The sequence below is a fragment of the Anaerosalibacter massiliensis genome (assembly GCF_024623155.1).
In the GTDB taxonomy this organism is placed as follows: Bacteria; Bacillota; Clostridia; order Tissierellales; family Sporanaerobacteraceae; genus Anaerosalibacter; species Anaerosalibacter massiliensis.
On sequence record NZ_JANJZL010000006.1, the window covers coordinates 57,672 to 115,342 of the forward strand.

At 30.9% G+C, this 57,671-nt stretch carries 52 protein-coding genes and 2 pseudogenes (2 of these 54 cut by a window edge); 15 read left to right on the top strand and 39 right to left on the bottom strand.

The annotated features are described in order from the left end of the window. The 3 genes from NSA23_RS10035 to NSA23_RS10045 all read left to right on the top strand — a co-directional run. Positions 1 to 399, top strand: partial view of an electron transfer flavoprotein subunit beta/FixA family protein gene (locus NSA23_RS10035; protein ID WP_042683409.1) — the end only. 399 nt of this gene lie to the left of the window's left edge; 399 of the gene's 798 nt are visible here — the last part of the coding sequence; its start codon lies beyond the left edge, outside the window; its stop codon occupies positions 397 to 399. A gap of 12 nt (positions 400 to 411) precedes the next feature. Next, complete coding sequence (locus NSA23_RS10040) at positions 412 to 1,458, top strand: electron transfer flavoprotein subunit alpha/FixB family protein (protein ID WP_042683408.1); 1,047 nt, start codon at positions 412 to 414, stop codon at positions 1,456 to 1,458. Between the two features lie 71 nt (positions 1,459 to 1,529). Continuing rightward, positions 1,530 to 1,967: a MaoC family dehydratase gene (locus NSA23_RS10045; protein WP_050069914.1), complete on the top strand. Its 438-nt coding sequence runs from the start codon at positions 1,530 to 1,532 to the stop codon at positions 1,965 to 1,967. Between the two features lie 212 nt (positions 1,968 to 2,179). On the opposite strand, the gene NSA23_RS10050 is transcribed toward NSA23_RS10045, so the two are convergent. The 11 genes from NSA23_RS10050 to NSA23_RS10100 all read right to left on the bottom strand — a co-directional run bounded on the left by NSA23_RS10050 (position 2,180) and on the right by NSA23_RS10100 (position 18,393). After that, positions 2,180 to 4,558 (bottom strand): glycogen/starch/alpha-glucan phosphorylase, encoded by a 2,379-nt coding sequence (locus tag NSA23_RS10050; RefSeq protein ID WP_042683407.1) that lies wholly within the window; start codon positions 4,556 to 4,558, stop codon positions 2,180 to 2,182. Between the two features lie 5 nt (positions 4,559 to 4,563). Next, the gene (gene malQ / locus NSA23_RS10055) at positions 4,564 to 6,042 is read right to left on the bottom strand and encodes a 4-alpha-glucanotransferase (RefSeq protein ID WP_042683406.1); all 1,479 of its coding nucleotides are present in this window, start codon (positions 6,040 to 6,042) and stop codon (positions 4,564 to 4,566) included. Positions 6,043 to 6,054: 12 nt separating this feature from the next. Further along, on the bottom strand, positions 6,055 to 8,208 hold the full coding sequence (locus NSA23_RS10060; RefSeq protein WP_042683405.1) for a TIM-barrel domain-containing protein: 2,154 nt from the start codon (positions 8,206 to 8,208) through the stop codon (positions 6,055 to 6,057). Between the two features lie 15 nt (positions 8,209 to 8,223). Then, positions 8,224 to 9,051: a carbohydrate ABC transporter permease gene (locus NSA23_RS10065; protein WP_042683404.1), complete on the bottom strand. Its 828-nt coding sequence runs from the start codon at positions 9,049 to 9,051 to the stop codon at positions 8,224 to 8,226. Beyond that, complete coding sequence (locus tag NSA23_RS10070) at positions 9,051 to 9,917, bottom strand: carbohydrate ABC transporter permease (RefSeq protein WP_042683403.1); 867 nt, start codon at positions 9,915 to 9,917, stop codon at positions 9,051 to 9,053. The genes NSA23_RS10065 and NSA23_RS10070 overlap by 1 nt, the downstream gene beginning before the upstream one ends. A gap of 66 nt (positions 9,918 to 9,983) precedes the next feature. Beyond that, on the bottom strand, positions 9,984 to 11,342 hold the full coding sequence (locus tag NSA23_RS10075; RefSeq protein WP_042683402.1) for an ABC transporter substrate-binding protein: 1,359 nt from the start codon (positions 11,340 to 11,342) through the stop codon (positions 9,984 to 9,986). 11 nt (positions 11,343 to 11,353) lie between these two features. Beyond that, positions 11,354 to 12,466, bottom strand: a complete 1,113-nt coding sequence (locus tag NSA23_RS10080) for an ABC transporter ATP-binding protein (protein WP_042683401.1) — start codon at positions 12,464 to 12,466, stop codon at positions 11,354 to 11,356. A 12-nt stretch (positions 12,467 to 12,478) separates the two neighbouring features. After that, positions 12,479 to 13,498 carry a LacI family DNA-binding transcriptional regulator gene (locus tag NSA23_RS10085; RefSeq protein WP_042683400.1) on the bottom strand — a complete coding sequence of 340 codons (1,020 nt, stop codon included), beginning with the start codon at positions 13,496 to 13,498 and terminating at the stop codon, positions 12,479 to 12,481. Positions 13,499 to 13,657: 159 nt separating this feature from the next. Continuing rightward, positions 13,658 to 15,292, bottom strand: coding sequence for a M20/M25/M40 family metallo-hydrolase (locus tag NSA23_RS10090; protein WP_042683399.1), 1,635 nt, complete (start codon positions 15,290 to 15,292; stop codon positions 13,658 to 13,660). Positions 15,293 to 15,348: 56 nt separating this feature from the next. Then, entirely contained in the window at positions 15,349 to 16,725 is a 1,377-nt protein-coding gene (locus NSA23_RS10095) for an alanine/glycine:cation symporter family protein (RefSeq protein WP_042683398.1), read from the bottom strand. Positions 16,726 to 17,034: 309 nt separating this feature from the next. Further along, positions 17,035 to 18,393, bottom strand: coding sequence for a sigma-54 interaction domain-containing protein (locus NSA23_RS10100; RefSeq protein WP_042683397.1), 1,359 nt, complete (start codon positions 18,391 to 18,393; stop codon positions 17,035 to 17,037). Between the two features lie 254 nt (positions 18,394 to 18,647). Between NSA23_RS10100 and NSA23_RS10105 the strand changes: the two genes are divergently transcribed. Continuing rightward, a complete protein-coding gene (locus NSA23_RS10105) occupies positions 18,648 to 18,887 on the top strand; it encodes a superoxide dismutase (RefSeq protein WP_075052148.1) in 240 nt (79 codons plus the stop codon). 22 nt (positions 18,888 to 18,909) lie between these two features. After that, positions 18,910 to 19,107: a Fe-Mn family superoxide dismutase gene (locus NSA23_RS10110; protein ID WP_050069912.1), complete on the top strand. Its 198-nt coding sequence runs from the start codon at positions 18,910 to 18,912 to the stop codon at positions 19,105 to 19,107. Positions 19,108 to 19,144: 37 nt separating this feature from the next. On the opposite strand, the gene NSA23_RS10115 is transcribed toward NSA23_RS10110, so the two are convergent. The 6 genes from NSA23_RS10115 to NSA23_RS10140 form a co-directional block, all read right to left on the bottom strand. Further along, positions 19,145 to 20,773, bottom strand: coding sequence for an amidohydrolase (locus NSA23_RS10115; RefSeq protein WP_042683396.1), 1,629 nt, complete (start codon positions 20,771 to 20,773; stop codon positions 19,145 to 19,147). Positions 20,774 to 20,908: 135 nt separating this feature from the next. Further along, entirely contained in the window at positions 20,909 to 22,564 is a 1,656-nt protein-coding gene (locus tag NSA23_RS10120; protein WP_042683395.1) for a M20/M25/M40 family metallo-hydrolase, read from the bottom strand. A gap of 10 nt (positions 22,565 to 22,574) precedes the next feature. Continuing rightward, positions 22,575 to 24,203: an amidohydrolase gene (locus tag NSA23_RS10125; RefSeq protein ID WP_042683394.1), complete on the bottom strand. Its 1,629-nt coding sequence runs from the start codon at positions 24,201 to 24,203 to the stop codon at positions 22,575 to 22,577. A 22-nt stretch (positions 24,204 to 24,225) separates the two neighbouring features. Next, entirely contained in the window at positions 24,226 to 25,677 is a 1,452-nt protein-coding gene (locus NSA23_RS10130) for an alanine/glycine:cation symporter family protein (protein ID WP_042683393.1), read from the bottom strand. A 272-nt stretch (positions 25,678 to 25,949) separates the two neighbouring features. Further along, the gene (locus NSA23_RS10135; protein ID WP_257490501.1) at positions 25,950 to 26,903 is read right to left on the bottom strand and encodes a C-terminal binding protein; all 954 of its coding nucleotides are present in this window, start codon (positions 26,901 to 26,903) and stop codon (positions 25,950 to 25,952) included. Positions 26,904 to 26,953: 50 nt separating this feature from the next. Continuing rightward, complete coding sequence (locus NSA23_RS10140) at positions 26,954 to 27,589, bottom strand: GntR family transcriptional regulator (RefSeq protein WP_187116715.1); 636 nt, start codon at positions 27,587 to 27,589, stop codon at positions 26,954 to 26,956. 219 nt (positions 27,590 to 27,808) lie between these two features. On the opposite strand from NSA23_RS10140, the gene NSA23_RS10145 reads away from it, so the two are divergent. Next, positions 27,809 to 28,723 (top strand): DUF2935 domain-containing protein, encoded by a 915-nt coding sequence (locus tag NSA23_RS10145; protein ID WP_042683391.1) that lies wholly within the window; start codon positions 27,809 to 27,811, stop codon positions 28,721 to 28,723. 112 nt (positions 28,724 to 28,835) lie between these two features. Beyond that, the gene (locus NSA23_RS10150; protein WP_222704836.1) at positions 28,836 to 29,885 is read left to right on the top strand and encodes a DmpA family aminopeptidase; all 1,050 of its coding nucleotides are present in this window, start codon (positions 28,836 to 28,838) and stop codon (positions 29,883 to 29,885) included. Between the two features lie 59 nt (positions 29,886 to 29,944). Here the strand turns inward: NSA23_RS10150 and NSA23_RS10155 are convergent, their stop codons facing one another. The 6 genes from NSA23_RS10155 to NSA23_RS10180 form a co-directional block, all read right to left on the bottom strand. Continuing rightward, entirely contained in the window at positions 29,945 to 30,973 is a 1,029-nt protein-coding gene (locus NSA23_RS10155) for a zinc-binding dehydrogenase (protein WP_257490502.1), read from the bottom strand. A gap of 25 nt (positions 30,974 to 30,998) precedes the next feature. Continuing rightward, a complete protein-coding gene (locus NSA23_RS10160) occupies positions 30,999 to 32,267 on the bottom strand; it encodes a PTS galactitol transporter subunit IIC (protein ID WP_042683389.1) in 1,269 nt (422 codons plus the stop codon). Between the two features lie 11 nt (positions 32,268 to 32,278). Continuing rightward, the gene (locus NSA23_RS10165) at positions 32,279 to 32,560 is read right to left on the bottom strand and encodes a PTS sugar transporter subunit IIB (RefSeq protein WP_042683388.1); all 282 of its coding nucleotides are present in this window, start codon (positions 32,558 to 32,560) and stop codon (positions 32,279 to 32,281) included. 6 nt (positions 32,561 to 32,566) lie between these two features. Next, positions 32,567 to 33,028 (bottom strand): PTS sugar transporter subunit IIA, encoded by a 462-nt coding sequence (locus NSA23_RS10170; protein ID WP_042683387.1) that lies wholly within the window; start codon positions 33,026 to 33,028, stop codon positions 32,567 to 32,569. A gap of 36 nt (positions 33,029 to 33,064) precedes the next feature. Next, on the bottom strand, positions 33,065 to 35,086 hold the full coding sequence (locus NSA23_RS10175; protein ID WP_042683386.1) for a BglG family transcription antiterminator: 2,022 nt from the start codon (positions 35,084 to 35,086) through the stop codon (positions 33,065 to 33,067). 167 nt (positions 35,087 to 35,253) lie between these two features. Further along, a complete protein-coding gene (locus NSA23_RS10180) occupies positions 35,254 to 35,943 on the bottom strand; it encodes an MtnX-like HAD-IB family phosphatase (RefSeq protein WP_042683385.1) in 690 nt (229 codons plus the stop codon). Between the two features lie 236 nt (positions 35,944 to 36,179). On the opposite strand from NSA23_RS10180, the gene NSA23_RS10185 reads away from it, so the two are divergent. Further along, positions 36,180 to 37,349: a dicarboxylate/amino acid:cation symporter gene (locus NSA23_RS10185; RefSeq protein WP_257490503.1), complete on the top strand. Its 1,170-nt coding sequence runs from the start codon at positions 36,180 to 36,182 to the stop codon at positions 37,347 to 37,349. A gap of 74 nt (positions 37,350 to 37,423) precedes the next feature. On the opposite strand, the gene NSA23_RS10190 is transcribed toward NSA23_RS10185, so the two are convergent. The 3 genes from NSA23_RS10190 to NSA23_RS10200 form a co-directional block, all read right to left on the bottom strand. Then, complete coding sequence (locus tag NSA23_RS10190) at positions 37,424 to 37,618, bottom strand: hypothetical protein (RefSeq protein WP_042683383.1); 195 nt, start codon at positions 37,616 to 37,618, stop codon at positions 37,424 to 37,426. 35 nt (positions 37,619 to 37,653) lie between these two features. Continuing rightward, entirely contained in the window at positions 37,654 to 39,204 is a 1,551-nt protein-coding gene (gene murJ / locus NSA23_RS10195; protein WP_246119238.1) for a murein biosynthesis integral membrane protein MurJ, read from the bottom strand. A 203-nt stretch (positions 39,205 to 39,407) separates the two neighbouring features. Continuing rightward, positions 39,408 to 39,734: a hypothetical protein gene (locus NSA23_RS10200; protein WP_042683382.1), complete on the bottom strand. Its 327-nt coding sequence runs from the start codon at positions 39,732 to 39,734 to the stop codon at positions 39,408 to 39,410. A 232-nt stretch (positions 39,735 to 39,966) separates the two neighbouring features. Between NSA23_RS10200 and NSA23_RS10205 the strand changes: the two genes are divergently transcribed. Next, the gene (locus NSA23_RS10205) at positions 39,967 to 42,009 is read left to right on the top strand and encodes a methyl-accepting chemotaxis protein (RefSeq protein ID WP_042683381.1); all 2,043 of its coding nucleotides are present in this window, start codon (positions 39,967 to 39,969) and stop codon (positions 42,007 to 42,009) included. Positions 42,010 to 42,091: 82 nt separating this feature from the next. On the opposite strand, the gene NSA23_RS10210 is transcribed toward NSA23_RS10205, so the two are convergent. The 6 genes and pseudogenes from NSA23_RS10210 to NSA23_RS16765 form a co-directional block, all read right to left on the bottom strand. Next, entirely contained in the window at positions 42,092 to 43,006 is a 915-nt protein-coding gene (locus NSA23_RS10210; protein ID WP_042683380.1) for a pseudouridine-5'-phosphate glycosidase, read from the bottom strand. Then, complete coding sequence (locus NSA23_RS10215; protein WP_042683379.1) at positions 43,000 to 44,091, bottom strand: PfkB family carbohydrate kinase; 1,092 nt, start codon at positions 44,089 to 44,091, stop codon at positions 43,000 to 43,002. Before NSA23_RS10215 ends, NSA23_RS10210 begins: the two co-directional genes overlap by 7 nt. 81 nt (positions 44,092 to 44,172) lie before the next feature. Further along, positions 44,173 to 44,475, bottom strand: a complete 303-nt coding sequence (locus NSA23_RS10220; protein ID WP_257490504.1) for an STAS domain-containing protein — start codon at positions 44,473 to 44,475, stop codon at positions 44,173 to 44,175. A gap of 31 nt (positions 44,476 to 44,506) precedes the next feature. Further along, positions 44,507 to 44,947: a CZB domain-containing protein gene (locus tag NSA23_RS16755; protein WP_420841085.1), complete on the bottom strand. Its 441-nt coding sequence runs from the start codon at positions 44,945 to 44,947 to the stop codon at positions 44,507 to 44,509. Positions 44,948 to 45,076: 129 nt separating this feature from the next. Beyond that, positions 45,077 to 45,395 (bottom strand): annotated as a pseudogene (locus NSA23_RS16760) (methyl-accepting chemotaxis protein); the annotation flags it as partial. Positions 45,396 to 45,815: 420 nt separating this feature from the next. Then, positions 45,816 to 46,199 (bottom strand): annotated as a pseudogene (locus tag NSA23_RS16765) (hypothetical protein); the annotation flags it as partial. Between the two features lie 153 nt (positions 46,200 to 46,352). Between NSA23_RS16765 and NSA23_RS10235 the strand changes: the two are divergent. From NSA23_RS10235 to NSA23_RS10260, 6 genes are all read left to right on the top strand, one after another. Next, positions 46,353 to 46,922, top strand: coding sequence for a glycerol-3-phosphate responsive antiterminator (locus tag NSA23_RS10235; RefSeq protein WP_257490507.1), 570 nt, complete (start codon positions 46,353 to 46,355; stop codon positions 46,920 to 46,922). Between the two features lie 144 nt (positions 46,923 to 47,066). Beyond that, on the top strand, positions 47,067 to 48,329 hold the full coding sequence (locus NSA23_RS10240; RefSeq protein ID WP_042683378.1) for a PTS galactitol transporter subunit IIC: 1,263 nt from the start codon (positions 47,067 to 47,069) through the stop codon (positions 48,327 to 48,329). Positions 48,330 to 48,355: 26 nt separating this feature from the next. Beyond that, positions 48,356 to 49,849 (top strand): FGGY-family carbohydrate kinase, encoded by a 1,494-nt coding sequence (locus NSA23_RS10245; RefSeq protein ID WP_042683377.1) that lies wholly within the window; start codon positions 48,356 to 48,358, stop codon positions 49,847 to 49,849. Positions 49,850 to 49,865: 16 nt separating this feature from the next. Beyond that, positions 49,866 to 50,624: an SDR family NAD(P)-dependent oxidoreductase gene (locus tag NSA23_RS10250; protein ID WP_042683376.1), complete on the top strand. Its 759-nt coding sequence runs from the start codon at positions 49,866 to 49,868 to the stop codon at positions 50,622 to 50,624. A gap of 12 nt (positions 50,625 to 50,636) precedes the next feature. After that, positions 50,637 to 51,491 (top strand): class II fructose-bisphosphate aldolase, encoded by an 855-nt coding sequence (locus NSA23_RS10255; RefSeq protein ID WP_042683375.1) that lies wholly within the window; start codon positions 50,637 to 50,639, stop codon positions 51,489 to 51,491. A 13-nt stretch (positions 51,492 to 51,504) separates the two neighbouring features. Continuing rightward, positions 51,505 to 52,545, top strand: a complete 1,041-nt coding sequence (locus NSA23_RS10260) for a 2-hydroxyacid dehydrogenase (RefSeq protein ID WP_042683374.1) — start codon at positions 51,505 to 51,507, stop codon at positions 52,543 to 52,545. A gap of 58 nt (positions 52,546 to 52,603) precedes the next feature. Here NSA23_RS10260 and NSA23_RS10265 read toward each other — a convergent pair whose 3' ends face one another. From NSA23_RS10265 to NSA23_RS10295, 7 genes are all read right to left on the bottom strand, one after another. Continuing rightward, the gene (locus NSA23_RS10265) at positions 52,604 to 53,302 is read right to left on the bottom strand and encodes an alpha/beta hydrolase (protein WP_050069908.1); all 699 of its coding nucleotides are present in this window, start codon (positions 53,300 to 53,302) and stop codon (positions 52,604 to 52,606) included. Positions 53,303 to 53,338: 36 nt separating this feature from the next. Beyond that, the gene (locus NSA23_RS10270) at positions 53,339 to 54,616 is read right to left on the bottom strand and encodes a PTS sugar transporter subunit IIC (RefSeq protein WP_257490508.1); all 1,278 of its coding nucleotides are present in this window, start codon (positions 54,614 to 54,616) and stop codon (positions 53,339 to 53,341) included. Positions 54,617 to 54,640: 24 nt separating this feature from the next. Beyond that, positions 54,641 to 54,952 (bottom strand): PTS sugar transporter subunit IIB, encoded by a 312-nt coding sequence (locus NSA23_RS10275; protein ID WP_042683372.1) that lies wholly within the window; start codon positions 54,950 to 54,952, stop codon positions 54,641 to 54,643. A 118-nt stretch (positions 54,953 to 55,070) separates the two neighbouring features. Next, entirely contained in the window at positions 55,071 to 55,397 is a 327-nt protein-coding gene (locus tag NSA23_RS10280; protein ID WP_042683371.1) for a hypothetical protein, read from the bottom strand. A 31-nt stretch (positions 55,398 to 55,428) separates the two neighbouring features. Continuing rightward, the gene (gene chbG / locus NSA23_RS10285) at positions 55,429 to 56,178 is read right to left on the bottom strand and encodes a chitin disaccharide deacetylase (RefSeq protein ID WP_042683370.1); all 750 of its coding nucleotides are present in this window, start codon (positions 56,176 to 56,178) and stop codon (positions 55,429 to 55,431) included. A gap of 4 nt (positions 56,179 to 56,182) precedes the next feature. Beyond that, positions 56,183 to 57,493: a 6-phospho-beta-glucosidase gene (locus tag NSA23_RS10290; protein ID WP_042683369.1), complete on the bottom strand. Its 1,311-nt coding sequence runs from the start codon at positions 57,491 to 57,493 to the stop codon at positions 56,183 to 56,185. Positions 57,494 to 57,495: 2 nt separating this feature from the next. Continuing rightward, positions 57,496 to 57,671 carry the 3' portion of a PTS lactose/cellobiose transporter subunit IIA gene (locus tag NSA23_RS10295; RefSeq protein WP_042683368.1) on the bottom strand. Its footprint extends 160 nt past the window's final position, so only the last 176 of its 336 coding nucleotides appear in the window; its start codon lies beyond the right edge, outside the window — the gene reads right to left on this strand; it ends in the stop codon at positions 57,496 to 57,498.

Below are 57,671 nucleotides of genomic sequence, written 5' to 3' on the forward strand. Positions count from 1 at the left end.
GCTGAGTTTTTAGGTCTTCCTCAAATAACCTATGTATCAAATCTAAAAGTAGATCCAGAAAATAATAAGGTAATTGCCCATAGAAGTATTGAAGATGGATATTTTGTAGTTGAATCTAAAATGCCTGTGCTACTTACAGCTATTAAAGATTTAAATACTCCTAGATATATGTCTACATGGGGTATATTCCAAAAAGCAAATAAGACTGAAATAATAGAGTGGACAGTTGATGATTTAACTGTTGATTTAACGCAAATAGGCCTTAAAGGCTCTCCAACTAATGTATATAAAACCTTTGTTCCTACAAGAAAATTTGAAGGTGAAGTATTAGAAGGTGAAACTCCTCAAGATAAGGCAAGAGAATTTTTAGTTCGCATGAAAGAAAGACATATATTGTAAGGAGGGAAAGGAATGTCTAAAGCTAAAGTTAATCAAGGTATTAATTTAGATGAATATAAAGATGTTTGGATCATAGCAGAACAAAGAGATGGAAAGGTGCTTAATATAGCTCTTGAACTTTTAGGAGAAGGTAGAAAGTTAGCTGATAAATTAAACGTGAATCTAACTGCTGTACTTCTAGGTCATAATATGGACGAAGCAGCAGAAGAACTTATAAAATATGGTGCTGACAATGTATTGAAGGTAGACCATGAATTATTAAAAGTCTATACAACAGATGGATATACTAAAGTAATAGTTGACCTTGTAAAAGAAAGAAAGCCCGAAATAGTATTGATAGGTGCTACAACTATTGGTAGAGATTTAGGTCCAAGAATGGCTAGTCGTATAGGTACTGGACTTACTGCAGATTGTACAAGGCTTGAAATAGATGAAACTGATGGAAAACTTCTTCAAACTAGACCTGCTTTTGGTGGAAATCTTATGGCAACAATTGTTTGTCCTAAGAATCGTCCTCAAATGTCTACTGTAAGACCAGGTGTTATGAAAAAAGCTAAATATAATCCTGATAGGAATGGAAATATTGAAAATATAGTGCCAAATATTAAAGATGAAGATATAGTTGCAAAAGTATTAGAAGTAATTAAATCTGAAAAGAAAGAAGCTGGCCTGATAGATGCCTCAATTGTAGTATCCGGTGGTAGAGGTTTAGGAGATGCAGAAGGCTTTAAACTTATTGAGGAATTTGCTAAGAAATTAGGTGGAGTAGTCGGTTCTTCTAGAGCTGCAGTAGACAATGGATGGATAGACTCTTCTCACCAAGTAGGTCAAACTGGAACTACTGTTAGACCAAAACTATATATTGCTTGTGGAATTTCAGGTGCTATACAACATCAAGCTGGAATGTCAGAATCAGATTGTATAATTGCAATCAATAAAAATCCTGATGCTCCTATATTTAATATAGCTCACTATAGTATAGTAGGAGATCTCTATGAAATAATCCCAGCAATAATGGATGCAATAGATGATGCAGATAGTATATTAGAAGAAATATAAATTAAAGCCCTATAGAGATAACTCTCTCTATAGGGCTTTAATTATTATAAACAAAAAGGAGGAATTTTAAAATGGCACATATGACATTATTAAATGAAAGGTCTTACGATGAGGTCAAAATTGGCGATACTGCAGAAATAACTAAAACTATTACTGAAACAGATGTAGTTAACTATGCAGGAATTATAGCAGATTTTAACCCTCTCCATGTGAACAAAGAGTATGCAGAAAGAAGCATGTTTGGTCAGCGTGTAGTCCATGGAATGTTAGTAGCTTCATTCTTCTCTACAATAGTAGGAGTCTGTATTCCTGGAGTCAATGCCCTATACCTTTCTCAAGAAGCAAAGTTTATTAAACCTACTTTTATTGGCGATACTATTACTGCTAAAGCAGAAGTTATTGAAAAAATTGATGAAAAAAAGCGAATTATATTAAAGACTGAAATTTACAATCAAAAAGATGAATTAGTTGTAACTGGAAAAGCTATAACAATGCTTATGGAAGATTAATTAGTTTTAAATTTCCATCATTAATCATCTCTCTTAGTACTTCTTTTGGTAATGTACTCATAAAAATGCTCCTTTCTGGTTTTTATTCTTATTTTAATTCTTGCCAGAAAAGAGCATTTATTTTCACTTAAGCACGGATTTATTTACACTACCTGATCGTTTGAGCATTTTAAATGGCTTGCATTGCCATATAAAGTACCATCCTCGTATATTTATTGTATTTTTTTAGCTTCTATATGCCATATTTCCTTTCCATATTCTAATATAGTTCTATCACTAGAAAATTTTCCAGCGTTGGCTATATTTTTTAAACATTTTCTTGCCCAATCCAGTCTATCTCTATAGGCCCTATCGACTTTCTTATGGACCTCTCTATATTGGTCAAAATCTCTAAATATAAAGTAATTATCTGCTCTATGCCAATGAGCACCTATCGTTAAAGAATCATATAGCTCCTTAAACATACCTGTGCCACCATCATCAAAGGTTCCATCTATTAAAGTGTCTACTACCCTCTTTAACCCTGGAACACTTTCATAGTATTCTATTGGATTGTAGCTTCCTCCAATCTCTTCCAATTCTTCTACTCTAGCACCAAATATGAAGTTATTCTCTTCTCCTGCTTCTTTTACTATCTCTACATTTGCTCCGTCATAGGTTCCCAGTGTAGAAGTACCATTTAGCATGAATTTCATATTTCCAGTACCTGAAGCTTCCTTGCCAGCAGTAGATATTTGTTCTGATATATCTGCAGCAGGGAATAGTTTTTCTGCATAGGATACATTGTAGTTTTGAACAAATAATACTTTAATCTTGCCATCTATGTCTGGATCATTGTTTACCAATTTGGCTATTTCATTTATATATTTTATTATTCCCTTAGCTCTAAAGTATCCTGGAGCTGCCTTTGCTCCAAATATGAAGGTTCTTGGTAGTATATCCATATTAGGGTCTTCTTTAAGCCTGTAGTACAAGTCTAATACGTGGAAAGCATTTAGAAGTTGCCTTTTATATTCATGGAGTCTTTTTATTTGAATATCGAATATGGAATTTGGATCTATCTCTATTCCTTCTTTTTTAAATATATAGTCTGATAGCTCTTCCTTCTTCTCCATTTTTATGGCCAATAACCTCTTTAAAACTTGTTCATCATCTATATATTTTTCCAATTTATTTAACATAGATAGATCTGTTATCCATTCTTCTGTACCAAGTAGTTCTGTTATCATCTCTGTTAATTCTCTATTACATAGGGCTATCCATCTTCTAGGGGTGATGCCATTAGTCTTGTTTTGAAATTTTTCTGGATAGAGCTTGTTCCAATCCTTTAGCTCTTTGTTTTTCAATATATCTGTATGAAGTTGTGCTACTCCATTAATCGTATGGGTACCATGAATTCCCAGCCAAGCCATTTTAATTGTATTGTTAGATATTATTCTCATATCCTCTATTTTCTCATGGGAATAATTTTTTTCTTTTAGTTCTAATATAAATCTTTTATCTATTTCTTCAACTATTTCATATATTCTTGGAAGTACTTTTTTAAATAGTTCTATATCCCACTGTTCCAATGCTTCAGCCAATATTGTATGGTTTGTATAGGAGAAAGTATTTTCAACTATATTCCAAGCTTCTTCCCATGCTATATTCTCCTCATCTACTAATATTCTCATTAGTTCAGGTATTGCCACTACTGGATGAGTGTCATTAAGCTGTATAGCATGGTACTCTGAGAACTTGCTAAAATCCTTTTCAAATCTACTTTTATATTTCCTTAATAAATCCTTTAAGGAAGCTGATACAAAGAAGTACTGTTGTTTAAGCCTGAGCATCTTCCCTTCTTCATTGGAATCATTGGGGTATAGAACTCTGGATATATCTTCTGCTCTGTTTTTCTCTTTCACTGATTCGTCATATTTCTGATCATTGAACAGTTGAAAGTCAAACTCTTCTATAGATTCTGCTTTCCAAAGCCTTAGAGTATTTATATTTTTAGTATTATATCCTACAATAGGCATATCATAGGGAATAGCCTTTATCTTTCCATCTCCAAATTCTACTATAACTGTATCTTCAGTCCTTCTAATAGACCAAGGATCTCCATATCTTTGCCAATTGTCTCCCCTTTCTATTTGAAAACCATCTTCAAACTTCTGCTCAAATATTCCATATTCGTATCTAATTCCATAACCAGTAAGGGGTAGGTTCATAGTTGCAGCTGAGTCCATAAAACAAGCTGCAAGTCTTCCCAATCCTCCGTTGCCTAGGCCTGCATCTTCTTCTATTTCTTCTATATTATTTATATCTATATTTAACTCTTTTAGAGTATCTTTCACTTCTTCATAGATACCTAAGTTTAATAGATTATTTCCTAAAGCCCTTCCCATTAGGTATTCTGCTGAAAAATAATAGGCTTGTTTACCATTTGAATATAGTTTTTCCGTTGCATTCCAGTTATCAGATATTAGCTCCATTATTGCCTTAGATATGCCATTGTATTTTTCATATTCTTCAGCATTTTCAATAGTCTTGCCATAGTCTACTTTCAATATAGTTTCCACTGTCTCTTTAAACTTTACCTTATCAAACAAATTTTCTACCTCCCATATAGCTTAGTTATATCATGAATTTTTTCAGCTAATTCATTGGTCAAGTATTCACTTTTCATCTGCCATTGCCAGTTTCCACCTATTGTTGAAGGTATATTCATCCTAGCTTCACTTCCCAGACCTAAAAAATCTTGCATTTGGGCTATTGAAAGATTGGCTACTGAACTCCAAGCTCCTCTAATAAATCCCCAATGGTAGCCTTCATCTTCATTTAATCTTAGGTATTTAATAGCATGTTCTACATCTGAGATTTCAGCGTTTTTCAGCCATCCACCTACTGTATCATTATCATGGGTTCCAGTATATACAACACAGTTTCTATCATAGTTGTGGGGTAGATAGTCGCTTTCCTCCCTTGTATCGAAGGCAAACTGGAGTACCTTCATACCAGGATATCCTGTTTCTTCTCTAAGCCTTACTACTTCTTCAGTTAAAAACCCTAGATCTTCAGCAATAATATCTATCTTACCTAGTCTATTGTTAATTGCATTAAATAGTTTCATTCCTGGTCCTTTTCTCCATCTGCCATTAATTGCAGTCTCTTCTCCAAATGGTACTTCCCAATAGGATTCAAAACCTCTAAAATGGTCTATCCTTGTTACATTAAATAGTTCCATATTATTTTCAATTCTTCTAATCCACCATTCAAATCCTCTCTCTTCTAATAGTTTCCAATTATACATGGGGTTCCCCCACAGCTGACCAGTACTTGAAAAAGCATCTGGAGGACAGCCTCCTACTACAATAGGTTTCTTATTTTGGTCTAATAAAAATAGTTCACTATTTGCCCAAGTATCTGCACTATCTGGAGCTACATATATGGGTATATCTCCAATTATCTTAATCCCTTTGTTATTGGCATAGGATTTAAGCTTTTTCCATTGTCTGGCAAACATATGTTGTAAAAATATCCAGTAGTCTATTTCATCTTCTAGCTTCTCTCTATAATAGGCTACTGCAGGCTCTTTTCTCAATTTAATATCTTCATCCCATTCTTGCCAAGATTTTAAATCAAATTCTTTTTTCACAGCCATATATAGAGCAAAATCTTCAATCCAGTCTTTATTTTTTTCTCGAAATGATTTTATTTCTTCTATATACTTTCCCCTTCCCCTTTTATAGGCAATCTTTAAAACAGGCATCTTGTTTTGAAATATCTTTTTATAGTCAACCTTTTCATCATCATTGCCAAAATCTAAATCTTGATAATCAGTTTTTTTAAGAAATCCTTCCTCCGTTAAAAGCTCTAAATCTATGAAATAAGGATTTCCAGCAAAGGATGAAAAAGATTGATAAGGAGAATCTCCATAGCCAGTTAGGCCTAGAGGCAGTACTTGCCAGTAGCTTTGTCCTGCCTTTTCTAAAAAATCTACAAATCTATAAGCTTCCCTTCCAAAGGTGCCAATACCATAGGGACTTGGCAAAGATGTAATATGCATTAGTATTCCGCTACTTCTTTCAGTCATATTCCTTCTCCTTTATTGAATATTAACAGTCTTCTTAGTTACTTTTCCTTCTCTATCTACTATCTCTAGTTTTAATCTCTTAATTTCCTTATTTCCATGGCTTTTTACATTTATATTGTAGTCATTTTCTCTCTTTTCAATTTCAATGATTAGCTTTGAATATATTCCATCCCTATAGTCTAAGGATTTTCCGTCATCATCATAATAAGTATAGCTAGCTTTGTCTTCTACAAAAGCTATGACTACTAGCTCTTGATTATCTATATTGTCAACAGTATTGGCATGTTTTCCTAGTACCAATACTCTATTTTTCTTAATAAATATAGGTATTTCATCTATATCAATATTTAAATATCTATGACCCTTTTCTATGACTTCATACTTTCTTTCACTATAATCCTTAGCTTTCCATAGTAGCATATCCTCTGGCAGCCATATATATCTTCCTCTACTATTTTCTTCATAAATAGGGCTAATCATAAGTGAATCTCCAACTAAAAGTTGGTCTTCCACCCTTCTTGAATATTCATCATTGTATTCAAAGGAAATTGGTGCAAAGTAAATATCCTTATTTATAATTGCCTTCATATATTCAGAATAAATATAAGGTATAAGTCCATATCTAAGCTTTATAGCCTCCTTCATATTTAAATTACTTTCTTCATCAAAGGCAAAGGGTTCTTGATGTCTTGTACCTTTGGCAGAATGGTTTCTAAATAGTGGTGTAAATATGCTGAACTGAGTCCATCTTATAGCAAGTTCTCCATTGATATCACCGCTAAATCCCCCTGTATCTGCTCCAGAGTATAAAAATCCGCACATATTTAATGAAGGCATCATCTTTATATTCAATAGTATATGTTCCCACCAAGAATGGTTGTCCCCAGTCCATATTCCTGAATATCTATGCATTCCTATATAGGAAGATCTGGATATCAATAAAAATCTCTTATTAGGATATATTTCTTTAAAACCTTCATCAGCAGATCTAGTCATATTGTATCCATATAGATTGTGAACATCATAGTGGTTTACTAATTTTCCATCTATATTATGGTAGAAAGACTTATAGTCTTCTATATTATTGGAGATATTTCTAAATTCATCTTTAAGACCAAAGAAGCTGTCTATATTTAAGTTCTTGCCTTCCGCATTTTTAGCTTCTTCTATAGCCTGTTCTATTCCCCTATTTGTATAGAAGATAGCTGGCTCATTCATATCATTCCAAAATCCTTCTAATCCACAGTCAATTAGCTTTCCATATTTCTTCCCAAACCATAGCCTAGATTCATTATTTAAAAAGTCGGGAAAATGTACCTTTCCTGGCCATACTGCTGCTACAAAGGGCTGGCCTTTGATATCTACACAAAAATATCCTTTCTCTACACCTTCTTCATAGATATCATAACCTTCTTCTATTTTCACCCCTGCATCTATTATAGGAATTAGTCTAAATCCTTTATCCTTCATTTTCTCTACAAATCTTTTAAAATTGGGAAATCTTTCTTCACTTACTGTAAAGTTTTTATAGTCTTCCATATAGTCTATATCTAAGTAGATAGCATCACAGGGTATATTATTTTCAATAAATCTGTCTGCTATTTTTTCTACTTCTTTAGCATCTGGATAGCTCCATCTAGACTGCTGATAGCCAAATGCCCATTTTGGTGGCACATAGCCTTCTCCAATAATATTTAAAAAACTACTAACTATTTCTCTAGAGCTGCTACCATCTATTATATATAGATCAAAATTTTTATCTTCAATAGTTATTTCTAAATAGTCCTTGTGACTAAATCCTATGTCGAATACTACTTTCCCAGGATGGTCTATAAATACTCCAAAGTTTTCTACTCCATCTACTAATAAAAAGTTATGAGCTCCATATAAAGATCTTTTTTCTGGAGTATGGTTTGGATCGTCAGAACAGAAAGAAATATACTCTCCTCCTCTTTTATTTAGACCTCTTTGATTTTCTCCTAGGCCAAATACTATATCTTTAGTATCCATTTTATAAATAAGTTTTAACTCTTCCTTTTCTTTTATTTGGAAATAGTCTACACTACTTTTTTCTATTTCTTTCCCTGCTTTCACTACTACATCTGTAGGAAAGGGGACACCAAATCTATATTTTAAAATATTGTCTGATATCTTATAAACTTTCACCATATCCCTCCAAAACTATTTTATTGAACCTTTTGTAACCCCTTTAATAATATGTTTTTGTGCCAATATATAGAATATGATTATAGGTATCATGCCAATTACAAGACCTGCCAATGCTAAATGCCACTGTTTAGAATGTTGTCCAAAGAAATAGAACATTTTTAAAGGTATTGTATGAGACTCTGGCCTATTGATTACTAACTGTGGTAGTAGGAAGTCATTCCATATCCACATAGCATTTAATATGCTAACTGTTACTGTTATTGGCTTAAGCATTGGGAATATAATGTACCAAAATACTTGAAACTTGTTACAGCCATCTATAGTTGCAGCTTCTTCTAATTCTACAGGTATACTCTTTATAAAACCATGGTAGAGCATTATAGATAAACTGGCTCCAAAACCAACATACATAAAAATTAGTCCACTTCTATTTAAAAATCCTATTTTTCCCATTAAATTTATAAGGGGTAGCATTACCGATTGAAATGGTATGAGTATAGCTGCAGCAAATAGAAAATATAGGAAGCTACTTAGTTTTGATTTGGTCCTAACTAGCATCCAAGCTGCCATAGATGAAAATATAACAATTAAAACTGTGCTAAATACTGTAATTAAAAGTGAATTTAAAAATGAATGAACAAAATCCAATTCCTTAAAAGCCTCTATGTAATTATCCAATGTAAAGAATTGGCCAAAAGGCAAATCTGTAACATTTAGAAATATTCCTTTTTGAGTCTTAAATGAATTAGTCAACACTATATAAAAAGGCAATATGAATATAATGGCTAAAAATATAGCAAGTATTAGAATTCGAGTTTTATTCTTTTTTTCTCCTTTCACTACATTTCCACCTCTTTTCTCTTGCTATAGTAAATCTGTGTTAATGTAATAACTGCTACAGTGACTAAAAATACAACTGCCTTTGCTTGAGCAAGTCCCAATTTGTTAAATTTAAAAGCTGTATTATATATATTCATGGCCAACATTTGAGTGGAATTATGAGGACCACCTGCTGTCAATGATAGATTCTGATCATATAGTTTAAAGGAATTTGATAAAGTTAGAAACAGTCCTACTGTAAAAGCCGGCGCTACTAGTGGCATTATTATATATTTAAGCCTTTGCCAAGCATTGGCTCCATCTATTTCTGCTGCTTCAATAGATGATTCTGGAATGTTTTCTATTGCAGCTATATAGATAACCATCATATAACCAGACATTTGCCAAGACATAAGTATTACTAATCCCCAAAATCCTGTAGTTGGATCAGATAACCATCCTCTTAAAAAATTCCAACCTAGTATCCTCCCCAACGAATCAAAACCTTTTGTAAATATAAATTGCCAAACAAACCCCAGTATAAGTCCCCCTATCATATTAGGCATAAAAAAGATGCTTCTAAAAAAATTAGTAGCTTTTAACCCCTTTGTCATCAAAAGTGCTAATCCAAATCCTATTACATTTATAGTTATTAATGACACTAGAGCAAATTTTGCTGTAAACAAAAAGGAGTTTAAAAAATCTTTGTCTTCAGTAAAAATCTTTATATAGTTTTTAAATCCTACCCAATTTGCATTGTTTCCTATTCCATTCCAATCAGTAAAGGAATAATAAATTCCTGTAATCATTGGAATGATGACTACAATTATAAATGCCAATAATACTGGACTTACAAAGGTCCAAAACCAACCTTTTGAGTATTTCATCATTCCTCTCCTTTCCATATACTATATAGGGATATACATAAAATGTATATCCCTATAATTTTATTTTTATCTCATTTCCTTCCATTGAGCTTGGGATTCAGATATAACTTCTTCCCAAGTGTATTCTCCTGATAAATATTTTTGTATATTGTTTCCTAAGCCTTCCATACCCCATGCTGTTGGATAGCCCATGAACACCCAAGGAGTTGTCTTTCCTGCTTCTGCATATCTTGAAACTGCTCTTCCTAGAGAATCTTCTACTTCTAAATCTTCATATCCAGTTAGTGGAGGTATAAAATGAAATTCATTAACTATATATTCTTTTCCTTTTTCAGATGTATATAGCCAATCCAAGAAATCCTTCGCTACATCTTTCACTCCATCATCACTATCTTTGTTTACTACCCAATGCATTGGAACTCCTACTGGTATGGAATCTTCCTTTCCACCTTCTAAAGGTATAGGCAATATATCTAATTTCTTTGCCACATCTTCATCTACATCATTTACTAATCCATAAACCCAATTACCTTGTTGTATAATTGCTACACGTTCTATGGCTATTCCTTCTTCTGCTTGTGTTGTATAATCTACAGCATTCAACTTTTGTTTTGCATCTCTATTAGATGAATAATCTGCTTGCAAATCTATTATTTTCTTTAGTGAATCTCCATATTTAAACTCTACTTCTTCAGAATTAAATGCCTCTATAGAACTATCAAATTCTTGTCCTAGTGCTACATTAGATGTATGTAAGCCAGTTATCCAAGTTTCTTTTGCAGGAAATTCAAATACAGATTCAAGTAGTGGATAATCATCTTTTAATTCACCATTTTTAATTTTCCCATCTAAAGCTTTCACCGCTTCTTCTAAGCTTTTAAAATCTACTATTTTTTCTGCATCAATACCTGCAGCTTTAAATATTTCTGTATTATAAACAAATCCATAACCTTCCAAGTTAAAAGGTAGTGCATATACCTTGTCATCTACTGTAGCTCCTGATAGTACACCATCTAGTGCTTTATCTACCCAAGGTTGGTTAGATAGATCTTCTAGCTTGTCCATCCAATCTTTAATATCTTGTGGACCACCAACATTAAATATATCTGGTTCATTTCCTGATTGGAAAGCAGCCTTTAATGCAGCACCATAGTCATCTCCACCGCCAACTGTTTGAATATTTATTTTTACATTTGGATTTTCTTCTTCATAAACTTTTGCTGCTTCTTCCAACTCTTTAGCTATTTCAACTTTAAATTGGAATATGTCTACTTCTACTTCTTTACCTGATTTTTCATCTGATGCTTCTTTATTTTCCTTAAGAGCACTTTTATCACTTTCATTATTTGAACAACCAGTCACTACTAATGATAAAGTGAGTACCATAACTATTGCTAATATCAGGACTTTTTTTGACTTAAACATTGAACCCCCCCTTAATTTTTAAGCCACAGGCTTATATTTTTTCCACTGTCATAATCAAAAATATGACATTTGTCCATATTAATAGAAAAGAAACATTCACTACCATTCTTCAAATCTTTGGCACCTAGGAAATCTGTTCTAGATATAAATTGATCATTTCCAATTTTGGAATATATAAAGGCTTCATTTCCCATAAATTCAATTACTTCTATCTTCCCTTTAATAGAATTTTCTTCATTTGAATTTCCTATGTTTATGTCTTCTGGCCTAATTCCAAACCATATCTTCTTGCCAACATAATTCTTTAAATTTCTAGATTTATCTAATGGCAGTTTCAGCTTCACCTCCTTGATTTTAATTTTTATATCATTATTTATTTCAATTACTTCCCCTTCCATAAAATTCATAGGGGGTGAGCCAATAAAACCTGCTACAAATTTATTTGCCGGATACTGATATACATTTAGTGGAGTATCTACTTGCATTATTTTTCCTAGGTTCATAACACATATCCTATCTCCCATAGTCATAGCTTCTACTTGATCATGAGTTACATAGATCATAGTAGACTTTAGCCTTTGGTGTAGTTGAGATAATTGAACTCTCATGTGAACCCTTAGCTTTGCGTCTAAATTGGATAGGGGTTCATCAAATAAAAAGACTTTTGGAGCTCTTACTATAGCTCTTCCTACAGCAACTCTCTGCCTTTGTCCTCCTGATAGTTCTTTAGGCTTTCTATCTAATAAATCTTCTATATCCAATATTTTTGCAGCTTCCCTTACCTTTTCATCAGTAATATTTTTAGGTGTTTTCTTCATCTTAAGAGAAAATCCCATATTTTCATAAACTGTCATATGTGGATATAGGGCATAGTTTTGAAAAACCATAGCTATTTCTCTATCCTTTGGTGGGATATCGTTTACCGCCTTATCACCAATGCTAATAGTACCTCCACTGATTTCTTCAAGGCCTGCTATCATCCTTAGGGTAGTAGACTTTGCACATCCTGAAGGTCCTACTAACACCATGAATTCACCGTCTTCAACTTCTAAGTTAATCCCATGAACAGCTTTAAACCCATTTGGATAAACTTTTTCAACATCTTTCAATACTACTTTAGACATAAAAGAGTCCCCCTATTTTAATTTTTTGCAAGATTCTCTTTCTAATAATTTTGTTTTAAACACTACATGTTGTTGCTCTTTTTTCTTTTCTATCAAATCAAACAGTATTTCTGCACTCTTTCGACCCATTTCTTCTATTGGCTGTTTTATAGTAGTAATAGATGGATGAAAATATTTTGAATATTCAATACCATCAAACCCAACTATAGAGATATCTTCAGGAATTTTTAAACCTCTACTAAGAATTGCCTTTGAAGCACCTATAGCCATTATGTCTGAAGTAACAAATACTGCCGTTAACCCTAAATTTCTATCTAATAATTCATTCATAGCATTATATCCAGATTCAAAAGTATAATGAGCAAAGGATATAAATTCATCTCTTTTTTCTATTCCATTTGCCACTAATGCCTTTTTATATCCTCTAAGTCTAAGCTTCCCAACATTCTTATCTCCTTCTCCAGTACTGATAATTCCAATTTTTTCATGGCCTAATTTGCATAGATAATCTACTGCTTTAAAAGCTGCAATTTCATTTTCTATTGTTACACTGGAAAATGCATCTTTATCTACTTCTTCAATAATGTTTACTGATGTTAAAACCATAGGAGTTTTTAAGTTTAGTAGTTGATTGTTTTCTAAATCATCAAAATCTCCCCCAAGGCAAATCAAACCTTTTAGCTTCTTTTCCTTAATAAGTTCTATAGCAACTTCAATATCATTGGAGTTTTTCTCATTGTAATGAAGTATCATAGAATAATCTTTCTTGTTTATTTCTTCTTCAAGTGCTTTAATCATCTGTGAAAAGAAAGGGTTATGAATACCTTTAACTAAAATCCCGATATTATTAGTACTACTTCTTTTCAAATTTCTTGCACTATTATTAGGGATATAATTGTACTCTTCAATTATTTGTAAAACCTTTTTCCTAGTCTTATCTCCTACATCAGGATGATTGTTTATAACACGAGATACAGTACTAACACCTACTCCTGCAATCTCAGCGATATCTTTGATACTTAAATCAGCCATAACATCACTCTTTCATCTATTTTAGGTAACGTTATCGGAAACGTTTCCAATTTCTTTTAACATCATTATATCATATCTTTTTAAATTTTCAAATATTAATTTATAATTAAATCAAAATAGGGCAGACTATATAAATTGGTCTGCCCTACTATATCTACATCATTTGAATAAATTTATAATAGTATTATAAACAAGTTTTGGTGCTACATTAAAGGAATAGTCTTTTTCTAATCTTTCTGTGAATTTATGAGCATCTTTTCCAAAAGGTCCTATATTGACTACTGGAAGGTTTAACTCTTGTAAGTCTTTAATAGGTAATTTATATTTCACTCCAAATCCAGGCATATTATTCTTAAGAGATTCAATAGCTTCTTTTTCTCTTGGAGCTGCTGCATAACTTAAATCAGAAATATAAGGATAGAATTTCTTTACTTTAATATCATAATTAGAATCAATATTTTTAACTGTTTTCTTAACTACATTTAAAAGATTTTCCTCTAGTTTAGATTTTCCTTCCACATATATATGTGGATAATATGGTGGTGAGAAGAATACTACAACTACAGGATCTTTATCCGACCACATATTATGAACTCCTTCTACTATTTTTAGTGCAAATTCTCTATCATCTACATTAGGGTTAGCAAGTAGTTCTTTATTTAAATCTTCTATTAACTTATCTACTTCTTCTCCTCTTTCTTCCTTTACTTTCTTGTATAATTCATCATAGGACATAACTCTGGATTTCCAAGGTAATTTCTCATATAGGAATTTATTTAAATCACAATATTTTTTGTATTCTTTATTTAAATTATCAATTACATTTTGAAAAGCTAAATCTGCACCTTTGACTACCTTTTCCATAACTTCATCTGGAGTACTTATATGGGTTCCATAGTTAAAATAAAGATGACTAGTTTTTGCTGTTTGAACTGAGTACTCTGGCTTTAAATCTTGTTGTCTTAAAGTAATAGGCGGTACAGTAACCTCTCCTTCAGCCTCATCACAATATTTAGTATTGAAATCAATTTCACTAGTTATAGCTGAAGATATTAAATTAGGATCTATTCCCTTAAAAGGATCTCCTCCATGAGTTTCTGCTCCAACTATGTAGAAAGTAGGCATTAATTTTCCTACAGTACCTACATATACATATCTAGTATTATCATTTTCATATCTTGGAGCGCTATAGTCTGTGTCAAGTACTGCTAAGTATTCAAAATTCTCTTTTTCTTTCAATTTAACTAACTCTGGAACTACTGAAAGCATACCACCAGAATTACCTTCTTCATCACATACTGCTGCAAATACAATATTGCCTTCAAAATTTTCTACATCATCAGAGATTTCCTCTACTAAAGTCATAAGGGTGGCTACCCCACATTTCATATCAAATATACCTCTGCCAAATAAATATTCTCCTGATTTTAGATCCTTAACTACATCTTCAGAAAGAGGTCTTTCTTTAAACTTTTCTCCTAACTCTAAAGGTTTAGTAGCATATTCTTTTAAATCACCATAGTCAGAAATTCCTACAGTATCTATATGACCTATTAAAATAACTGTCTTATTGTTACTTCCTTTTTCTCCTTTTACCATAGCCATTACACTTTTTCTTCCAAGAGGATCATCTATTGCATCTACATACTTAACATATTGAGGATACTTTCTAAAATAATCCATTTCCATAAATTTTTCATATACTTTTTCAGCCACATTATTTTCCTCTTTCGTTCCCACAATTCCTCTTATGTTTGTTAACTCCAATGTAAGTTTTTCAATTCTTTCATTCATATATACTACCTCCCAATGATATTATAATAAATTTATATAAACATAATAATAGCTATCTATTTTACTTCCTCCTTTGCACTTGGATAATATTCAGGATTATTGAAGAAATCATTTTTTAAATCTTTAACTTCATTTCTTAAAAATACTACTCCTATCATATTAGGAATAACCACAGTAGCCAATAGTATATCTAAGAAATTATATAGGAACTCAAGCCCTCCATAAGCACCTAGGAATATAGCTACTAAATAAACTAATCTCATTATTTTAGAAGTTTTTACTCCAAATAGGTATTCTGCTTGTTTTTCTCCATAAAATACAAGAACAATAATAGTTGAAAGTACAAATAAAAACATGCTTAACGTTACAATTCCTCCACCTAAGGTATTACCTAGTACTTGTTGAAAAGCTCTAGCAGGAATACTTGCAGCTTCTTTTGCTGGTATTACTTCATGTAATCCAGTAGTTAAAACCAATAGTGCAGTCATAGTACATATGATCAATGTAGAAACTACAACTTCAAAAATACCCCACATAGCTTGTCTAACAGGATGATCTGTATTTGCACTACAGTGGGCAATAGGTGCTGTACCCATTCCAGCTTCATTTGAATATACTCCTCTAGCAGTACCCCATCTTATGGCATGGGCTACACTAGCCCCTAAAAAACCGCCTTTTGCTGCAGCTGGAGTAAATGCATGTTTAAATATAAGGCCAAAGGCTGGAAATATATTTTTAGCATTAAATAATACTACTATTAAAGAACCTATTACATATAGTAATGCCATAAAGGGCACTAATTTTTCAGTAATCTGTGTAATTCTTTTAATACCTCCATAAACTACTATACCTACTAAAAGAGCAATTACAATACCAGCTAGCTGATTAGATATATTAAGAGTTCCAGCTGTTTGGACTGCTGATGCTGTTTGAGTAGCTACAGAAGGTATGATTTCAATCATCAAACAAAATGCAAATAGCCTTCCTAAGAAGTTTGAATTTAATCCTTTTTTCAGATAGTACATAGGTCCACCAACATATTCTCCTAGTTCATTCTTTTCCCTATACTTTATACCCAGTACTATTTCTGAAAACTTAGTTGCACTGCCTATAAGGGCAACTATCCACATCCAGAAAACTGCTCCTGGTCCACCAAAAACTATAGCAATTGGCACACCAACTATATTGGATGCTCCTACAGTTGAAGCTAATGCTGCTGTAACTGCTTGAAATGGACTAATTCCATCTTTCTCTTTTCCTTCTTTTGAAAACATTTTCCCAAAGGTTTCACTCATTATAAATGGAAAATATCTAATCTGGAAAAAACCTAATGAAAAACTCATTATAAGACTGCCTCCAACTAAAATAAGCATCATAGGAATTCCCCAAAGCCAATTGGAAAAACTAACAATACTATCTATAAAGGTTTGCATAAAACCCCTCCCAAATTATAATTTAATAATAATTCCAATATACTTTTTTGTTATCATCCTTTCTTAAATATTTTAGTTTGTGATAATATATACTTATCTATATAAATATATAATTTTGCAACAATTGTGCCAATTCTTACAATATATATCTAGATAAATGTTTTTACTCCTATAAATAAGTTATAAACCTATCTAGAATTGTTTAAATATTTTATAAACATATTTTTATGAACCCTAAATAATAAAATTAGAGCAAGAATATGCAAAAATTTTTTTGCATATTCTTGCTCTAATTTATATAAAAAATCTTTATTCAATTTCTATTCCTAGACTATCCATCTTATATTTTAAAGTCTGTCTTGATATTTTTAATAGACTAGCAGCTTCATTTAATGTATCACTACTTTCTAGTGCTAATTTAATATATCTACTTTCATAATCTTTTACAGCCTCATTCAAAGAAAATTTATTATCTATATCAATATTCTTTGAGATATTCTTCTTGGTATTTATATCATAAGGTAAATCATTTTCATTTATAACTTCTCCTTCAGTAAAATTAAAGGCACTTTCAATAACATGCTTTAGTTGTCTAACATTCCCCGGCCAACTATATTCCATAAATAAATCCATAACTCCTTTGCTAACCTTTTTTATCTCTTTTCTCATTTTTATATTATATTCATTTATAAAACTATTTACTAGAAGAGGAATATCTTCTTTTCTTTCTCTAAGTGGTGGTATTTTTATTATAACCACACCTAGTCTATAGAAAAGATCCTGCCTCATTTGTTTGTTATCTAAAATTAATTTGGGGTCTTCATTTAACATAGAAATCAATTTTACATCTACATCAATCAATTCTTTTCCACCAATCCGCCTAAAAGCTCCACTATCTACTACTCTGAGTAACTTAGGTTGTAAATTAAGATCCATAGAATTTATCTCATCTAATACTAAAGTGCCATTGTTGGCCATTTCAAAAAGTCCTATTTTGCTTTCTGCCCCTGTAAAACTTCCCTTTGTAGTACCAAAAAACATACTTTCTGCTAATGTAAGTGGTATTGCTGAACAATTTTGTATAATAAACGGATTGTCCTTCCTAAGGCTATGATTATGTATTGATTGGGCTATTAGCTCTTTACCTGTACCTGTTTCTCCATATATCATAACTGGTGAATTAGTTTTAGCAGCTTTTAATGTTCTATTTTTAACTTCAATCATAGCATCATTATTAGTTAAAACATTATCTATAGTAAATAAATAGTTCTTTCTACTATCCAAATTATGATGTTTAAACTTTTTTACTCCATTCATATTTTCATAGATATATTTGTTAATATCTACAGCTCCTACTACCTCTTGCCCTTCCATTATAGGAAAAGTAGTAGAAAATACAGTGACTGTCCTCTCCTTAAAAATATTTAGATATTGTTTTTCATTTATTATTGGTTCTTTATTTTTTAGAACTCTCATAACTGTACTAGTTTCATAATCTAGATGCTGATGTAATTCTAATATGTGAAGTCCTACTGGATCATCTACTATTCTACTTCCTAAACCCTTAAATATTTTATAATACTCTATATAGCCTTCCTTATCAGTAACTACTAAAAAATCTGCATCATCAAATAGGTTCAAAAGTTCTTCAATGTATCCCTTTAACATATTTTATAATAGCCCCCTCTTTTATAACCTGATTAAAAACAATTTATTAATGGTTTGTTCTAAAAATTTAGAATATTTCTAATTATTTTTAATGTTATATTATCATTTTCACCTATAATTTTCAATAATATTTTACTTAATTTCTTAACAAACTATATACAATTTCATCTTTCTTATATATTTCTGTAAGTTCGTCTTAAATATTTAGTCTGCAAGTATTGTACCAATTATTGTAAAACAATAATTATCCATATATGAAAACTAAAGAAATATTAAAGTCTTTGGAAACTATTCTAATGGATATTAGAATATCTGTGAGAAACAATGGTGGTGGCCATTATAACCATACACTGTTTTGGGATATAATGTCACCAGAAAGCGGCGGAAAACCAGAAGGAAATCTTGGAAAGAAGATTGATGAGGACTTATGGGGATTTGATAAGTTTAAAGAAGATTTTAAGAAAGCTGCTTTAGGACAATTTAGTAGTGGTTGAGCATGGTTAGTACTTGATTCCAATGGCAAACTATCAATTGAAGCTACTCCAAATCAAGACAATCCAATCTCCAATGGCAAAAAAACCCCTTCTTGGTATTGATGTGTGGGAACACGAATATTACCTAAAATACAAGAACAAAAGGGCAGATTATATTGATTCTTGGTGGAATGTAGTAGATTGGAAGAAAGTAGCTAAAAAATTTGATGAAGTAAAATAATTGTATATAAAAATAGCTCTGCAGCTAGAGCTATTTTTTATTTCTCATATACTATTTCTCCATCAAATATGGTCATTTCTACTTCTATATTTTTTATTTCATCTTCTGGTATTTCAAATATATTTTTCGAAAGTACTACTATATCTGCTAGTTTGCCTTCTTCTATTGAACCTTTTATATCTTCTTCAAAGGAAGTATAGGCTCCAGCTTTAGTAAATCCATAAACTGCTTCTTCTACTGTGAGTTTCTGTTCTGGCATCCAGCCACCTTCTGGATTTCCCTTTAAATCTTTCCTTGTAACTGCTTCATAGATTCCATTTAATACATTAAAAGATTCTACTGGTGCATCTGAGCCGCAAGCTATATGGACTCCACTATCTAAAAGGGTCTTCCAATTATAAGAGGTTTTTTCCAGCTTCTCTCCTACCCTATCTTTAACTATTTTCCAATCATAGTCTAAGAATATTGGTTGGATATAGGCTACTGCATTTAATTCTTTAAACTTATTTAATAAGTATTCATCAGTTATCTGGCAATGTACTATTCCATGACGATGATCCTCTCTTGGACTTTTATTTAATGCTTTTTCTATTGCTTCAAAGGTCATGTACATTGCCTTATCTCCTATACAGTGGACTGCTACTTGCATATCATTATTGTGAGCTACTTCTACAAGTTCATCTATTTCTTCTTGAGTAAATACTGGTATACCACGAGTGTCTGGACAATCTGCATAAGGTTGTGTTAAAGCTGCTGTTCTTGCTCCAAGTGATCCATCTCCAAGTAGTTTCAATGGTCCTATTCTAAAATACTCATTTCCCCATCCAGTTCTATAGCCACTATTTAAAAAGCTATTTATTCTATCCATACTTGGTAGTAGACATTGTTCATATATTCTAAGGCTAAGTTTTCCTTCTTCTTCTAATTCTCTATAGGCCTTTAGTATATTGTGAAAGTTATTTCCTGGTATAGCTTCAAAATCATCTGTTTGAATTGAGGTTATACCACAGGAGTTGGCATCTTCTATACCTTCAAGTAGCATTTCCTTTATATCTTCTACTGTAGGTTCTGGAATCTGGCTAGTTAAAAGCTCTATAGCTTTTTCCCTAAATATTCCTGTAGGTTCTCTATTTTCGTCTAAATCAAACTTTCCTCCTTCTATTTGAGGGGTATCTTTGGTTATTCCTGCTAATTCTAAAGCCTTACTATTAGCTATTTGAATATGTCCACATGCCCTAATTATAGCTATTGGATGTTCTGTTGAAACTCTATCTAAATCATATCTAGTAGGAAAAGTTTTTTCATCTTTAAAATAATCGTCATTCCATCCTCTTCCTACAATCCATTTCCCTTTTTTTATATTTTTATCTTTAATAAAATCCTTTATTCTCTCTACTATTCCATCTATGGACTCTGTTCCATTTAGATTTACAGCTCTGCAAGAATATCCATAGCTAAGTAGATGCATATGGCTATCATTAAAACCCGGAAGTACTGTTTTGCCCTTTAAATCTATTATTTCCGTATTATCACTTTTCAAGTCTAGCACTTCTTCATTGGTGCCTACTTTAGCTATTTTTTTATCCTTTATAGCTATAGCTTCAGCCCAAGATATATATTTTGAAACCATTGTAGCTATTTTTCCGTTTAAAATTATCTTATCCATAGAAAAGCCCCCTTTAAAAAATAATGCCTACAGTATTCAATATATGGAAACTCCTTCCTATGGACTACAGAAAGGAGTTTCGTATTATAGCATAGGGTTATTACCTTTAATTGATTTTTGAAATATTTTTAATTTTTAAACTAATATCTTTTTAATTGTATTATATGTTATATTGGGAACATTCTCAAATGTATGTTTCATATGAACCCTTTCGGTTACTTTATGTCCATCTTTCCCAAAGGTACCTATGTTGACTACTGGCACATTTATAGCCAATATATCATCTACATTATATACATATTTTGTTCCCCAAGCTGGCATATTGTTTTCTAATGCCTTTAAATCTTCTAGATCATCACTTATTGTCATAAAGCTAGAGTCTGAAATATATGGGTAGAACATCTTAGTTACTATAGGTTTGTCTGAATACTTCTGTACAAAATCTATGGATTCATTAACACTAGCTAATAGGTTTTTCTCCTTTTCATCTTTTCCTGTTACTTCTATTCTAGCTGAAAATATTGAAGAGTAGTATATTATTATAGCTGGACTCCTATCTTTAACCCATTTCCAAGATTCTTCTATGACCTTTGCACTAAACTCTCTTAAATCCATAGTTGGATAATTGTTGTTTAGCTCTTTTGCAAAATTGTATATATGTTTTTTAAATTTATCTCCATGAATATCTACTAATTCATTATAAAATTCATCCCAAGTATATACCCTATTCTTCCATGGGAGCTTTGTATATGTATGGCCTCCTTTTTTACAAAATTCTTTATAAGATTTATTTGTATATTCTATAATATTGTCAAAGGCTTCTTCTGCCTTTTCTTTCATCTTTTCCATTACATCTTTTGGACTCATACTATGAGTAAAGAAATTATAATAAGAATAAGCAGCTATTGGAGTTTGAACTGTATATCCTTCTTTAAAATCTGCTTGTTTTAGTGACATTGGAGGTATGGTTACTTCTCCAAAAGCCTCATCACAAAGTTCTGGGTTTAATTCTATAAGTCTTGTAAGCTCTGCCACTATTAAATTGGGATCTAGTCCCCCAAATGCCTGCCCTACATGGGTTTCTTTTCCTACTACATAGAAAGATGGAAGTAGTTTTCCTATAGTTCCAAAGTATACATATCTGTTCTCATCTTTTGCATGATATGGAGTAGAATAATCTGCATTTATAGCTGCAACATATTCTAAGTTTTCCTTCTCTTTTATATCTTTAAAGACTTTTAAACCTGTTAGTATACCATGGGAATTGTCTTCTTCATCACATTCCGCCAAAGCTATGATATGTCCATTTAGCTCTTCTGGATGTTCTGAAAAATATTTTATTAAATACATATGACCTGCCACTCCTGATTTCATATCAAGAGCCCCTCTTCCAAACATATATTCTCCTGAATCTATGTCTTTATTTAATTCTTCGTTTAAATCTAACTTTCTTAAAACCTCTGGAAGTCTGTCTGGATCAAAGGCATATTCTTTAATAGTCCCAAAATCATCTACTCCTACTGTATCTAAATGTCCCATAAGTATTATGGCTTTGTTTGAATCTCCTTTTGTACCTTTTACATGGGCAACAACTATATGTCTTTCTATTTCGTCATCTATAGTTTGAACCATTTGAAGTCTTTCTGGATTTTCTTTGAAATATGAAATTTCTTTATAATAGTCATAGATTTTCTGTGCACATTTAGTTTCTCCATCTGTTTTTACTATACTTGGTACCTTCACTAATTCTTTAGTTATGTTTTTAACTTCCTCCAAACAGTTTAAATACATAATCCCCCTCCTATTTTTTATATACTATTTTTCCATTGAAAATTGTCATCTCTACTTCTACATCTTTTATTTCATCTTCTGGTATTTCAAATATATCTCTTGAAAGCACTACCATATCAGCTAATTTACCTTCTTCAATAGAGCCTTTCCCATTTTCTTCAAATGATGTATAAGCTCCTCCCATAGTAAAACCATAGACTGCTTCTTCTACTGTAAGGGTTTGATCTGGTTTCCATCCACCTTCTGGTTCTCCATTTAAATCCTTACTTGTTACAGCTTCATATATACCATTTAATACATTGAAGGATTCTACTGGTGCATCTGAGCCAAATCCTAGATGGACTCCACTGTGTAGGAGAGTTCTCCAGTTATAACAAGTTTTTAATAATTCACCTCCTATTCTAGATTCAGCTATTTTCCAATCATAGTCTAAAAATATTGGTTGAATATAGGCTACTGCATTTAATTCTTTAAACTTATTTAATAAATATTCATCAGTTATCTGGCAATGCACTATTCCATGACGATGATCCTTTCTTGGACTTTTAGCTAATGCCTTTTCTATTGCTTCAAAGGCCATGTACATTGCCTTATCTCCTATACAGTGGACTGCTATTTGCATATCACTATTGTGAGCTATTTCTACAAGTTCATCTATTTCCTCTTGAGTAAATACTGGTATACCATAAGTGTCTGGACAATCTGCATAAGGTTTAGTTAAAGCTGCCGTTCTTGCTCCAAGTGATCCATCTCCAAGTAGTTTCAGTGGTCCTATTTTAAAGAAATCATCCCCATGTCCCGTTCTATATCCACTGTCTAAAAATCCTTTCAATCTTCCCATGCTTGGGAGTAGACATTGTTCATATATTCTTAAGTTTATTTTCCCTTCTTCATTTAATTCTTTATAAGCTTTAATTATATTTTCATAGTTTTTCCCTGGTATAGCTTCGAAATCATCTGTTTGCACCGATGTGATTCCACATTTATTAGCATTTTTCATACCTTCAATAAGCATTTCTTTTATCTCTTCTACTGTAGATTCTGGAATATGGCTAGTTATTAGACCTTGAGCTTTTTCTCTAAATATTCCTATAGGCTCTCCATTTTCATCAAGGTCAAATTTTCCTCCTTCTATTTGAGGAGAATCTTTAGTTATTCCTGCTAATTCCATAGCTTTACTATTTGCTATTACTATATGATAACAGACCCTTGTAAAAACTATTGGATGTTCAGTAGATATTTTGTCTAAATCATACCTAGTCGGAAAAACCCTTTCTCCTTCTGTAAAATAATCTTGGTTCCAGCCTATTCCTAAAATCCATTTTCCTGAAGCAATATTTCTTTCTTTTATAAATTTCTTAGTTCTTTCTATTATGTTGCCTATAGAGGTAGTTCCTACAAGATTTACATTTTGAATATGGTAACTATACATTAGTAAATGCATATGACTATCATTGAATCCTGGAAGGAGGAGTTTGCCTTCTAAATCTACTACTTCTGTATTATCATCTTTAAGTTCCAAAACTTCTTCATTAGAACCTACTTTAGTTATCTTTCCATTTTCTACAGCCACAGCCTCAGCAAAAGAGTTCTTTGAGTCTATAGTTGCTATTTTTCCGTTAATAAAAATTTTGTCCACTATAAAACCTCCTTTTTGCTAATTACTTAGATGCTTTTTTCTTTCCATCTTCATAAAATACTGCAAAATGTGGATCTACCTTACCTATTCCTAAATATCTTGCTTTATAGTCTTTAACAAGTTTGAAGAAAGTAGGGCTCAATATCATTATAGTTATAACATTTGCAAAAGTTGGAATAGCTGATGTGAAATCTCCAAACAACCATACTGCTGCTCCTGGTAGTCCACTTGTCACAGCCATAATTACTAGAAGCATTCCTGGTATAGGATATACCCACCTATATACTTTAAGAATATTGTCTTTTATATCAGGTCTATTTTTGAATAGATGACGAAGAACAACTTCATAGTATGCATACCAACCAGTTGTTGTTGAAAGTCCAAGCAAGAATATAGAAAATGCAACTACTATCCTTCCAAATCTACCTAATCCTACTTCAAAAGCAGTTAAAGCCAATGTTGCTCCATCAAGTCCTGTTGACCATTGTCCAGTCATAATAACTACCAATGCTGTTATTGTACAAACTACAATTGTATCTATAAATACTTCAAATGCTCCCCAAAGCCCTTGTTTTACTGGGTGTTCAACTTTTGCTGTAGCATGAATCATTGGAGAAGTACCCCAACCAGCTTCATTACTATATACTGCCCTTGCCATACCTAGTTTCAAAGCTTGCATAGCTCCCATTCCGGCAAATCCACCAACAGCTGCTGTACCTGTAAAAGCACCTTTTATTATCATTCCAAGTGCTTGAGGAAGTACAGTAATGTTTTTAAATATTATTATAAGACCACCAATTATATAGAATAAACACATAAAAGGAACAATCTTTGCTGCGGCCTTACCCAAACTTGGAATACCACCACTTATGATTAAATAAGTACAGATTACATAAACAACACTTACTGTTATAAGACTTATACCAAATGTATTGCCGATAGCCTCTGATACAGTATAGTTTTGTAATGTTAGGAAAAATGTTGAGAATATTCCTGCACCAAATATTACTGCCAATACAGGCCATATTTTAATTCCTCTTTCTTCTCCCAATCCTTTTTCCATATAGAATGTAGGACCACCAAACGGGATGCCGTTTTCATCTTTATTTCTATAATATACTGCTAAAGATACTTCTGTCATCTTTAAAATCATCCCTAAAAGTGCTGACAACCACATCCAAAATATTGCTCCTGGTCCACCTACTGCTACTGCTGTAGCTACACCACCAATATTAGCAACACCTACAGATCCTCCTATAGCAACACTTATAGCTTCAAATGAAGAAAGTAAACCTTCACCACCTTCATCTTTTTCCTTACCCATAATAGAGCCAAAAGTTTTTTTCATTATATGTCCAAATTTTGAAAACTGAAAAAATCCTGAGCCAATAGTAAAATAAAGTCCTGTCACTGTCATCATAATAATTAAAGGAAGCCCCCATAGCCATCCAACAATCTTTGAAAATAATTCCATGTAAATTCCTCCCTTATTTTTAAAATTTGAAGAATTCAAAAAATTTTGCATACATCAAATTTACTAAAGCATTTTCTTTTCAGTGGATAGATTCACCATTGGCGGATTTGTGTATGTGTTTGTATACAATGAATTATATAGCCATAATTTCTATACTTCAACGCCCAATCTTGGCTATATTTTAGACTAATTGCTTAATACAAGTCAAAAAACTTGCTTTTCCCTTATATCTCTTAAACTATTGTTAAAATACTATCAATTGTGAAGTCTTCTTATATATGTAATAATATGTTTTTAACATTTTCTGCTGCTTTCCTTCTCATCTCTTCATAAGAGTCCTTAGATAAAAATGCCATATGAGGTGTGATAATTATATTATCTAGATTTAATAAAGGATTATCTTTTTTAGGAGGTTCTTCTTCCATAACATCTATAGCTGCTCCTGCAATTAACCTTTCTTTTAAAGCTATATATAGAGCTTTTTCATTTACTACAGATCCTCTAGACGTATTTACAAGAAAGGAAGTTCTTTTCATTATTTTAAATGCTTCTATATCAAACATATATTTAGTGTGTTTTGTTAAAGGAACATGTAAGGTGATAATATCAGAACTTCTTAACAATGTCTTAAAATCAACAAATTCAATTTCTTCTTTATTTTCAACTCTTTTGTCTGCCCTAGGATAGTAAACTAAAATATTAACATTAAAATTTTTCATTTTCTTTATAACAGACCTTGCTATCCTTCCATATCCAACCACTCCCAGTGTTTGAGTGCTAATTCTTCTTATAGGGGGAAATTTATTTGTACTAAAGACACTACCTACACTCCATAGTCCTTCCTTCACATGTTTATTATATATATGTATATGTCTGGTTATAGATAATATACTAGCTACTGTATAATTAGCCACATCTTCAGTACAATAATCTGGAATATTTGCTACAACTATATTTCTTTTTTTAGCTTCATTTACATCAATATTGTCTATTCCAACTCCTTGTCTTGAAATCACCTTACATCTTTTCATTTTACTTATAGCATTTGAATCTATTTCCCTGTCTGCTATTATTATTCCATCAGCTTTTAAAATAGCTTTATAAAAATCATATTTATTATCATTAGGTATAAACCTTATATCTGCTATTGGAGATAATATTTTTTCCTCTATATCTGGTTCATCTACAATTAAACTATGGACAACTACATTAAACTTTTCAGACACAGTTAATACACCATCCTATGATTTGTTTTTGTGTTTGTGTACAACTATAATTATAAAATCTTTTTAATTCTCTCTTTTAGACTCTCTCTTATATCATTTACATGATTCTGTACTATTCTTGCAGCTTCTTCTCCATTACTTTCTTTAATTGCCTTTATTATTTGTTTATGTTCTGAAACTATAGTACTTGCCCTATCTAAAAATGGAGCTGCTAAAATATATCTATTATAACTTTCCACTAATTGTAAAGTCAGTCTCTCTAGTACTTTATTATTAGCTGCCTTAGATATAATACAGTGAAAGTCTATATCTAATTTGATAAACTGTTTCACATCAAATTCTTTATCCTTAAGTAATAACTCTTGTTGTTCTACTAAATAATCCATTTCCTTTATATCTTCATCTGTTTTCCTTTCTGCAGCCAACCTTACTGAAAGCATGTCCACAGCTTCTCGAACATCAAAAATATCTTCCATGTATTCTAATGAAAGTTCAGCAACATAAGTTCCTCTACCAGGTGTTATTTTAATTAAATTTTCATATTCAAGTTTATTCAAAGCGGCCCTTAATGGTGTTCTACTAACTCCAAGCTGTTCTGAAAGTTCTTCTTCTGTCAAAAGTTGTCCAGGTTTTAAATCTAAATCTAATATTGCTCTTTTCAAAGTATTATATGTCTTCTCTGTCAAGCTTCCCCTGCTTTTTATCTGTGGCAAATTCATACTATTCCCACATCTCCTTCCCTGTATAGATTTAAAATATTTTCAACTGCATTCATTATATCATAGTGCTAACTATTTTATATAATAAAATATATGATTCCATTTATACCTTACTGAAATAGTAATAAATATAAAAACAAACTAATATATTCTATTATGACTATAAAATGAATGAGGGAGGTAAAAATGCTACCTAGAGAAGATTATATAAGAATGTCTTTAGAAACTAACTTATTCTTTGGAAGAATAATGAAGGAACATTTAATATTTATGGAAGCTGCATTTATGATTAAAGATAGTAATCATATATTAGAAGCTGATAATCTTAAAGAAGATATGGAAAAATTATTAATGGAAATTGTTTCAATATCTAATGGCATATTAAGTGAAGAAGTATTAAATTCTGGAGAATTAATTACTCCTATTACACTAGAATCTGAAGAAATATCTAATTTCTATACTGGAATTTGTATAGATACTAATATTACAAAACTTGAAATGAATTTGAGATCAAATCCAGAGTTTTGTTTCACTCCTGAAATAGAACAAGAAGTATATAATATAAATGACAGAGCTATAACTTTAGTTTCTGCAGTAATAAATTTAAAAGAAAGAATTCTTAATAAACTATCAAATTGCAAAATATTCATTAATTTATATCATCTACTTATAGACCATATTTTAAGAGAAGCAAGGCTTTATTTGAAAACCCTAATGAAACTACAAAATCCATCTAGAGATAAAAACAAAGAAACAATACTTGAACAGGAAATATTTTGGAATACAATAATGGAAGAACATGCATTGTTTATAAGAGGTCTACTTGACCCTACTGAAGTAGAACTATTTAATACTTCTAATGACTATGCTAATACTTTCAAAGATTTAGTTGAAGAAGCTAATGAAGATAAGCCTTCAATACCAGAACTTACAGAAGAAAGCCTAGAAGCTACTGTTGGAATAAGAAATTTTAAACGAGAAGGAACAGAAGGACTTATTAATTGTCAAATTAAAGCTATGGCCTATCCACTCTTAGGAGATCATATCCTAAGAGAAGCTAATCATTATATAAGAATATTAAATTCATTTATGCAATGTTAAAAAGCAGCTAAAATTTTAGCTGCTTTTTACATTATGTATAAAATAAAAGGATTTTTGAAATCCTCTATAGAATATATAATATAATCTTTAAAAAATTAAAAGGGTGAGTATTTTGAAAACACAAAAAAGAATTAGAGATTTCAATATACCTATTGGAAATATGAACACAGGTAAAAATAACTCTATTACTGATGTAGAGGGAGTAAAAGTAGGCCATGTTACTTTAAACAATAATAAAATAAAAACAGGCATCACCGTAGTTCTACCTCATACTGGAAATATATTTAGAAAAAAAGTTGTGGGAGCTTGCCATGTGATTAATGGTTTTGGAAAAAGTACAGGATTGCTACAAATAGAAGAATTAGGTAATATAGAAACCCCTATAATGCTTACAAATACTCTAAGTGTAGGAGCAGCTCATGAAGGCTTAGTGAAATTTATGCTTTCAATTGATGAAAATATAAAATCTATAAATCCTATTATTTGTGAATGCAATGATAGCTATTTAAATGATATTAGAGAACTTCATGTAAAAGATTATCATGTGTTTGAAGCTATAAAAAATGCAAGTTCTAGTTTTGAAGAGGGAAATGTAGGTGCTGGAACTGGAATGGTCTGTTATGAATTAAAAGGCGGTGTTGGCACATCTTCTCGCGTAGTAAGTATTGACAACGAGATTTATACTGTAGGAGTACTTGTCCTCTCCAACTTTGGTGATATGGAGGATCTTATAATAAACGGAAATTTCGTTGGGAAAAATCTAAAAAATATCATAAAACCTGAAGATGAAAAAGAGGAAGAAGGTTCCATAATATTAATAGTTGCTACAGATATTCCTCTTTCTTCTAGGCAATTAAAAAGAGTAATTAAAAGAGTTGAACCGGGAATTGCCAAAACTGGTGGATTTATAGGTCATAATAGTGGGGAAATAGCAATAGGATTTTCCACAGCCAATATTATTAATCATTTTGAGGAAAATACAATATTAAATATGAAAATAATTAATGAAGCAAATATAAATAAAGTATTTAAAGCTGTATCTGAAGCAACGGAAGAAGCAATACTCAATTCCTTAATATGTTCAAATACTACTAAGGGAAAAGATGGACATATTGTCTATTCTTTAAAAGATTATGTTAATGAATTACTGCCTTTGGATTAAATAATTTTGTATACTTAACGAATAATATAAATATATCCCCTGGTATCAGGGGGTATATTTTAAGATTTAATAATTGCCTTTACTTCACTTCCTTCTAATACTGCGTTCAAGGCTTCTTTCCAGTTTTCTAGTTCAACTATTTTAGTTACTAAAGCTTCTACATTTACCCTTTCTTCCTCTAAAAGTTTTAAAGATGTAATCCATGAACTTGGTTTTTGGGATCTGCTACCGATATATCTTATTTCTCTTTGAACTATAGACTCTAAATCTATTTTATTATATTTCTCAGCAAAAATTCCTACCTGTACAAAATCTCCTTGCTTTCTAATTAAATTTAATCCTTGATTTACAGCTGAAACTACTCCAGAACAGTCAAAAACCTTGTTAGCTCCATATCCATTAGTTTTATCCATTACTATTTTGTCTAAATTTTCTGTCTTTGAATCAACTACTAAATCTACACCAAGCTCTAAAGCAAGATTTAATCTTTTTCTATCTTTACTTACTCCTGATAAAATAACATAGGCTCCTTGAGATTTAGCTACTTGGCTTAAGAGCAACCCCATAGGTCCAGGTCCTATAATTAGAACTATGTCATCTTTATCGACTAAAGTTCTTTCTAAAGCTGCATGAACACAACAAGCTAGAGGCTCTGTTAAGCTTGCAGCTAAAGTACTCACATTGTCTGGTAAAACATGAACACTTTCTTCTCTTGATAACACATATTCAGCAAAACTTCCATCTACTTGAGTTCCTATTCCCTTCCTTACAGGACATAAATTATAGTCTTTACTCTTGCAAAAATCACATTCTTCACAAATTTTAAAAGTAGTTTCACTTGTTACCCTATCACCTACTTTTACTTTAGTAACATCTCTTCCTACATCTGTTACTATCCCTGCGAATTCATGCCCTAATACTACAGGTACATTTACCTTGTACTCTCCTTTATATGAATGAATATCTGATCCACAAATTCCACTATATTCTACTTTTATTTTTACTAGATTATCTTTGACCTGTGGTTCTTCAATTTCTAATAATTCTAGATTTCCATAACCAGGATTTACTTTTGTAAGTGCTTTCATAATATCTGCCTCCTAAGTCTTATAACTAAAATATTCCTGACAATAGTTGTGACAATTTAAGAATTGCCCAGTTTAGCAAATTACCACCTGTATCTAAATTAGATGCTTGAGCTACTCCTTCAGGCATAGTAAACTTAGCTTGAATTAACATCTCTGTAAATACTGGAGCAAAATTTGTTGCCATATATAGACCAAATGCCATTACTATAGCTCCTGTAATTACTGAATGTATTATATTTCCCTTTCTATTGCCTACTATAAATGCAACTAAAAATGGAATTGTAGCTAAATCTCCAAATGGTAAAACTTTATTCCCTGGTAAAATAACAGCTAAAAATAATGTAATAGGAACCAGTATTAATGCTGTTGCCATTACTGAAGGATGTCCAACTGCCACTGCTGCATCTAGACCAATATATAAATCTCTATCTCCATATTTAGTTTGAAGTAAGTTCCTTGCTGCTTCAGAAACTGGTATTAACCCTTCCATGATTATCTTAACCATTCTAGGCATTAGAAACATAACTGCCCCCATGTTAATGCCCATATTGATAATACCGCCTACATTATACCCAGCTAATATACCTAATATTGCACCAATAATTATGCCCATCATCATTGGTTCGCCAAAAATTCCAAATTTTTTCTGTATAGATTCTGGATCAGCATGTAGTTTGTTTATTCCTGGTATTTTCTCTACTAATGCACCAGCTATCATTCCCAATGGTGCAAAGGATGCTGTTGAGGCTGTTGGTAATGACACACCATCAAGTTGGTAAAACTCTTGAACCATTGGTGCTGTTTTATCTGCTATAAATAAAGTCATTACTTCCATTAATATTACACAGAGTATTGCAAAAAACCAGTTGTTTGTTAATATATAACCAGTAGCCCCTCCAGCAATAAAATGCCAGTAGTTCCATAAGTCGATATTAAGCGTTTTTGTTGTTTTAGTTAAAATCATAATTATATTAACCACGATAATAATCGGGATAGAAATAGCTGCTACAGGTGATGCCCATGCGGCAGCAGCAGCTGCTGGCCATCCCATATCAATAACTGTCAATTCTAGTCCGAATCTTTCAACCATTTGTTGTGCAGCTGGTCCTAAACTATCACTTAGTAAACCTATGACCAAGTTTATTCCCACGAATCCAATTCCAATTGTTAGCCCAGATTTTAGAGCCTTTTTAAATCCTGTACCAAATATTAGACCTATTATCAAAATGGCTAAAGGTATTATGACAGTAGGTCCTAAACCCAATATGTACTGAATAATTTCCATTAAATTCATTTTTTTACCCCCTATTTAGACAACATATCTATTATTTGTCGGTCTAATTTTTTCTCACCTGCACCAGTAATATAAGAAATGGCATTTAGTGATGGAATATCATATTTCGTTGGTAGGATAGTTGTAGATACAATTAGATCTGCTGAATTTGCAAGAGATGAAACTTCTGCAATCTTACATTGAGTAATTTCAAAATCTATATTGTTATCTTTTAATAAATTTGTAATTCTTTCAGTAACAACAGTAGAAGTTGCAATTCCAGCTCCACATGCAACCAATATATGTTTTTTCATTTATTCTCACCTCCCCTGCTGAATAATCTCTAGTATTTGACTTTCAGACTTTGCATTTAACATACCATTTATAATATTTTCATTTTGAATTAGAGCAATCATTTCTTTTAATATAATTAACTGTTCGTCAGGTTTATTCAATCCTAGAACAAAGACTATACTTACATCTGTCTTCTTGCTTGAGTCATCCATAAGATTAAAAGATATTGGATTCTTTAAAATATTTATGGATATGAACTGCTCATTAACAAGTTCAGCATCTGTATGAGGTATAGCAACACTATATTTAGATAGCTCTATTCCTGTTGGATATTTTTCCTCTCTATCTCTGATTTTCTTTAAAAAACCTTTTTTTACATATTTATTTTTAAAAGCTTCCTCATATATTTTATTAAATAATTCGTCTTTATTTTCACAGTTTATCTCTATATCTACTAGTTCCTTTTTTACATACTTTGCAATTTCCACGGTTTGTCTCTCCTTTATTAATGATCAGGTTTATCATTATATAAGTATTTTCTCTTCAAGTTTTTTTATTATATTGATAACTTCTTTAGGTTTATCAACTTCCTCAATTATTTTTATCATATCCTTATTACTTATTAACTTTAGAAGATTGATAAATGCCTTGAGATGATCTCTATTATCTAAAGCACTTAAACAGAATATAAACTTTACTGGATCATTTTTTTCATGATTAAATTTTACTGGTTTTTTAAGTCTTAACATACTTATATGAACACCTTTTGCTCCATCAGATGGACTAGCATGTGGTACTGCAACATTAGGAGCAAAAACTATGTAAGACCCATTTTCCTTAATATTTTCTATCATAGCAGTAATATATCTTTCTTCTATATAATCTTTCTCTAATAATATGTTCCCTGACTTTCTTATGGCATCCTGCCAATTTTTTGCACTACCATCAAGAATTATGTTATCAGCGGTTAAAATTTCATATAAGTATTTTTGTCTTCCAGTTTTACTTGAAACTAGTCCATTTGTAACGTTTTCATTTAGTTTATTTCTAGAATAATCTTTCTTTTGTCTAATGTTAAAAACAGCTTTCTGTATCAGACTTATATCTTGTTCTGTAGGTATTGGATTAACAACTATAGTTTTATCTTTCAAGGAATCTATTGCTATTGTGGAGATTATAATATCAATTTCATTTGTATTATAATTTGCTAAACTATGAGCAGAAAGAATATTCACAATATTAAAATTAAAATATTTTTTCAACTTTGCGCTTAAAAATAACGCTGTACCAAAACCAGTTGAGCATATAAGCAACACCTTGATATCACTATCTCCATGCCTTTTCCTTTCTATAGCTGCTATAATATGCATTGCTATATAAGCAATTTCATCTTCATTCATTATTTGTCCAGCATATTCTTCTATAGGTTGAACATGTTTTTTTATTATTTCAAATATATCTGGATATAAATACTTTAATTCATTTTTAAAAGGATTATCTATTTTACTGCTTTGTTTCATTCTCGCAATTGTGGACTCTATATGATTTATCAAAAAATTATAGAAATCATATTGAAATTGTTCTACAATGTTTAAGTCTTTACTAATTTTATATACAAATTCAGTTGACAGCATCTGTATTTTCAAAGTATTTTTATTAGGTTTTATATAATCTTTAATGAAAGTTTTTTTATTAATCTCTTTGTATAATAAGACAGCTTCGATACTACAATACGGCAATCTATATTTCTCAGATATAAATTTAATTATTTCTTCTGCCATATAATATTTAGGATCGCCTTTAATTACATTATCATTTTTAATATCTATATCTATTTCATTTTCCCATCTATTAACTATAACTATAAGATAGTATAATATTTCTTTATAAGAATCATCAGTCAATTCTAAACCATTTTTTATTTCTGCAGTATTTATTATTAGTTTTAAATCTCTTATATTAAGGGCTTGTTCTATTTCTTTTAATAAAAGAATATGAAAAATGCTCTTACCCACTTTATTTAAACCAAGGGTATTTAAACTTTCATATATGAAAGTTAATATAGCTTTTCTTTTATCAACTTCATAGCCAATTATCTTAAGGCCTCTTCTTGGTTTTGAAAATAAAATTAAATTATTTTTCTCAATCCATTCTTTTATATCAGGCAGATCCGTAATTATAGTAGTTCTACTTACAAAAATATGATCTGCTATGTCATCAATTGTTATATAATCATCAGCATTTAATAAGATAATAATTGAAATTATTTTTCTTTCCTCTGGAGATAATTTATAATTATAATAATCACTATTTTTATAAATAGTAGACAATATTGATCTAGTGTCATAATTTTTATTGAAAAACAGTTTTCCCTCTTGAGATATCTCAATTAAAACATAATCTTCTTTCTGAAAAAGCTTGTTTATCTTATCAACATCATTTTTAATTGTTCTACTAGATACATTATGACTTTTAGCAATGTTTTCAATCTGAACTTCTTCATTTAAAAGAATACTATTAATGATATCATTAGTTCTCTTATCCATCTCTACCACCTATCTTTATTATATAAAGCTTATTTATAAATAAAAAGTGCAAAGTTGTGTTAATATTTAGTAAGCTTTTATACTATTTAAAAACTAAAATTCCCTATAAACTAGATTTTTTTATTTTCTAATTTATAGGGAATTTTTAATTTCATTAAATCCTAATCTTATCTCTTATTGAAAATCATTTTATTTATATCACGAAAATCTTTCCACTTAATGAATTCTATATTTTTCTTATTGCAATAATCTGCTAATGAATCTTTTGCAAATAATATATCTGCCTTTTCTGCTATTCCTAAGTCTGTAGAGCCATCTCCTATGAATATTATTTTATCATAATCTTTTTTATATTCATTATAAAATTTCACCTTGCAATTCCCAGAGGGTTTAAATGCACAGGAACAATCTTTTTCTTCATATCCATGGATATCATCATAGAACTTTACCCCTACTTTATTCCCTTTAAAAACTAATTCATTTGCATATATCTTTATATCAGTAATTCCATATTTTTCTAAGAACACTTCAATTCCATTTAAAAATCCTCCACTTACTATAGCGAAATCCACATTATATTTTTTTATGTTTTCATAGAACTTGATAAACCCTGGTTGGATTTCTATCTCATTTAATATATAATCTATATAAGCTTTTTTGCCTAATTCAAGATTCTCAAATTGAGATCTTGCTGCAGTCTTCATACTTAAATTTCCCTTTAAAAGTTCTTTACTTATCTCTTTAGTTTTTTCATTACCAATAATATTAAACAATCTATAATTAGTATCAAAGGTAGTTATTGTACCATCAAAATCAGATAGTATTATAGAATTATTTAAATCTTCAATTTTAAACATATTTTAAAATGCACCACCTTATCTAAAGTACTTTTTTAAGCCAAACCTTATTATATCAAATAATCATACTTTGTCATTTGAATAAATATTTAAACTATTTTACTAATTTAAAAGGGAATTTGAATACTTATATAGAATATTATGAATTAAGTAGCACTTTTTACTTATATAAGGAAAGGAGGCATATTTAAGTAAAACCATAATTCAAAATATAAAATATAGAAAGGAGAATTTGTATGAGAAAATTAGGATTAGTCCCCAAACTGATTATTGCAATTATACTAGGTATTATCATTGGGAATATTCTACCTGCAGGAGGAGTTAGGATATTTGTAACTTTCAATTCGATTTTTAGTAATTTCCTAGACTTTGCCATACCTTTTATCATCATAGGTTTTGTAGTAGCAGGAATTGCTGATTTAGGCCAAGGAGCTGGAAAGTTATTAGGTATTACTACTGCTATATCTTATGGTTCTACTTTAATAGCTGGTTTTTTAGCTTATTTAGTATCAACTAGTATTTTCCCTAAATTTATTCATACTGCAAATGCTCTTTCAAATGCAGCTAACCCAGAAGATAAACTTTTAGAACCTTTTTTCGTTGTAGAGATCCCGCCTCTTATGAACGTAATGACTGCTTTAGTCATAGCATTCCTATTGGGACTGGGGATTGCTGCTATAAAGGGAAAAACTCTTTATAATGCATCTGTAGAGTTTCAACAAATTATGGAAAAGACTATTTCAAGAGTGATTATTCCACTACTTCCTTTTCATATATTAGGTATATTTGCTAATATGACTTATGCAGGTGAAGTAGCTAGAATCTTATCTGTATTTTGGAAAGTATTTTTAATAGTACTTGCTACTCATTTTACTATTATAATAATACAGTTTTTAATTGCTTCCGCCATTGGAAAAAAGAGCTTTCCTAAGATGATTAGAAACCAGATACCAGGATATTTGACTGCTATTGGTACTCAATCTTCTGCTGCTACTATTCCAGTTAATTTAGAAGTTGCAGAAAAAAATGGAGTATCCCAAGGTATAAGGGAATTTGTAATTCCTCTTTGTGCAACAATTCATCTATCTGGTAGTGCAATTACTTTAACTAGCTGTGCTATTGCCGTAATGATGTTAAATGGTATGCCTTTTACATTTTCCCAAATGTTTGGATTTATAGCTATGTTAGGTATTACTATGGTAGCTGCGCCTGGCGTTCCTGGTGGTGCTGTAATGGCTGCACTTGGAGTTATTCAATCTATTTTGCATTTCAATGATGCACAAATTGCTCTTATGATAGCTTTATATATTACACAAGATAGTTTTGGAACTGCATGTAATATCTCAGGAGATAATGCAATAGCAGTTATTATGGATACCATTCATAAACCTAGTAAAAAAATTTAAATTTAATACTTAATAATTAAATAAGCTGCTCTAAACTATTTAAATAATTTAGAGCAGCTTTCATTATACAAAACTTAAAAATATTTATTTAACTCTAAATACCTTTTTAAATTTTCTATGAAAACTTCATGACTTACATCTTCTCCATATAGAAAATAATTATATATTAAATCTCTTCCAATTTGGTCTAAAGCCGCCATCAACTCATCATTTGATATGCTTCCAATATTAATTTCTTCTCCCAATTTTTCTTTAAATTTTCCCATCATATAGCTTCACCAACCATTCCCATATATCCGCAGAATTATTTTCTAGATTTTTTAAGTCTTCCTAAGAGCGTCCTCATTTCTTTTACTCGCAATAAACAACATAAAACAAAATAAATTAAAACGCCTACAGATACTGCTAATATAAGTAATAACAGTTCTATAATAGATTTATTTGGAAATAATGAACCAAATTTAAAATATATTCCATATACTACTAAGCCCATTATTATGGAAGCAATTAAAGTTTTAATGAAGCATATTATATATGATTTAATACCCATGCTTCCTATTTTCTTTCTTAAGGATATAAATAAAAGTATAGTGGTAACTATTGAGGAAATACTTGTAGCTAACGCTAGTCCAGAATGAGCCATGTATCTTATTAATATATAATTGAGTGCTACATTTATTCCTACAGCTATTGCTCCATTAATCATTGGAGTTGAAGTATCTTGTATTGAATAAAATACTTTATTGAGCATAAGTCTTAAGGAACTAGCAATAAGCCCTAAAGAATAAAATAATAATGCACTTGAAGTCATGGAAGTTGCTTGACTATCAAAAGCACCTCTTTCAAAGAAAACTTTTATAGCAGGTTCTGCAAGTATTATTATTCCTATGGTAGCAGGTACAGTTATTATTAGTATAATATTTATTCCTTCTTCCATTATGTCTTTAGCTTCCTTTAAATTTTCCCTTGTAAAAGCTTTGGAGAGCATTGGAAATATAACTGTAGTTATAGCCATGACAAAAACAGATATAATCATATCATTAACCCTTGTGGCATAATTTAATGCAGATATACTACCCTCTTTTAAACTAGAAGCTAAAGTCCTGTCTATTATTACATTTATCTGTTGTACAGCAGAACCTAATAGCACTGGAGCTGTTAACATCAATGCTTTTTCTATATATCTATCTTTTAAATCTACTTTAAGTGAATATTTAAATCCTAATCTTTTAGCAGCTGGTATTTGAATAAGCCATTGGGCAGCAGATGCTATGACACTTGTTACCATAAGACCTATAATTCCAAGCTTTTGTGAAACTGTTAAAAGGTAGACTATATATACTAAATTAAATGGAATGCCAGCTATAGCTGGTGGTCCAAACACTTCATTACTTTCAAGAAATCCTGAAAAAACATAACTAAGTCCTAAAAATATAATTATAGGAAGACCAATCCTATTTAATTTTATAGCTAATTCATATTGTTCTCCTGTAAAACCTTTGGCCAAAATCTTCACTACAAAAGGAGAGACAAAATAGCCTACAATAACTAATAAAATAGTTATTATAAATATAACATTTAATACATTGGTCATATAATCTAATTTTTTATTTTTTCCTTTCCTCTCCTGAATTTCAGAAAAAATTGGAATCAAGGTGGTTTTAAGTGCCGTTCCAATAGTAGTCATAATCAATACAGTTGCCGTCATAGCAACAAAATAAGTATCTGTTTCATATCCTGAACCAAATTTTGAGGCAATAAGTACTTCTCTTAGAAAACCTAGGAATTTACTAAATAATGTAGCCATTGCAATCATAGCTGCTGATTGAGCAACTCTTCTTTTACTGCTACTCAAATGAAAAACCCCCTAAAATATTTAAAAATATAATTATCTTTTAATTATATCATATAAACTTTATATTGACTTAAAAAAAGCTACCTAAAATGGTAGCCCCTTCTTACCTTAGCTGTATACAAATTTTTATCTGCAATTTTAAAATCCATTGATTTTTAAACTATCCTTTGGATAAATAATGACCTTTTCAAACTTTTTACTCCTTAATTTCTAATTTTAGCTAGTTTAAACTTATAAGGTCCTTTGCCTAAATAAGATTTATCTATTTTGATAGCTAAAGTTTTGTAACTTATAACTTGAAGAAGAATACTACCTTCTTTAGGAGGTATAATAAAAAGATTGATCTCAAATTCTCCCTCTTCTGTCTTTATTATATTTTCTACTTCCATATCATATCCTGGAGTTGAAAATCTCTTTGTTATACCTACTATTATGTAATTATCTAGTTCTTCTAAATTTATCCCTTCCTTTTTATCACTATAGTTGTCCTCTATAGTATATACTTCAAAAGGTATAGTTTTTTTGAGCATTAGTCCTACTCCTTTCATCCTTATACCTGTATATTATATATCATTTCATCTAATTATTCATTATAATGTCCATTAATTATACTCTCTAATTAAAATTAAATTATAGTATTTTTAAAATATTACTAAATTAAATAATATTTTGTTCGATATATATAATTAGACCTTTATTACTATAACATGTAGTGCCATTGTCCTATTTATTTTTAAAATATTGTTTAAAAGGAGGATCTAAATGGAAAATAAAAAGGAAAAGGAAGAAATAAACGCAAAAGAAGGACAAATAAAATCTAAAACTATTCGTACTAGGATACTTATTTCAATTACTAGTGTAATAGTGATACTTTCCTTAATTTTAGGAGCTGTTACTTATACAATTTCTAAAAACTTCATAGTATCGGATACATATAATAACTTACAAGATACCTCTCAAGATGCTTCAAAACTTATTGATGAAAGAATAAATAAATATATAACAACAGTAGATACTTTAAGTCATTTTGAAAGAATTAGTGATCCTAAAGTTTCTAAAAAAGAAAAGGATTCAGTTTTGAAAACAGAAAAAGAAAGACTTGGCTATTCAAATTTTGGAGTAGCAGATACAGATGGGAAAATAACTTTCATTGATGGAGTTAAAGCAAATGTTGGCGATAGAGATTATTTTAATGCTTCTAGAAACGGAAATAATTATTTTTCCGAACCTTTTAGAGGCAAAACTAGTGGAGTTATGCAAATAGCTATATCTGCACCTCTTAAACATGAGGGAAAAATAGTAGGTGTATTAGTCGGCTATGTAAAAGCAGAAGACTTTTACAATATTGCTAGTGATATAAAAGTTGGTAAGTCTGGCCATGCTGTATTAATGAACAATCTTGGAAATATAATATACCATCCTGATAAAAAAATATTAGAAAGTAAAGAATTAGATTTAGAGAATATAAAAGACAAGGATAATAAGCTTACAAATATTTATAAAGATATGCTAAAAGGAAAATCCAATATAGGACAATATGAATATAAAGGCCAAAAGAAACTAATAGGATATGCTCCTATAAAATCTACTGGATGGTCTATTGCAGTAACTGCTCCAGAAAATGAAGCCTTAGCTAAATTAAATAGTTTAAGAAATACAATAATCATTTTAACTTTAGCTGCGATGGCTATAGGAATTGGATTTTCATTTATATTCACCAAAAATATTACTAATCCTTTAATTTTAATAACAAATAAGGCTAAAAATATTTCTGATCTAGACTTTTCGGAAAATATGGCTGAAAAATTTTTAAACAGGAAAGATGAAATAGGTAATATAGCTAATTCTTTTAATGAGATATTAAATAATTTTAGAACTTTTACAGAAAATATTTCTTCAACCTCTGAACAAGTAGCAGCTTCTTCAGAGGAATTAGCTGCTACTTCTGAAGAATCTACAGCAGCAGCTACAAATATTGCAGAATCTGCCAATCAAATAGCTAATAGTTCAGAAGAACAGCTAAAAGAAGTTTTAAATGTAACCTCTGCTATTGAAAATGTTTCAAAAGAAATAGACAATATGTTTGGTCTTTCTCATGATGCTAGTGATTTAAGTAATAAAGTTCTAGAACAGACCAATGAGGGAAAAGGAAAAATAGAAGAAGCTCTTAACCAAATGGTAAGCATTGCCAAAAGCACAAACTTAGTTAGAGATTCTTTAAAAGATATAAATAATAGCTCTAGCCAAATGGATGAGATAATAGATGTTATTCAATCTATTGCTGAACAAACTAATCTTTTAGCCTTAAATGCTGCCATAGAAGCAGCTAGAGCTGGAGAAGCCGGCAGTGGATTTGCTGTTGTAGCTGAAGAAATTAGGAAACTTGCTGAGGAAACTCAAAAGTCCACCGAAAAAATAGATTTATTGATACAGGAAAACCAATATATAATTGAGCAAGCAAATATTAATATGGACTCAAATGAAAAAGATGTGGATACTGGAATGAGTACGGTTAATATAGCTAAGGACACTTTTGAAAAAATCGCTACTTTAACGACAGATGTAAATAATCAGATAGAAAGTATAAATCAAGCTATATATCAAGTAGCTGAGGGAAATACCAATGTATTAGATTCCTCTAGCTCTATGAAAGAACATAGCAAAAACGTATCTGAGCAAATTCAAAATGTCTCTGCAGCTACAGAAGAACAAACGGCTTCCATGGAGGAAATTGCCTCTTCTACTGAAGCTTTAGCAGAAATAGCAGGAGAATTGCAAGAATTTATGTCACAAATTAAACTTTAATTTATAGTAAAAACTATTAAAGGGAAAATATATTGAATATATTTTCCCTTTAATAGTTCTCATATATTAGCAAGTGCTATTTCTATAACCTTTCTAATTCTATAGCTAAATTTGCTCCAACTAATGCATTATTATAAACTAATCTAATATTGGATTCTAAGCTATTTCCACTAGTTTTTTCTTTTACATTTTCAAGTAAGAACGGAGTTACCTTTTTACCTTTAGCACCTTTTTCTTCTGCTTCTTTTAAGGCTTCTGAAATAGCTATATTTATTACATTATGATCCATTTCATATTCTTCTGGAATTGGATTAGCCACTATTATTCCACCATTAAGCCCTAGATCCCATTTTGTATTTATAACTTCTGCAAGTTCTTTTTCACTATCTATCCTATAATCTACTTCAAAACCACTTTTTCTTGTGAAAAATGCTGGAAATTCTTCCGTTCCAAATCCCACAACTGGTACTCCAAAGGTTTCAAGGTATTCTAATGTAAGACCTAGATCTAAAATAGATTTAGCTCCTGCACATACTACTGCTACATTAGTCTTAGCAAGTTCTTGAAGATCTGCTGAAATATCAAAAGATTCTTCAGCTCCTCTATGGACTCCACCTATTCCCCCAGTAACAAATACTTTTATTCCTGCCATTTTAGCTATTATCATAGTACTAGCTACTGTAGTAGCCCCATTCAATCCTTTAGATACTATAAAAGGCAAATCTCTTCTACTGACTTTATATACATCTTCTGCTTTACCTAAATATTCTATTTCTTCTTTAGAAAGTCCCACCTTAATTTTTCCATCTAATATAGCAATAGTAGCTGGTATAGCTCCTCTATCCCTAATTATCTTTTCTACTTCTAGTGCTGTTTCAACATTTTTTGGATAAGGCATGCCATGGGCTATTATAGTAGACTCAAGGGCTACTACAGCTTTATTTTCATCTAAAGCTTTTTTTACTTCCTCCTTAATTTCAATATATTGTTCTAACATATTTCAATCTCCTCTATTCTTTTTTTAATCTTTTCAGATGAAATATTAGGATTTATAGTATTTTCATTTTCCAGTGTAACAATGGCTGCACCTGTTGCAAAAGCTATAGTGTTATCAATAGAAAAATCCTTTAAATAGGAGTAGACTAATCCTGCTATGAAAGCATCTCCTGCCCCAGTTGCATTAATTAATTCTGCCTTTGGTGGGAAAGCTCTTTTTTCTACTTTTCCATCAAAATAATATACTCCTTCTTTTCCTAAGGAAATAAAAACTCTTTTAACACCTTTATTGATAAAATAATAAGAAACCTTTTTTAAATCCTCTTCATTATTTATTTCAATACCTGATAATATTTCTGCCTCCATCTTATTTGGCTTTATAGTATGAAAATATCCTATTATATCACTTGCTTTTTTAGCTTTTGACGTAGATACTGTATCTAAGAAGAAATCCACTTTAAAATTAGTAACCATATATTCTAATACTTCTTTATTTATATTGGTATCTACTATGCATAATCTAGAATTTTCTATTAAGTCTCTTTTTTCCTCAATAAATGGTATAGTCATATTTTCAAATATGTCCATTGAAGATACAGCTACATTTATATTTCCATTTTCATCTAAAATACAGAGATAAGTAGAAGTCTGTTCATTGGAAAGTATTAGAGAATCTGAGATATTTAAGCCTATCTTTGAAGACTCTTCCATAATAAGTTTTCCGTACACATCCTTGCCAAGAACCGTTATAAGCCTTGTATCTATTCCTAATCTAGTTAAATTTTCTCCTATATTTCTACCTACTCCTCCTAAAGAAATAGTAGTCGTTCCTAGATTTGAATCTTCTTCTATAATCTTGTCATAAGGAAAGCCTAATACATCTACATTGGCTCCTCCTAAAATAGTTACATAAGGTTTTCTTTTCACAATATATCCTTTCCCAAGAATATATCCTTTTTTCATAAGATTTGTAATATGAACTGCTACAGAGGAACGACTAATTCCTAATATATTTGCCATTTCTTTTTGAGATATCATTGGATTTTTAGATATAAGCTCTAATATTTCCTCTTCTCTCCTAGTCATAAAAAAACCCCTTAATATTTGCTTATATATAAACAATTGCTTATTTTTAATGATACTATTATCTATTTATTTTGTCAATACTTAACCACATATATGAAATACTTTGTCTAATCTAGTATTACGAAATATTGTCTTAATAGACCCTTTAAGTCCTTTTATACTCACTTCTCCATTTTTTTTATGAGCAATTTTATTAGTAGCTACTAACACTCCGAGTCCTGTGCTATCAATAAAATCTAAATTTGTTACATCTGCTACAATGTGATTATAGCCTTTTGCTATATAATTTAGTAGATCTTTTCTTAGAGAAATCGCTCTATCTACAGTTAAATCTCCAGAAATAGATATAATAATTTTGTCATCTCCTATTATGTTTTTTTCCATGTCTTATCTTCCTCTCATTTTAAATTTTCATTTAACTTTCCATCAACTTATTAAGTTCATTAATAACTATACCCGAATAGTACTGTAAGTCTTTTAAATATTTCCTTGACTTTTTTAAATTTCCACTATTATATGCTTCTACAGCATTTATAGCGGATTCATGTACCATTTTATGAGGATGGTTTAATTCTATGTAAGCTTTTTCGTCCTTAAAGGGATTATTTTCCTGAAAATACCACTGTCCTAGTCTACAAGCTGTATGAGAAACTACATCATCTAAATCTAAAGTTTCCATGCCTTTTATCATGTTCTCCACCTTAAGTTTCCACATAAGATGATCAGTCTTAGCTGTTTCCAATATTTCTATATCGTTTAAATCAGAAGTATCCTTTGTTTTTATATCTCCTACCATTTTTTCAATATCAAATGCTATTTGGCTTGTTTCAATAGTAGCTTCGTTTACATTTTCCATAGAAGCAGTTATTTCTTCTGTTGATGCTGCTACTTCTGCTACATGAGAAATAGCATTTTCTATAGATGTAGCTACATGATTAATAAGATCTATAATTTTATCTGAACTAGCTACCTCATTTTCTGTAACTTCTACTATTTCCTTTATATTATCTACTGTATTTCCCACAGTTCCCATTATATTATCAAGGGACTCAACGCCTTTTTCAGCTACATAAGTGCCTTCCTTTACCTTCTCTTTACTCTCATTAGAAGCAGTTATCAGTAAACTAGTTATCTCTTCTATTTTATTTACTAAGTTTGCTACTTCATTAGCCTCCTTATTTGACTGTTCTGCCAGTTTCCTTATTTCATCAGCTACTACAGCAAATCCCTTTCCCAATTCACCTGCTCTTGCCGCTTCTATAGAAGCATTTAAAGCTAAAAGATTGGTCTTGATCTGCCAATCCATTTATTGTACTGCTAACATTAGTTATTTCTTCTAGGTGTTTTGTAAAATTTTGGACTAAGTTCTCTACATCACATGATTTTTCCTCAATAATCTTCATTGATTCCATTGCCTTTTCTATAGTCTCTTTTCCTTCTATAGCAGCATTTAAGGCTATATTAGAATTTTCTTCTGTAGATAGCGCCAATTTTTTTGACATTTGAATTAGAGAAGAAAGTTCCAATAGTACTTGAGAAACTTCTAATGTAGCTTCATTTCCTACCTGAGAATCTTCAGAGACAGCTTCCATATTTGAAGCTATTTCTTCTACAGCAGAAGTAACCTCAGCACTAATAGCTGCCATATCTTCTGAAGTTTCAGATAAAATCCTTACCGTCTGCTTTAAACCATTAACTATATCTGTCTGCTTTGCCACCATAACGTTAAATGAAGATTTTAAATCTCCTATTTCATCAATAGTTTTCACATTACATCTGGTTGTAAGGTCTCCTTTTCCTGCTATGTACATATTATCTTGCAACTCTTCTACTTCTTTACTTAATTTTTTAATTAAAAAACTACTCATAGCCCCTACTAATACTGTAGATACAATAAGTAAAGTAAATATAATTTTATAACTTTTGATCCTTATTTCTTTTACATGATCTAAAGATATAGTTCCTCCTGACAATCCATCAAGTTCCTTTTGTAAATATTTATTATTTAAATGAATATAAAGGCCTACTAACCCTCCCACTACAATTACAAATATAAGCATCATACTAAGTAGCATTTTTCCTTTAATACTTAAAGAACGTTTAAACATTTTATGAGACTCCCTTCCTATTTTTATTATAATACATACCCAAAAAGTAGTACTTTCAACCCACTTTACATATCTTCTATTATATCGGATAAAATTTTCATTGACATTAGAGGAATTTATGCTACAATTATATACAAAACGTTTTCAATTTAGGTGATTAGTTTGAAAAAAATCTTTAATGGATTTACTATTGTACCATCAGTTAGAATATTAAAAGATCTGGATTATGCTTTAAACAGTCCACTAGATATTGTACTGTTGTCGGAAGTTCATATAGGAAATTTAAAAAATTTAACCCAGATATGTCATAAAAAAAATAAAAGAGTTCTTGTAAATGTAGATTTAGTAGGTGGGTTTTCGTCTGATAGAATGGGAGTTAAATTATTAAAAGACCTATTTAAATTAGATGGAATACTAACTTCGAATATGATTACAATAAATATGTGCAAATCTGTAGGCCTATTTACAATTCAAAGATTTTTCTTAATGGACTCAAAGGCCGTAGATTCCAGCTTAAAATCTTTTAGAAATTCACAAGCAGATGCTGTAGAACTTCTTCCTTCTCCTTTAGCTCCCAAATTTGCTAATGAGATTGTCAAAAATAAAAAAATACCTATTTTAGCTGGAGGATTTGTAGAAAATAAAAAAAGTGTAGAAGAATTTAAAAAATTAGGGTTCAATGGGGTCACTACTAGTACTAAAGCCCTTTGGAATTTACAATAAAATAAAATTTGTAGGATAGTGAATAGAAGAAGTCCTGCTTAAAGAGAAGTTTTTAAATTTCTCTTTGGCAGGGCTTTTTTTGTATTTATAAATAGTATTAACAAACAATAAGAAGTAAATACTTAATAATAAGGAGGAGTTTTTATGAATGTTATTAACACAATTATCAGTATGGGACCATCAGTAATGATGCCAATAATATTTTTCATACTGGCTCTAATCTTTGGAGTAAAAATAGGAAAAGCTTTTAAAGCTGGTATGCTGGTAGGTATTGGTTTTGAAGGTATTGGACTTGTTATTGGTCTACTATTAGATAGTTTAGGCCCCGCAGCTGAGGCTATGGTAGAAAGGTTCGGACTAAATTTAACTGTAGTAGATGCTGGATGGCCTGTAGCAGCTACTATAGGATGGGGTTCTCCAATAGTTCCCTTTGTAGTATTTGGAGGATTACTTCTAAATTTAATACTACTAGTTTTAAATATGACAAAGACAGTAAATATAGACATATTTAATTATTGGCACTTCCTACTTACAGGAGGAGTCATATATGCAGTTACAGGAAACATAGCTATTTCATCGGCTGGAGCACTTATTCATTTCTTAATTACTCTAATAATTGCTGATAAAACTGCTCCCAGAGTTCAAGAAGCTTATGATTTAAAAGGTGTTTCTTTTGCCCATGCTACATCAGCTATTTATGTACCTATTGGAATAGTAGTAAATTGGATTATCGAAAAGATTCCTGGATTAAATAAAATAGATGCTAATCCAGATACAATAACTGAAAAATTTGGAGTTATGGGTGAACCTTTAACTTTAGGAACAATACTAGGTGCAGTTCTTGGAATATTAGCAGGTTGGAGTTTTACTGATATTTTAGGTTTATCAGTTAAAGTTGCAGCAGTTATGGTACTTCTTCCAGCAATGATTAATGTGTTAGTAGAAGGATTAGTTACTGTAAGAGATGCAGCGGAAAAAACACTCAAGAAAAAGTTTCCAGATAGAGAGTTTTATATTGGATTAGATACTGCTTTACTTGTAGGGGATCCAGCAGTTTTAGCTACAGGATTATTAATGATACCAGCTGCATTATTGTTAGCTGTTATACTTCCTGGAAACAAAGTTCTACCTTTTGTAGATTTAGCATCGATAGTTTTCTTAATAGCTATGATATCTCCATATTGTAAAAAAAATATGGTTAGAATATTTATAAGTGGTTTAGTAATTATTACATTAGTACTATATGCAGGTTCTGATATAGCTCCTTATTATACAAAAGCTGCAGAACTGGCTAATGTAACACTACCAAAAGGTATTGGTTCAAATACACAAATGGCTAATTTAGTTGGAGGCGCAACTACTCCATTAGGCTGGATATTAATAAAGCTTTCTACAATTTTCAGATAGAAATATTGATTTTAGGAGGGTTCACTATGGGAAAATATTTAATAGGTATAGATAATGGTGGCACTATGTCTAAGGCAGCCTTATATGATTTAAGTGGAAAAGAAATAGCTGTATCTGGATATAAAACAAAAACTATAATGCCTAAACCTGGATTTACAGAAAGAGATATGGAAGAAATGTGGCAAGCAAATGTGAAATCTATAAGAGATGTAATAGAAATAAGTAAAGTAGACCCTAAAGATATAGCGGGAATAGCAACAACTGGCCATGGTAATGGAATGTATCTAGTAGATAAAGATGGAAACCCTGCTTACAATGGGATTATATCTACAGATACTAGAGCAAAAGATTATGTTGAAAAGTGGTATAGTGACACTACTTTTGAAAAAGTACTCCTTAAAACTATGCAATCTATATGGGCAGGTCAGCCAGTTCCTCTTTTAGCTTGGTTTAAAGATAATAATCCAGAAGTACTTAAAAAAACAAAATGGATATTTATGTGTAAAGACTATATAAGGTATAGATTAACCAATGAAGCCTATGCAGAAATAACTGATATGTCTGGAACTAATCTTATGAATGTTAAAGATGTTAAATATGATGAAAAACTATTAAGTGAGTTTGGCATTGAAGAAATTATGGATAAACTTCCACCTTTAAAATATTCCTCAGAAATATGTGGATATATAACTAGTGAGGCTGCTAAAGAAACAGGACTTATGGAAGGTACCCCTGTGGCTGGGGGCTTATTTGATATAGATGCCTCAGCTATAGCGACTGGACTCACTGAGGAAGAAAAACTTTGTATGGTAGCTGGTACTTGGAGTATAAATGAATATATTAGTAAAGAACCTGTGATATCAAAAGATCTATTTATGACTTCTATATATTGTATGAAAGGTTATTGGCTAACTACAGAAGCCAGTCCTACTTCAGCAAGCAACTTAGAATGGTTTGTAACTGAATTTATGAATAATAATACCAACGCCTATGATGAAGCAAACAAATTAGTAAGTAGTATATCCCCTGAAGAAAGTAATATTGTATTTTTACCTTTTCTATATGGAACAAATGTAGATGCAAACGCTAAAGCTTCTTTTATTGGACTAAATGGTTGGCATACAAAAGCTCATTTATTGAGAGCCATATATGAGGGTGTAGCCTTCTGCCATAGAGCTCATATTGATAAACTATTGAAACATAGAGAGAAACCAAAAGCTATAAGAATAGCTGGTGGAGCTGCAAAATCTGAAGTTTGGGTTCAAATATTTGCTGATGTACTTCAAATACCTATAGAAGTAACTACAAGTACTGAACTAGGCGCTCTTGGAGCTGCTATATGTGCTGGAATAGCTACTGAAAACTTTGAATCCTATGAATCTGCAGCTAATTCTATGGTAAATGTAGCTTATACATGCTATCCAAATGAAAATAACAGTAAAATATATGACAAAAAATATAATCTATATAAAAAATCTATAGAAGTTCTAAGCCCATTATGGGAAGAACTATCAGAATAAATTGAGGTGATTTGAAATGGATTTAAAAATAAGTGGAAAATGTGCTATTGTCACTGGAGGTTCTAGAGGTGTAGGTAGAGGCATATGTTTAGCACTAGCAAAAGAAGGTGCAAATGTTGTAATAAACTATAACTCTAGTAGTGAAGCTGCTCTTAAAGTAAAAGAAGAAATTGAAAAAATAGGTGGAAAAGCCATAGCTGTAAAAGCTGATTTAGGCAATCCAGAAGATTGTAAAAAGTTAATAGATGAAGGTGAAAAAGCTTTTGGTAATGTAGATATTTTAATTAACAATGCAGGAATTTGGCCTAAAAATTGGGTAGAAGATATTTCACTAGATGAATGGAACAAAACTATAGATGTAAACTTAACTTCTGTTTTCTTAACTAGCCAAGCTTTTATAAGAAAAAATATTGAAAAGGAAAGACCATGTAAAATATTAAATGTAACTTCTCAAGCCGCTTTCAATGGTTCAACAACTGGTCATGCTCACTATGCTGCAAGTAAAGCTGGTGTAGTTTCACTAACAGTATCTATGGCTAGAGAAATGGCTAAACACAATATAAATATTAATGCCATAGCACTAGGAATTGTAGAAACAGATATGACTAAAAAAGCATTAAATGAAAAAGAAGATTATTATTTAAACAGAATACCTATTGGAAGAGTAGCAACTCCAAAAGATATAGCAAATATAGTATTATTTTTAGTATCTGAACCAGCTTCTTATATAACTGGGGCTACAATAGACGCTACTGGCGGAATGTTAATGAGATAAGGAGGAGAAAATATGTTAGTTAATTTAAATGAAGTACTAATAAAAGCAAGAGAAGAAAAGTATGCAGTTCCTGCCTTTGATTGTACAGAAGATATATTAATAAGAACAATATTAGATACTTGTGAAGAGAAAAAATCTCCTGTTATTCTAATGGCATTGGAACGTGATTTAAAAGAAAAAGGTATGGATTATATAACATCCATGGTTAAAGGTGTTGCTGATAAATATAGTATACCTATTGTACTACATTTAGATCATGCAACTAAGTTAGATTTAATTGAAAGAGCTATAGATTATGGATTTACTTCAGTAATGTATGATGGCTCTATGCTATCATTTGAAGAAAATATAGCTAATACTAGAAAAGTTGTAGAAATGGCCCATGCCAAGAATATAACTGTTGAAGCCGAATTAGGATATGTTGGAGGAAATGAACTAGATGGTTCCTATACTGGAGACACTAAGCTTACAGAACCTAGTCAAGTTTTAGAATTTGTAAATAAAACAGAGGTTGATGCACTAGCAGTTTCCATAGGTACATCCCATGGTGTATATGTTTCAGAACCTGAATTAAATATAGAAAGATTAAAGGAAATAAATAATATAAGTCCTGTACCATTAGTTCTACATGGTGGCTCTGGAACCCCAATCAATCAAGTACAGGAAGCTATAAAGAATGGTATTGCAAAGGTAAATCTATATGCTGATTTGAGGATAGCTATGTTCAAAGGATTAAAAGCTTCAGCTGAATCTCAAAAAAGAATAGATCCTCTACCAGATGAAATGTTTGGACCAGTGAAGGAAGAATTAAGAAAAACTATAATAAATAAAATAAATATGACATTCTCAGAAAATAAAGGAAACTAAGAGGTGATATAGAATGAACTTATTAGCTATTGCTGACAATTTCATTGATGAGGAAACTATGTACAATGGACTTAAAGATTTAGAAAAAATTGGAGTTAATGTTGAAGTTAGAAATTGGTATCATGAAAATCAAGAAGCTCTTCAAAGGGACAATTTACTTATAGAACAAAATGGACCTGAAGCTGTAGAGCTATCTGATGAACTATTAAAGGATTTAGACAAATTTCATATGATAATAGTACAATTTGCACCAGTATCTAAAAAAGTAATCGATAAAGCCAAAAATTTAAAGCTTATAGGAGTTTTAAGAGGTGGAGTTGAAAATGTAGCTATAGATTATGCAAGAGAGAAAAATATAGCTGTATTAAATACTCCTGGAAGAAATGCTAGAGCTGTAGCTGAGTTTACAATGGGAATGATATTAAGCGAAGTTAGAAATATAGCTAGATCCCACTACTCCCTAAAAAATAATGAATGGAGAAAAGATTTCCCAAATAGTAGTTATGTTCCTGAATTAAATGGGAAAACTGTTGGAATAGTAGGCTTTGGACATATTGGACAGTTAATAGCTGGCTATTTAAAAGCCTTTGGAAGTAAAGTAATAGCCTATGATCCTTTCTTTAAAGGAGAATTTGAAGGTGTAAAAATTGTAGATTTAGATACTCTTTTAAAACAATCAGATTTAGTAACTATTCATGCAAGATATACTAAAGATACCCATCATCTAATTGATGAAAAAGAACTTTCATTAATGAAAGAAAATGCTGTTTTAATAAATACAGCTCGTTCTGGATTAGTAAATCAAGAAGCATTAGTAAAAGCACTAAAAGAAGATAAAATCTTTGGAGCAGCAATAGATGTATTTGACAAAGAACCAATTCCTGAAGATGATGAAATACTAAAATTAGATAATATTACAATAACTCCTCATATTGCTGGCTCTACAAAAGATGCTTTTTCTAATAGCCCTAAAATACTAGCTAATATATTAAAAGGTATAATTGATGGAGAAAAAAATATTTCAGCAATAAATAATGTAGAAATTAGATTGTAAGTAAGAATCCCAAGAACTTAAATTCTTGGGATTTTATTATTCATTATATTGATATATATTACAATCTTTCTAAAGCTATTTCTAATCCTTTTTTTACAACTTCAGAATTATGATTCTCATCTATATTATAATATTCAATTTCTATTCCATTATCTAAGCAATAATTAACAAACTTATCTACATTATGTCTTTCTACTATTTCATCTTGATTTCCATGTATTAGAATATAGCTATTCTTACTTAGATTTTCAGTCTTTGATATCCAACTATTTTCTATCCATTTGTCTTCATTAAAAGGCTTTCCAAAGGCATACATATCTCTAACACTGGAATCCATTGGTGGCAATGGATTCCATATTGCTGGAGATATTAGTACTGCTTTTTTAAATAGTTTAGGATATTTTAATGTTAGATTTAATGCTCCAAAACCTCCCATTGAGACTCCACCAATTATCATATTTTTTATATTAAACTCTCCCTCCAAAAATGGAATTAAATCCTCTATAATTGCATTTTCCATGTTATCGATATAATAGGAATTAAAACCATTTGGCAATACTACTATTTTATCTTTATATTCTTCTAATATATCCCCCAAAGGAACTCTATCTACTAATGTTCTGTTATTGCCATTAGTTCCATGAAGTATAATTAAAAGGTCGTATTCTTTTCCATTTAGATAGTCGTCGGGAATACATAATGTATATATCCAGTCCATTCCTAAATTTTTAGAATATATAAAATCACTCTTAACCATTCGAATGCCTCCTCTTAGAAAAAGCTTAGGCTATGCCTAAGCTTTTTGTGCCTCATCTCCTAGTTCTTCTCTTAATAAATTATTATCATATACTCTGAAAAATGGTGCATATATTAGTATTGAAACTATTATCAACACTATGCCAAGTACTGCTGCCTGCCAACTTCCTCCCGATGCCATAAAAGCAAATATTGGCGTTGGCAGTACCCATGGTGCTGCTATATATAATTTTGGTACAAGCCCAGAAGCTGTAGCTGCCCAGGCAATTATTATATTTATTATTGGCGTCAATAAAAATGGTATTATTAGTACTGGATTTAATACTATAGGTGCTCCAAATATAATTGGCTCATTTATATTAAATATTGCAGGTACAATTGAAGTTTTACCTAGCATTTTACCATATTGTGATTTTGCTCTTAATGCTAATAAAATTGCTAATCCTATTGTAGCTCCTGATCCTCCTATCATGACATAAGCTTGGAAAAACTGTTCTGGGAATATATGTGGTACTGCTTGTCCAGCTGCAACTGCAGCTGAATTATTGTCTAATAGTGATAACCATAATGGTCTTGCTACTGTTCCCACTATACTCATTCCATGAATGCCAAAAGACCAGAAAAATCCTATTAAAGTCATCAAGAAAATTGCTGAAGGCAATGTATCTGATGCTGAAATTAATGGTGAAACAAGCTTTCCAATAACTCCATGCCAATCAAAGTTTAGATAATATGTTATAGTTCCTATTGTTAGAATAATAATAGCTGCAGGTGTTAAAGCCTCAAAAGATCTTGCTACAGATGGTGGAACTTGCTCAGGCATAGTTATACGAAAATTTTTAGTTGTTGTAAATCTTAACACTTCTACTGCAAATATAGACATTAAAATAGCAATAAACATTCCACCGCCACCTAAGTTTCCCATTGGCATTACTATTCCTAATTCTTCAATTGACTCAGGTACAATAGTTAGCAAGAATGCTGCAGCCGCTAATATACCTCCAGTAACTCCATCTAATTTATAAGACCTTGCTAAACTGTATCCAATACCCCATGCTGCATATAAAGACATTATATACATAGTCATTCTATATGGCAATAATATAGTTGCTGCATTATCTCCTAGCCAAGTTTTAATTGCTGTCCCCTCTGGAAATGGAAAAAATGCAATTATTAAAAATAAACTTCCTACTATAATTAGTGGCAATGTAGATATTATACCATCTCTTACTGCTCTTAGATGTCTTTGTTCAGCCATTTTCGCCATTGGTGTTGATAACTTTTCATCTAAGAATTTACTAACTCTTTCTATCATGTCTATCCTCCTATTTTTTCTGCTTTACTTATTTCCAATAATATCTTTAACTTGTTTTAACAACTTTGGCCCTCCTAATGGACTATATGCTTGTGGTTGAATTAATTCACATGGTACATTAGCAGCATCTGCAAATTCTTTTAAATATTCAAAACGATGTCTAACTTGAGGAGCAACCATAGCTGCATCATATCCATTTTTAACTTCTTCTTCAAATTGCTGAGTACTAACTGCTAACACTTCAATATCTGTTCCATCTTTTTCAGCTTCCTTTTTTAATGCATTTACTGCTATTGCACTAGACATCCCTTGGGAACAAACAAATAATATTTTCATAATTAATCCTCCTTAAACGTTTTCTTTTGTTTTATAACCATTTAATATTTTATAATTTCACTTAGTTTTCGCAATAATTTTTTATGTTATTTTGTATGTTGTGGAAAAATTTCATTTTTTAGATATATATGCCCAAATACAACCAAAAATACACTATTATGGCAAAAGCTAAGGAGAATCCTGCATAAGTGAACCAAAATTTCTTACAATACCCCTTATTAGATTCTATAAAAAATCTTGCATAGGATAAAGCATAACCAGTAAAAATTACATTTCCTAATATTACTCCAAATTTAAAACTTACTCCAAATAGAGTTAATATATATGGAAACACAAAAGTCCCAACTATTGCATCTAAAAGGATTATTAATGCACTTTTCATACTAAAGATTGGTATTTCATAATCTGTTTTTTGAAAAACTTTTTCACTTGCTGGTTTTGACATATTTCCCACCTCCTGATGAGCAATTAAATTGTTAAATATTGTTAAATCCTATTAGTTTAATATCTTTTTCTATAAACCAATTCTTTAACTCCCTACTAATTAATATTTCAAGTTCTTTAGATCTATTAGCACTATAACTACTTAAACTTTCCAACTCTTTATCCACTATTGCTGGATGAACCATAATTTCAATCGTCCCATTACTGGCATTTTCCAGTATTTCTTTCATCCTATTTATACTTGTATTTTTTCCATAAAAGTCCATAGAAAAATTATCTGTTGTTAATATATTATTTTCTTTTAAATATTGTTTTGTTTCTTCATTTGCATATCTTAATGGCAAATTGTATTCTTTTGCTAATTTAGCTACTACTTCCCTAATGCCATCATACATATGAATATGATGATGGCTGTCTAAATGGGAAGGTTTAGATCCTGTTTTTATAAATAGCTCAATTTGATTTCTCAACTCTTTTTCCACTTCTTCTAAACGAAGCTTCGGAAAAAGCTCGGCTCTTCTTCTATAAAATCTATTTTCATTATCTACCAATGAGGGAATTTCTTCAGCTGGTAAAGTTGGTTCTCCACAAGTTAATGTTAAATGGACTCCAGCAGATTTGAAACTCATAGACTTTAACATTTCAATTCCTTTATTAGCATAAGGCATATTCATCATTACAGTAGTACTAGTTACTACTCCATCTTTTATTCCTTTGACTATCCCTTTATTGCATCCATCAGTCAATCCAAAATCATCTGCATTTATAATTACATTTTTCATATTATTATCTATTAAACTGAGGTAGATATTCTTTATTTTCTTCTAAAATATCATCTAATAGTTTTCTTGCTACAGTAACTGATGGTATTAGAGGGCTAGTATATAGAGCTTCTAAAGCTTTTCTATAATCTCCAGTAATTCCTGCCTCTGCAGTCAATAATTCATAAGCTTTAACATGATTAACTAATCCAGATATAATTGGATGCATCTTACCTATTGTCATTGGTGTTGCTCCAGTTTTGTCTACAAAAGCATTACATTCAATAACTACATCATTATCTAAATTTGGAATAGCTCCATTGTTTTTAATATTTACTACATGAATCTCCTTCTTATCATTGTGGATAGCACTAATTAATGATACTGCAGCTTCTGAATAATATGCTCCTCCCCTTTTTTCTAATTGAGGTGGTTTAATATCAAGATTTTCATCATTATATAGTTCAAATAGTTCCTCTTCAATTTTCATTACTTGTTCTGCTCTAGTGCCTTTACCTTCTTTTACGTCTTTTATTTGATTTTGGACCATTTCATCCATCATATAATAATATCTAAGGTATGGGCTAGGTAACATATTTAAACCATTTAAATAGTCTTTGTCCCAATTAAGATTTGGAATATTATTCATATTTAAAGATTCATCATCTAGATTCTTTTCTATTACTTCTTTCATAATATCTTTTCCGTCTAAATATATATCTTTTGCCCAACTTAAATGATTTAATCCTATAAAATCCATCTTTATTCTTTCTGGCTCTACACCAAACATTCTAGCTGTAGTGTTTTTCATATTAACAGGTACATTACACAATCCCATGGCTTTAACATTTGTATATCTAAGAACAGTCTCCGCTATAAGACCTGCTGGATTTGTAAAATTAATTAACCAAGCGTCTGAAGATAATTCTTCAATATCTTTACATATATCCATTATTACAGGTATTGTCCTTAAAGCTTTTGCAAATCCTCCTGCTCCTGTAGTTTCTTGTCCTAATACATTGTACCTTAGTGGAATATTTTCATCTCTAGCCCTAGCCTTCAATCCACCTACTCTGAATTGAGTAATTACATAATCAGCGTCTTTAATAGCTTCCTTCCTGTCTAAAGTTAGAACTACCTTAGTATTGAGACCTGCTTTTTCAACCATTCTCTTAGCTAAATTACCTACAATGTTTAATTTCTTTTCTCCTTCTTTTATATCAACTAAATATATTTCCTTTACTGGAAGTTCTTCCTTTCTTTTAATAAAACCATCTATTAATTCTGGTGTGTAGCTACTTCCTCCACCTATTACTGCAATCTTTAAACCTTCCATTTTTACGCCTCCTTATCTTTTTCCAACCTATCTATTCTTTTATATAAATCTATCATATTTTCTATTAACTCTTTTTCAGCAATTGCTGTCATTAAATGATCTTGAGCATGTACAAATAATACAGAAATTTCAACTTTTTCTCCACCTGCTTCTTTTTGAATAATATCAGTTTGGATAT

Bases quoted from the DNA above. Each gene is read 5' to 3' on its own strand.
- NSA23_RS10040 (WP_042683408.1), top strand. From the start codon at position 412: ATGTCTAAAGCTAAAGTTAATCAAGGTATTAATTTAGATGAATATAAA.
- NSA23_RS10045 (WP_050069914.1), top strand. From the start codon at position 1,530: ATGGCACATATGACATTATTAAATGAAAGGTCTTACGATGAGGTCAAA.
- malQ (WP_042683406.1), bottom strand. From the start codon at position 6,042: ATGACTGAAAGAAGTAGCGGAATACTAATGCATATTACATCTTTGCCA.
- NSA23_RS10070 (WP_042683403.1), bottom strand. From the start codon at position 9,917: ATGAAATACTCAAAAGGTTGGTTTTGGACCTTTGTAAGTCCAGTATTA.
- NSA23_RS10075 (WP_042683402.1), bottom strand. From the start codon at position 11,342: ATGTTTAAGTCAAAAAAAGTCCTGATATTAGCAATAGTTATGGTACTC.
- NSA23_RS10080 (WP_042683401.1), bottom strand. From the start codon at position 12,466: ATGTCTAAAGTAGTATTGAAAGATGTTGAAAAAGTTTATCCAAATGGG.
- NSA23_RS10085 (WP_042683400.1), bottom strand. From the start codon at position 13,498: ATGGCTGATTTAAGTATCAAAGATATCGCTGAGATTGCAGGAGTAGGT.
- NSA23_RS10090 (WP_042683399.1), bottom strand. From the start codon at position 15,292: ATGAATGAAAGAATTGAAAAACTTACATTGGAGTTAACAAACATAAGA.
- NSA23_RS10095 (WP_042683398.1), bottom strand. From the start codon at position 16,725: ATGCAAACCTTTATAGATAGTATTGTTAGTTTTTCCAATTGGCTTTGG.
- NSA23_RS10100 (WP_042683397.1), bottom strand. From the start codon at position 18,393: ATGTTAAAGGGATACATTGAAGAACTTTTGAACCTATTTGATGATGCA.
- NSA23_RS10105 (WP_075052148.1), top strand. From the start codon at position 18,648: ATGAAAACTAAAGAAATATTAAAGTCTTTGGAAACTATTCTAATGGAT.
- NSA23_RS10110 (WP_050069912.1), top strand. From the start codon at position 18,910: ATGGCAAACTATCAATTGAAGCTACTCCAAATCAAGACAATCCAATCT.
- NSA23_RS10115 (WP_042683396.1), bottom strand. From the start codon at position 20,773: ATGGATAAGATAATTTTAAACGGAAAAATAGCTACAATGGTTTCAAAA.
- NSA23_RS10120 (WP_042683395.1), bottom strand. From the start codon at position 22,564: ATGTATTTAAACTGTTTGGAGGAAGTTAAAAACATAACTAAAGAATTA.
- NSA23_RS10130 (WP_042683393.1), bottom strand. From the start codon at position 25,677: ATGGAATTATTTTCAAAGATTGTTGGATGGCTATGGGGGCTTCCTTTA.
- NSA23_RS10145 (WP_042683391.1), top strand. From the start codon at position 27,809: ATGCTACCTAGAGAAGATTATATAAGAATGTCTTTAGAAACTAACTTA.
- NSA23_RS10155 (WP_257490502.1), bottom strand. From the start codon at position 30,973: ATGAAAGCACTTACAAAAGTAAATCCTGGTTATGGAAATCTAGAATTA.
- NSA23_RS10160 (WP_042683389.1), bottom strand. From the start codon at position 32,267: ATGAATTTAATGGAAATTATTCAGTACATATTGGGTTTAGGACCTACT.
- NSA23_RS10165 (WP_042683388.1), bottom strand. From the start codon at position 32,560: ATGAAAAAACATATATTGGTTGCATGTGGAGCTGGAATTGCAACTTCT.
- NSA23_RS10175 (WP_042683386.1), bottom strand. From the start codon at position 35,086: ATGGATAAGAGAACTAATGATATCATTAATAGTATTCTTTTAAATGAA.
- NSA23_RS10180 (WP_042683385.1), bottom strand. From the start codon at position 35,943: ATGTTTAAAATTGAAGATTTAAATAATTCTATAATACTATCTGATTTT.
- NSA23_RS10185 (WP_257490503.1), top strand. From the start codon at position 36,180: ATGAGAAAATTAGGATTAGTCCCCAAACTGATTATTGCAATTATACTA.
- NSA23_RS10190 (WP_042683383.1), bottom strand. From the start codon at position 37,618: ATGATGGGAAAATTTAAAGAAAAATTGGGAGAAGAAATTAATATTGGA.
- NSA23_RS10200 (WP_042683382.1), bottom strand. From the start codon at position 39,734: ATGCTCAAAAAAACTATACCTTTTGAAGTATATACTATAGAGGACAAC.
- NSA23_RS10205 (WP_042683381.1), top strand. From the start codon at position 39,967: ATGGAAAATAAAAAGGAAAAGGAAGAAATAAACGCAAAAGAAGGACAA.
- NSA23_RS10210 (WP_042683380.1), bottom strand. From the start codon at position 43,006: ATGTTAGAACAATATATTGAAATTAAGGAGGAAGTAAAAAAAGCTTTA.
- NSA23_RS10215 (WP_042683379.1), bottom strand. From the start codon at position 44,091: ATGACTAGGAGAGAAGAGGAAATATTAGAGCTTATATCTAAAAATCCA.
- NSA23_RS10220 (WP_257490504.1), bottom strand. From the start codon at position 44,475: ATGGAAAAAAACATAATAGGAGATGACAAAATTATTATATCTATTTCT.
- NSA23_RS16755 (WP_420841085.1), bottom strand. From the start codon at position 44,947: ATGGAAAATGTAAACGAAGCTACTATTGAAACAAGCCAAATAGCATTT.
- NSA23_RS10240 (WP_042683378.1), top strand. From the start codon at position 47,067: ATGAATGTTATTAACACAATTATCAGTATGGGACCATCAGTAATGATG.
- NSA23_RS10245 (WP_042683377.1), top strand. From the start codon at position 48,356: ATGGGAAAATATTTAATAGGTATAGATAATGGTGGCACTATGTCTAAG.
- NSA23_RS10250 (WP_042683376.1), top strand. From the start codon at position 49,866: ATGGATTTAAAAATAAGTGGAAAATGTGCTATTGTCACTGGAGGTTCT.
- NSA23_RS10255 (WP_042683375.1), top strand. From the start codon at position 50,637: ATGTTAGTTAATTTAAATGAAGTACTAATAAAAGCAAGAGAAGAAAAG.
- NSA23_RS10260 (WP_042683374.1), top strand. From the start codon at position 51,505: ATGAACTTATTAGCTATTGCTGACAATTTCATTGATGAGGAAACTATG.
- NSA23_RS10265 (WP_050069908.1), bottom strand. From the start codon at position 53,302: ATGGTTAAGAGTGATTTTATATATTCTAAAAATTTAGGAATGGACTGG.
- NSA23_RS10270 (WP_257490508.1), bottom strand. From the start codon at position 54,616: ATGATAGAAAGAGTTAGTAAATTCTTAGATGAAAAGTTATCAACACCA.
- NSA23_RS10275 (WP_042683372.1), bottom strand. From the start codon at position 54,952: ATGAAAATATTATTTGTTTGTTCCCAAGGGATGTCTAGTGCAATAGCA.
- NSA23_RS10280 (WP_042683371.1), bottom strand. From the start codon at position 55,397: ATGTCAAAACCAGCAAGTGAAAAAGTTTTTCAAAAAACAGATTATGAA.
- chbG (WP_042683370.1), bottom strand. From the start codon at position 56,178: ATGAAAAATGTAATTATAAATGCAGATGATTTTGGATTGACTGATGGA.
- NSA23_RS10290 (WP_042683369.1), bottom strand. From the start codon at position 57,493: ATGGAAGGTTTAAAGATTGCAGTAATAGGTGGAGGAAGTAGCTACACA.